General features: G+C 60.5%; 50 protein-coding genes (1 of these 50 running past the window's edge). 32 read left to right on the top strand and 18 right to left on the bottom strand.

Annotated features, from left to right (window positions below):
• The 3 genes from trkA to AC1RQI_RS02845 all read left to right on the top strand — a co-directional run.
• Positions 1-705, top strand: partial view of a Trk system potassium transporter TrkA gene (gene trkA / locus AC1RQI_RS02855; protein ID WP_416632961.1) — the 3' portion only. The gene continues 678 nt to the left of window position 1, outside the view; the window shows 705 of its 1,383 coding nt (coding positions 679-1,383); its start codon lies off the left edge, out of view; the stop codon is at positions 703-705.
• 11 nt (positions 706-716) lie between these two features.
• The gene (locus AC1RQI_RS02850) at positions 717-2,165 is read left to right on the top strand and encodes a TrkH family potassium uptake protein (RefSeq protein ID WP_416632962.1); all 1,449 of its coding nucleotides are present in this window, start codon (positions 717-719) and stop codon (positions 2,163-2,165) included.
• Positions 2,166-2,246: 81 nt separating this feature from the next.
• Positions 2,247-3,977 (top strand): sensor domain-containing diguanylate cyclase, encoded by a 1,731-nt coding sequence (locus tag AC1RQI_RS02845; RefSeq protein WP_481903576.1) that lies wholly within the window; start codon positions 2,247-2,249, stop codon positions 3,975-3,977.
• Here the strand turns inward: AC1RQI_RS02845 and AC1RQI_RS02840 are convergent.
• The 3 genes from AC1RQI_RS02840 to AC1RQI_RS02830 all read right to left on the bottom strand — a co-directional run bounded on the left by AC1RQI_RS02840 (position 3,959) and on the right by AC1RQI_RS02830 (position 6,968).
• Positions 3,959-4,129: a hypothetical protein gene (locus AC1RQI_RS02840; RefSeq protein ID WP_481903575.1), complete on the bottom strand. Its 171-nt coding sequence runs from the start codon at positions 4,127-4,129 to the stop codon at positions 3,959-3,961. The genes AC1RQI_RS02845 and AC1RQI_RS02840 overlap by 19 nt on opposite strands.
• A gap of 131 nt (positions 4,130-4,260) precedes the next feature.
• Positions 4,261-6,060: an ABCB family ABC transporter ATP-binding protein/permease gene (locus AC1RQI_RS02835; RefSeq protein WP_481903574.1), complete on the bottom strand. Its 1,800-nt coding sequence runs from the start codon at positions 6,058-6,060 to the stop codon at positions 4,261-4,263.
• An 11-nt stretch (positions 6,061-6,071) separates the two neighbouring features.
• Positions 6,072-6,968 (bottom strand): lysophospholipid acyltransferase family protein, encoded by an 897-nt coding sequence (locus AC1RQI_RS02830; RefSeq protein WP_481903573.1) that lies wholly within the window; start codon positions 6,966-6,968, stop codon positions 6,072-6,074.
• A gap of 117 nt (positions 6,969-7,085) precedes the next feature.
• On the opposite strand from AC1RQI_RS02830, the gene glyQ reads away from it, so the two are divergent.
• From glyQ to AC1RQI_RS02815, 3 genes are all read left to right on the top strand, one after another.
• Positions 7,086-8,042 carry a glycine--tRNA ligase subunit alpha gene (gene glyQ, locus AC1RQI_RS02825; RefSeq protein ID WP_481903572.1) on the top strand — a complete coding sequence of 319 codons (957 nt, stop codon included), beginning with the start codon at positions 7,086-7,088 and terminating at the stop codon, positions 8,040-8,042.
• Between the two features lie 2 nt (positions 8,043-8,044).
• Entirely contained in the window at positions 8,045-10,126 is a 2,082-nt protein-coding gene (gene glyS / locus AC1RQI_RS02820; RefSeq protein WP_481903571.1) for a glycine--tRNA ligase subunit beta, read from the top strand.
• A 109-nt stretch (positions 10,127-10,235) separates the two neighbouring features.
• Entirely contained in the window at positions 10,236-11,054 is an 819-nt protein-coding gene (locus AC1RQI_RS02815) for a substrate-binding domain-containing protein (protein WP_481903570.1), read from the top strand.
• 12 nt (positions 11,055-11,066) lie between these two features.
• Here the strand turns inward: AC1RQI_RS02815 and gyrB are convergent, their stop codons facing one another.
• From gyrB to dnaA, 6 genes are all read right to left on the bottom strand, one after another.
• On the bottom strand, positions 11,067-13,475 hold the full coding sequence (gene gyrB / locus AC1RQI_RS02810) for a DNA topoisomerase (ATP-hydrolyzing) subunit B (RefSeq protein ID WP_481903569.1): 2,409 nt from the start codon (positions 13,473-13,475) through the stop codon (positions 11,067-11,069).
• A gap of 25 nt (positions 13,476-13,500) precedes the next feature.
• On the bottom strand, positions 13,501-14,604 hold the full coding sequence (gene recF, locus AC1RQI_RS02805; RefSeq protein ID WP_481903568.1) for a DNA replication/repair protein RecF: 1,104 nt from the start codon (positions 14,602-14,604) through the stop codon (positions 13,501-13,503).
• A 3-nt stretch (positions 14,605-14,607) separates the two neighbouring features.
• Positions 14,608-15,357, bottom strand: coding sequence for a glutathione S-transferase N-terminal domain-containing protein (locus tag AC1RQI_RS02800; RefSeq protein WP_481903567.1), 750 nt, complete (start codon positions 15,355-15,357; stop codon positions 14,608-14,610).
• 11 nt (positions 15,358-15,368) lie between these two features.
• The gene (locus tag AC1RQI_RS02795; protein ID WP_481903566.1) at positions 15,369-16,553 is read right to left on the bottom strand and encodes an ABC1 kinase family protein; all 1,185 of its coding nucleotides are present in this window, start codon (positions 16,551-16,553) and stop codon (positions 15,369-15,371) included.
• A gap of 225 nt (positions 16,554-16,778) precedes the next feature.
• On the bottom strand, positions 16,779-17,882 hold the full coding sequence (gene dnaN / locus AC1RQI_RS02790) for a DNA polymerase III subunit beta (RefSeq protein ID WP_416632974.1): 1,104 nt from the start codon (positions 17,880-17,882) through the stop codon (positions 16,779-16,781).
• Positions 17,883-17,926: 44 nt separating this feature from the next.
• Positions 17,927-19,456 (bottom strand): chromosomal replication initiator protein DnaA, encoded by a 1,530-nt coding sequence (gene dnaA / locus AC1RQI_RS02785; RefSeq protein WP_416632975.1) that lies wholly within the window; start codon positions 19,454-19,456, stop codon positions 17,927-17,929.
• 625 nt (positions 19,457-20,081) lie between these two features.
• On the opposite strand from dnaA, the gene rpmH reads away from it, so the two are divergent.
• From rpmH to AC1RQI_RS02750, 7 genes are all read left to right on the top strand, one after another.
• A complete protein-coding gene (gene rpmH / locus AC1RQI_RS02780; RefSeq protein ID WP_349751151.1) occupies positions 20,082-20,216 on the top strand; it encodes a 50S ribosomal protein L34 in 135 nt (44 codons plus the stop codon).
• 10 nt (positions 20,217-20,226) lie between these two features.
• On the top strand, positions 20,227-20,616 hold the full coding sequence (rnpA, locus tag AC1RQI_RS02775; RefSeq protein ID WP_416632976.1) for a ribonuclease P protein component: 390 nt from the start codon (positions 20,227-20,229) through the stop codon (positions 20,614-20,616).
• Between the two features lie 4 nt (positions 20,617-20,620).
• On the top strand, positions 20,621-20,869 hold the full coding sequence (gene yidD, locus AC1RQI_RS02770) for a membrane protein insertion efficiency factor YidD (protein WP_416632977.1): 249 nt from the start codon (positions 20,621-20,623) through the stop codon (positions 20,867-20,869).
• An 8-nt stretch (positions 20,870-20,877) separates the two neighbouring features.
• Complete coding sequence (gene yidC / locus AC1RQI_RS02765) at positions 20,878-22,614, top strand: membrane protein insertase YidC (RefSeq protein ID WP_481903565.1); 1,737 nt, start codon at positions 20,878-20,880, stop codon at positions 22,612-22,614.
• Between the two features lie 14 nt (positions 22,615-22,628).
• Positions 22,629-23,996: a tRNA uridine-5-carboxymethylaminomethyl(34) synthesis GTPase MnmE gene (gene mnmE, locus AC1RQI_RS02760; RefSeq protein ID WP_481903564.1), complete on the top strand. Its 1,368-nt coding sequence runs from the start codon at positions 22,629-22,631 to the stop codon at positions 23,994-23,996.
• Between the two features lie 343 nt (positions 23,997-24,339).
• The gene (locus AC1RQI_RS02755) at positions 24,340-26,391 is read left to right on the top strand and encodes a TonB-dependent receptor plug domain-containing protein (RefSeq protein ID WP_481903563.1); all 2,052 of its coding nucleotides are present in this window, start codon (positions 24,340-24,342) and stop codon (positions 26,389-26,391) included.
• Positions 26,392-26,413: 22 nt separating this feature from the next.
• Positions 26,414-26,809: a MerC domain-containing protein gene (locus AC1RQI_RS02750; RefSeq protein ID WP_416632981.1), complete on the top strand. Its 396-nt coding sequence runs from the start codon at positions 26,414-26,416 to the stop codon at positions 26,807-26,809.
• Between the two features lie 74 nt (positions 26,810-26,883).
• Here AC1RQI_RS02750 and AC1RQI_RS02745 read toward each other — a convergent pair whose 3' ends face one another.
• From AC1RQI_RS02745 to AC1RQI_RS02715, 7 genes are all read right to left on the bottom strand, one after another.
• On the bottom strand, positions 26,884-27,603 hold the full coding sequence (locus AC1RQI_RS02745; RefSeq protein ID WP_481903562.1) for a response regulator: 720 nt from the start codon (positions 27,601-27,603) through the stop codon (positions 26,884-26,886).
• Positions 27,600-30,278: a DUF4118 domain-containing protein gene (locus tag AC1RQI_RS02740; protein ID WP_481903561.1), complete on the bottom strand. Its 2,679-nt coding sequence runs from the start codon at positions 30,276-30,278 to the stop codon at positions 27,600-27,602. The genes AC1RQI_RS02745 and AC1RQI_RS02740 overlap by 4 nt, the downstream gene beginning before the upstream one ends.
• Entirely contained in the window at positions 30,275-30,880 is a 606-nt protein-coding gene (gene kdpC / locus AC1RQI_RS02735) for a potassium-transporting ATPase subunit KdpC (protein WP_481903560.1), read from the bottom strand. Before kdpC ends, AC1RQI_RS02740 begins: the two co-directional genes overlap by 4 nt.
• A 12-nt stretch (positions 30,881-30,892) precedes the next feature.
• On the bottom strand, positions 30,893-32,914 hold the full coding sequence (gene kdpB, locus AC1RQI_RS02730) for a potassium-transporting ATPase subunit KdpB (RefSeq protein ID WP_481903559.1): 2,022 nt from the start codon (positions 32,912-32,914) through the stop codon (positions 30,893-30,895).
• A gap of 13 nt (positions 32,915-32,927) precedes the next feature.
• Positions 32,928-34,640, bottom strand: coding sequence for a potassium-transporting ATPase subunit KdpA (kdpA, locus tag AC1RQI_RS02725; protein WP_481903558.1), 1,713 nt, complete (start codon positions 34,638-34,640; stop codon positions 32,928-32,930).
• Positions 34,641-34,719: 79 nt separating this feature from the next.
• Positions 34,720-34,800 carry a K(+)-transporting ATPase subunit F gene (gene kdpF, locus AC1RQI_RS02720; RefSeq protein WP_481903678.1) on the bottom strand — a complete coding sequence of 27 codons (81 nt, stop codon included), beginning with the start codon at positions 34,798-34,800 and terminating at the stop codon, positions 34,720-34,722.
• A 206-nt stretch (positions 34,801-35,006) separates the two neighbouring features.
• A complete protein-coding gene (locus tag AC1RQI_RS02715) occupies positions 35,007-36,827 on the bottom strand; it encodes an acyl-CoA dehydrogenase C-terminal domain-containing protein (protein ID WP_416632987.1) in 1,821 nt (606 codons plus the stop codon).
• A gap of 167 nt (positions 36,828-36,994) precedes the next feature.
• On the opposite strand from AC1RQI_RS02715, the gene AC1RQI_RS02710 reads away from it, so the two are divergent.
• The 16 genes from AC1RQI_RS02710 (at position 36,995) to glmS (ending at position 52,584) form a co-directional block, all read left to right on the top strand.
• Positions 36,995-37,537 (top strand): DUF3833 domain-containing protein, encoded by a 543-nt coding sequence (locus AC1RQI_RS02710; RefSeq protein ID WP_481903557.1) that lies wholly within the window; start codon positions 36,995-36,997, stop codon positions 37,535-37,537.
• Positions 37,538-37,823: 286 nt separating this feature from the next.
• Complete coding sequence (mnmG, locus tag AC1RQI_RS02705) at positions 37,824-39,710, top strand: tRNA uridine-5-carboxymethylaminomethyl(34) synthesis enzyme MnmG (RefSeq protein WP_481903556.1); 1,887 nt, start codon at positions 37,824-37,826, stop codon at positions 39,708-39,710.
• A complete protein-coding gene (rsmG, locus tag AC1RQI_RS02700) occupies positions 39,711-40,364 on the top strand; it encodes a 16S rRNA (guanine(527)-N(7))-methyltransferase RsmG (protein WP_416632990.1) in 654 nt (217 codons plus the stop codon). It begins immediately after the preceding gene.
• 5 nt (positions 40,365-40,369) lie between these two features.
• Entirely contained in the window at positions 40,370-41,164 is a 795-nt protein-coding gene (locus AC1RQI_RS02695; RefSeq protein WP_416632991.1) for a ParA family protein, read from the top strand.
• Between the two features lie 47 nt (positions 41,165-41,211).
• Positions 41,212-42,093 (top strand): ParB/RepB/Spo0J family partition protein, encoded by an 882-nt coding sequence (locus tag AC1RQI_RS02690; RefSeq protein WP_416632992.1) that lies wholly within the window; start codon positions 41,212-41,214, stop codon positions 42,091-42,093.
• A 142-nt stretch (positions 42,094-42,235) separates the two neighbouring features.
• The gene (locus AC1RQI_RS02685) at positions 42,236-42,577 is read left to right on the top strand and encodes an ATP synthase subunit I (protein ID WP_416632993.1); all 342 of its coding nucleotides are present in this window, start codon (positions 42,236-42,238) and stop codon (positions 42,575-42,577) included.
• A 17-nt stretch (positions 42,578-42,594) separates the two neighbouring features.
• Positions 42,595-43,449, top strand: coding sequence for a F0F1 ATP synthase subunit A (gene atpB, locus AC1RQI_RS02680; protein WP_416632994.1), 855 nt, complete (start codon positions 42,595-42,597; stop codon positions 43,447-43,449).
• Between the two features lie 56 nt (positions 43,450-43,505).
• Positions 43,506-43,730: a F0F1 ATP synthase subunit C gene (gene atpE, locus AC1RQI_RS02675; protein WP_077529949.1), complete on the top strand. Its 225-nt coding sequence runs from the start codon at positions 43,506-43,508 to the stop codon at positions 43,728-43,730.
• A gap of 79 nt (positions 43,731-43,809) precedes the next feature.
• Positions 43,810-44,280 carry a F0F1 ATP synthase subunit B gene (locus tag AC1RQI_RS02670; RefSeq protein ID WP_416632995.1) on the top strand — a complete coding sequence of 157 codons (471 nt, stop codon included), beginning with the start codon at positions 43,810-43,812 and terminating at the stop codon, positions 44,278-44,280.
• 12 nt (positions 44,281-44,292) lie between these two features.
• Positions 44,293-44,829: a F0F1 ATP synthase subunit delta gene (locus AC1RQI_RS02665; protein WP_416632996.1), complete on the top strand. Its 537-nt coding sequence runs from the start codon at positions 44,293-44,295 to the stop codon at positions 44,827-44,829.
• 69 nt (positions 44,830-44,898) lie between these two features.
• Complete coding sequence (gene atpA / locus AC1RQI_RS02660; protein ID WP_481903555.1) at positions 44,899-46,443, top strand: F0F1 ATP synthase subunit alpha; 1,545 nt, start codon at positions 44,899-44,901, stop codon at positions 46,441-46,443.
• 64 nt (positions 46,444-46,507) lie between these two features.
• Complete coding sequence (gene atpG / locus AC1RQI_RS02655; protein ID WP_416632998.1) at positions 46,508-47,368, top strand: F0F1 ATP synthase subunit gamma; 861 nt, start codon at positions 46,508-46,510, stop codon at positions 47,366-47,368.
• A 36-nt stretch (positions 47,369-47,404) separates the two neighbouring features.
• A complete protein-coding gene (gene atpD, locus AC1RQI_RS02650) occupies positions 47,405-48,796 on the top strand; it encodes a F0F1 ATP synthase subunit beta (RefSeq protein ID WP_481903554.1) in 1,392 nt (463 codons plus the stop codon).
• 29 nt (positions 48,797-48,825) lie between these two features.
• Positions 48,826-49,248 (top strand): F0F1 ATP synthase subunit epsilon, encoded by a 423-nt coding sequence (locus AC1RQI_RS02645; RefSeq protein ID WP_416633000.1) that lies wholly within the window; start codon positions 48,826-48,828, stop codon positions 49,246-49,248.
• A 109-nt stretch (positions 49,249-49,357) separates the two neighbouring features.
• On the top strand, positions 49,358-50,749 hold the full coding sequence (glmU, locus tag AC1RQI_RS02640; RefSeq protein ID WP_481903553.1) for a bifunctional UDP-N-acetylglucosamine diphosphorylase/glucosamine-1-phosphate N-acetyltransferase GlmU: 1,392 nt from the start codon (positions 49,358-49,360) through the stop codon (positions 50,747-50,749).
• 2 nt (positions 50,750-50,751) lie between these two features.
• On the top strand, positions 50,752-52,584 hold the full coding sequence (gene glmS, locus AC1RQI_RS02635) for a glutamine--fructose-6-phosphate transaminase (isomerizing) (protein ID WP_481903552.1): 1,833 nt from the start codon (positions 50,752-50,754) through the stop codon (positions 52,582-52,584).
• Positions 52,585-52,602: 18 nt separating this feature from the next.
• On the opposite strand, the gene AC1RQI_RS02630 is transcribed toward glmS, so the two are convergent.
• Positions 52,603-53,787 carry a lytic murein transglycosylase gene (locus AC1RQI_RS02630; RefSeq protein WP_481903551.1) on the bottom strand — a complete coding sequence of 395 codons (1,185 nt, stop codon included), beginning with the start codon at positions 53,785-53,787 and terminating at the stop codon, positions 52,603-52,605.
• 120 nt (positions 53,788-53,907) lie between these two features.
• On the opposite strand from AC1RQI_RS02630, the gene AC1RQI_RS02625 reads away from it, so the two are divergent.
• Together AC1RQI_RS02625 and AC1RQI_RS02620 are read left to right on the top strand one after the other, a co-directional pair.
• Positions 53,908-54,900 (top strand): cyclic di-GMP phosphodiesterase, encoded by a 993-nt coding sequence (locus tag AC1RQI_RS02625; RefSeq protein ID WP_481903550.1) that lies wholly within the window; start codon positions 53,908-53,910, stop codon positions 54,898-54,900.
• Positions 54,881-55,186 carry a hypothetical protein gene (locus tag AC1RQI_RS02620; protein WP_481903549.1) on the top strand — a complete coding sequence of 102 codons (306 nt, stop codon included), beginning with the start codon at positions 54,881-54,883 and terminating at the stop codon, positions 55,184-55,186. The genes AC1RQI_RS02625 and AC1RQI_RS02620 overlap by 20 nt, the downstream gene beginning before the upstream one ends.
• On the opposite strand, the gene AC1RQI_RS02615 is transcribed toward AC1RQI_RS02620, so the two are convergent.
• Positions 55,187-56,608, bottom strand: coding sequence for a phospholipase D-like domain-containing protein (locus AC1RQI_RS02615; RefSeq protein WP_481903548.1), 1,422 nt, complete (start codon positions 56,606-56,608; stop codon positions 55,187-55,189).
• A gap of 117 nt (positions 56,609-56,725) precedes the next feature.
• On the opposite strand from AC1RQI_RS02615, the gene AC1RQI_RS02610 reads away from it, so the two are divergent.
• Complete coding sequence (locus tag AC1RQI_RS02610) at positions 56,726-57,598, top strand: pirin family protein (RefSeq protein ID WP_481903547.1); 873 nt, start codon at positions 56,726-56,728, stop codon at positions 57,596-57,598.
• Positions 57,599-57,671: the final 73 nt, after the last annotated feature.

Here is a 57,671-nt window from a genome sequence, read left to right as displayed (position 1 = left end):
CTCCAGCCACTGGAGAAGCCCTACAAGCGCATCATGATCACCGGCGGCGGCAACATCGGCCACCGACTGGCCCGCACGCTGGAGGACCGGTACCGGGTCCGGATCATCGAGCGCAACCAGAACCGCTGCATCGAACTGTCCGAGAACCTGGACAACACCATCGTCCTCCAGGGGGACGCGGCCAACAAGGACCTGTTGCTGCAGGAGAATATCGAGGACACGGACGTGTTCTGCGCTGTCACCGATGACGACGAAGCCAACATCATGGCGTCCATGCTTGCCAAGCGTCTGGGTGTGCGCAAGGTCATGACGCTGATCAACAACCCGGACTACGTCGACCTGATTCAGGGCGGCGAGATCGATGTGGCTATCTCGCCCCAGCAGACCACCATCGGCAGCCTGCTCACCCATGTCCGCAAGGGCGACGTGGTCAATGTGCATTCCCTGCGACGGGGCGCGGCCGAAGCCATTGAAGCCATCGCCCACGGGGATCAGCGCTCCTCGAAAGTCGTGGGCCTGAGGCTGGACGAAATCCCACTGCCCCAGGGCACCACCATCGGCGCCATCGTCCGCGACAACGAAGTGCTGATTGCCCATGACCATGTCCGGGTGCAGCCGGACGATCACGTCATCCTCTTCCTGGTGGACAAATCCCGCATCCGGGAAGTGGAGAAGCTCTTCCAGGTCGGACTCACGTTCTTCTAGAAGGGCACGCCATGCGTTACGGAGTCATTGCCAGAATCCTCGGGCTGCTGATGATGCTGTTCAGCCTCACGCTGCTGCCGCCTGTTCTGATATCACTGCTCTACCAGGATGGACAGGTTCTGGCCTTCGTTGAAGGGTTCGCGGTTGTTCTTTTGTCCGGCGCTCTGATCTGGTGGCCCAATCGCCGGAATAATATGGAACTGCGGGTGCGGGATGGATTCCTGATTACCTCCCTGTTCTGGATTGTACTCAGCGTTTCCGGAGCCGTGCCTTTCTTCTTCAGCTCCGAGCCCAGCATGGTCTTCGTCGACGCCCTGTTCGAGTCGGTTTCCGGACTCACAACGACCGGCGCGACTGTCCTAACGGGTATCGACGATCTGCCCAAGTCGATCCTCTGGTACCGCCAGCAACTGCAATGGCTGGGCGGGATCGGCATCATCGTTCTGGCCGTTGCCATGCTGCCCATGCTCGGCATCGGTGGCATGCAACTCTACCGGGCAGAGGTCCCGGGGCCCGTAAAGGACAGCAAGCTCACGCCGCGAATTGCGGAAACCGCAAAGGCGCTCTCCTACATCTATGTATCGCTGACATTAGCATGCGCCCTGGCGTACTGGGCGGCCGGCATGACCCTTTTCGATGCGGTTGGCCACAGCTTTGCAACCATTGCCACGGGCGGCTTCTCAACCCACGATGCCAGCTTCGCCTATTTTGACAGCTCGACCATTGAGTTGATCGGGTCCCTGTTTCTGTTTCTCAGCGGGATCAATTTCGCGCTGCATTTCATGGCATGGCAACAGAAAGGACCGGGCCAGTACATCCGGGATCCGGAGTTCCGCTTTTACGCTGGCGTGATGTTGGGAGGCTGCGCCATCACTGTCGGCCTGCTTCTGATCAATGGCGTATATGAGCCCTTCAGCAGTATTTCCAAAGGGCTCTTCCAGGTGCTTTCCATCGCCACAACAGCGGGTTTCGGGACAGGGGATTTTGCCGCCTGGCCCGGTATCCTGCCCGTCATGTTGATTCTCATGTCATTCATGGGCGGCTCCGGAAGCTCGACAACCGGCGGCATGAAAGCAATGCGGATCCTGCTGATCTACCGCCAGGGCGCCCGCGAGATCCGCCGCATCCTTCACCCCAATGCCGTTATTCCCATCAAGCTCGGCAACCGCCCGGTATCCGACCGCATCCTGCAGGCGGTGTGGGGATTCTTCTCCATGTACATGGTGGTTTTTGTCGTCCTGCTGATGATCAACCTTGCTGTGGGTCTGGATCAGGTGACCGCCTGGACGGCCGTGGTCGCAACGCTCACCAATCTCGGCCCGGGACTGGGCGAGGTCTCAAGTACCTTCCAGACCATGCCGGATCTCACCAAGTGGAGTGGCATGGCCGCCATGATCCTGGGACGGTTGGAGATCTTCACCCTGCTGGTATTGTTCACTCCGGAGTTCTGGCGGCGCTGACCAGTCCGCGTGACAGCTGGCAAAGGTCGACTAGACTTCAATCAATGGAACATACCGCCGGGATCCGGACAGCGCTGGGTAATGGATCCCGGGTCGGAACTGAGCGCGGACACCCTGTTCCAAAAACCTGGTAAGCCGGATTGGAAGGGCACCAATGGCGAGATCCTGAACCTGGGACTGGAGAACTCCCCCGTATGGCTGGGGGCCTGGCTCCATAGCCCAGCCGATATGGACCGCTACCTTCACATTGCCTACCCACCACTGGACGATGTGCGTATCCACCTGATCCGCGCCAGTGATGGAAAACGGGTCACGGAGATCCATACCGGTGACATCCTTCCCTTTGATTCCAGGCCCATTGCCTATCACGATTTCGTGGCGCGCCTGGCAATGGATGCGGACACACGCTATCTGCTGCTGATCCGTGTCCAGACCGAGGGGGCCCTACAGGTACCAACGCGCCTGTGGCAGCCCCACGCTTTTCTCAAGAATGCCCAACAGTCCTCCGCGCTGCACATGATGTTCTTCGGCATCATGGGCGCTCTGGCGATCTACAACCTTCTGCTTTACTTTGCGGTCTGGGATAGCGCGTATCTCTGGTATGTCCTCTACCTGCTGGCATTCGTGCTGTCACAGGCCGCACTGCGGGGCTTCGGCTTCCAGTACCTGTGGCCGGAGGCACCCTGGTTCAATGCCGTCAGCCTCACGTTGCTGCTCTCCCTGAGCTTTTCGGCGACCGGCTTCTTCACCCACCAGTTTCTCAACGCCCCCCGCCACAGCCGGTTTTGGTCCATGGTGTTTCACCTCATCGGCTGGTCGGGACTGGGCCTGGCTGCATTTGGTCTCTGGATGCCCTATCACACGGCTATCGCGCTGATGCTTGTCGTGGTCACCAGCGGGGCCTCGCTGGCGCTTCTGGGCGCCTGTTATCTGTGGTGGCGGGGCGAGATTCTGGCCCGTTTCTACGTCATTGCCTGGGGCATTTTTCTGTTCGCCAACATTGCCTACACAGTCAGCAAGGCCGGCCTGATCCCAACCAACCTCTTCATGGACCACGGCACCCAGATCGGCGCCATTCTGCAATTGCTGCTGCTATCCTTTGCACTGGCCTGGCGGATCAACCAGGAGCGCGAGGAACGCCAGCAGGCCCAGGCCCAAGCCCTGGCGATCCAGAGGGACGCCAACCTCAAGCTTGAGGCCCGTGTGGAAAAGCGCACCGAGGAACTGCGCGAAGCCTATGATCAGCTCAAGCAGCTCAGCGAACTGGACGGGCTTACACAGCTCAAGAACCGCCCCTACTTTGACCAGGCCCTGAAGCGCGAATGGCGCCGCAGCTGCCGCGAGAGCCAAGCCCTGTCGCTGGTGATGATCGACATCGATTATTTCAAGGCCGTGAATGATCAGTACGGTCATCTATGCGGCGACCAGGCGCTGCGTCGGATTGCCGCAGTCTGCAGGCAGAGCGTCGGACGGGCTTCGGATACCGTTGCTCGCTATGGGGGTGAAGAGCTCGTGATCCTGCTCCCCATGACCGAGCTTGAAGGCGCTACCGTGGTTGCCGAACGCATCCGCAAAGCCACCAACTTCATGGAATTCGAATGGGAGGGGAATGCCATTGCGCTTTCGCTCTCGCTCGGCGTGGGCTCCTGCATCCCCAATCGACAACGCGACTGTGAGTGGGTGGTCCGCACCGCGGATCTGGCACTCTATGAGGCCAAGGGGGATGGCAGGAACCGGACGGTGGTCGCCCGTGAAGCCGCGCATGGTCTGGAGCTGATGAGCCCATCCTTACTTCAGTCGTGCCGGGACTGAATGCCCTTCTGATCCGCGTGGCCAGTGTTCTTCCTATTCCGCCAGTGCCGCACTGGCTGACTGCGATTCACGCGGGTTTCATCCTGGATCAGGCGCCAGAAGTCGGCAATCTGATCGCTCGAGCCTGCCATGCGGATTGATGTGGGTTGCACGGGTCCTGTCTCCTGTCTGTCCGTTCCGGGCCTGAGTGGCATCAGGCTTACAGGCAACCTACCACACGCTTATGATAATGCAAATGGTTCTTATTTGATTTGAGAAACAGGCACACCCTCTGCCGGGCTGCTCAATCGGAGCCATTGCCCGTTGCCACCTGTCGCCACCATAGCCGGGCATAGCGGCCGTCCCGGGCCAGCAGCTGTTCATGGCTGCCGCGCTCCACGATGCGTCCCCCATCCATCACAAGGATGGTATCCGCATCGCTCACCGTGGAAAGACGATGGGCGATGGCAAGCGTCGTACGATTACTGGCAACTTCATCCAGGGCCTCCAGAATATGCTGTTCAGCCGCTGAATCCAGGGAGGAGGTGGCCTCGTCGAGAACCAGTATGGGCGGATCCTTGAGAATGACGCGCGCAATCGCTACCCGCTGTTTCTCGCCGCCGGAGAGCTTCAGCCCCCGCTCGCCCACACGGGTTTCGAGCCCTTCCGGCAGGCTCGCCACGAAGTCTTCAAGGTGGGCCATCCGCAATGCCCGTTGCAACGCCTGCTCATCGGCTTCAGGGCAACCGTAGAGAATGTTACGGCGCAGGGTGTCGTTGAACATGACGGTATCCTGGGGCACCACACCGATCGCCTGGCGCAGGCTCTGCTGGGTAACCGCACGCAGGTCCTGGCCATCAACCCTGATAGAGCCTTGGTCCACGTCGAAGAACCGGAAGAGCAACCGGGCCAGTGTCGATTTCCCCGCACCGCTGGCGCCGACCACAGCCACCCGGGAACCGGCCGGTACCTCGAAGGAGACATCGTCCAGAATACGCTGGTCGCGATGATAGCCAAAGCTCACGTTCCGGAACTCAATCCGGCCACCACTCACCACCAACGGGTGGGCATCAGCCGCATCCACCACCGCCGGCGCGGTTTCCAGGAGGCCGAATAGACGTTCCACGTTCACCAGCGCCTGCCGGATCTCCCGATAGACAAACCCCAGGGCATTCAGGGGAATGAACAGCTGCAAGAGATAGGCGTTGATCATGGTGAAATCACCCAGCGAGATCTCACCCGCGGCCACATCCGTTACCGCCATGGCCATGATTGCAATAAGCCCAAGGCCGATGATCAGGGCCTGGCCGGTGTTGAGGGTGGCCAGGGAGAGGCGGTTGTTCAGGCGCGCCTGTTCCCACTCGGCGAGGTTGCTGTCGTAGCGCTGCGCCTCAAACACCTCATTGCTGAAATATTTGACCGTCTCGTAGTTGAGAAGGCTGTCCACGGCGCGGCTGTTGGATTCGTTATCCCTGGCGTTGGCCTCGCGTACAAAACGGGTCCGCCACTCGGTGACCCGGATGGAGAACACCACGTAGATCACCACCGCCACCAGCACCGTCAGCATGTAACCAGGATCAAAAACCGCGAGCAGTATGCCGCAGACGAGCACCAGTTCCAGGAGGGTAGGAACGATATTGAACAGCGTGAAACGGAGCAGAAAACTGATGCCGTTGGTACCGCGCTCAATGTCGCGGGCCAGGCCACCGGTACGGCGGTCCAGGTGGAAGCCCAGCTCCAGGCGGTGCAGGTGGCGGAATACCTGGAGCGAGACGCGGCGCATGGCGCGTTCCGCCACACGCGCAAAGACGGCGTCACGGACCTCGTTGAACAGGGTGCCACTGAAACGCAGGAGACCGTAGGCAATGACCAGCAGGACCGGGACCCAGAGGGCAATATCCGCCTGAGCGTCCGTGTCGAGATAATCAACAATGTATTTCAGCGCCACCGGTGTGGCGACGGTGGCGAGCTTGGCAATGACCAGGCAGGCCACGGCGATGGCAACCCGCCCCCGGAACTCCTTGAGATAGGGCCAAAGGCTCGCGATCACGCGCCAGTCCGGGCGGTAATCCGCCGGGTAGTCGTTATCCGCGTAGGATCGCACTCAGGACTCCATCAAAGATCACGGTACGGATTGGGCTGGCCGGGAGGCCGCTTGCGAAAGCGCTTGTACTCCCACTGATACTGTTCCGGAATACGCCGGACCACCGATTCCACAGTGGCATTGAGCGCGCTCACCGAGGTATCAGGATCCTCATCATAAAGCCCTGGATCCACCTCATCCGCCACCAGCCGGAATCCCCGGGCATGGGGCAATCGTTCGCAGTAGGTCACCACAGCGCGAGCGCCGGTCTTCTGGACCAGGCGCGACACCAGCTTCATGGTCAGAACGTCGATACCGAAAAAAGGCGCATAAGTGCCACCACTGGCATCCGGAACCTGGTCCGGCAGGATCCCCACGACACCCCCTTCACGCAGGATACTGAACAGCCGCAGCACGCCCCGGCGATCGGCCCGGACCAGCTCGGACCCGCCACGACCCCGGACCTGTGCCATGTAGGTTTCCATTTCCACCATCTTGGGCGGACTGTAGAGCGCGGCCATGGCAAAGCGCGTGGAATAATAAAGGCCCAACAGCTCCCAGTTCCCCAGATGGGGTACGATCAGCACCACGCCCTGGCCTTCACCACGGGCTTCATCCAGCAGGTGCTGGCCCTCGAATTCCCGGATCAGGTTCAGGCAGCGCGGCACCGGACTTTCCCACATGATCGGTATCTCAGCGATCAGCTTGCCGGTTTCGCGCAGGCTGTCCCGGGCCAGGGCCTGGCGTCCGGCCTCCGGCATGTCGGGATAGGCGAGTTCCAGGCTGCGCTCGGTTACCTTTCGGGTACGGTCATGCGCGAGCCAAAGACAGAGGCCAATGAACCGACCAAGACCCTGGGCCAGCGCCAGTGGCAAGTGCCCAATCAGCCAGAGCAGGGCACGCAGCCCCTTAACACGCACGGTTTTCATGGAAATTTGAACGACTCCCAGGCCGGGGGGCTTTCCTAAGCACCGGAGGCGGAGCGTATAATACGCGCCTTTGGTACAACGAGAAACCTATCACCTCAATCCCAGCAGGTGGACGCCGTGAGCGAACAGGCACAACCCGATGTAACAACCTTCCAGGGGCTGATCCTGGCCTTTCAACAGTTCTGGGCCGAACGCGGCTGCATCATCCAGCAGCCTCTGGACATGGAGGTAGGCGCCGGGACCTTCCATCCCGCCACCTTCCTGCGCAGTATTGGGCCGGAAAACTGGCATGCTGCCTATGTCCAGCCCAGCCGCCGCCCCACCGACGGCCGTTACGGGGAGAACCCCAACCGGCTGCAGCATTATTACCAGTTCCAGGTGGTGCTCAAGCCCTCGCCGGACGACATCCAGGAGCAGTACCTGGACTCCCTCAGGGTCCTTGGGTTGGATCCACTGGTGCACGACATCCGCTTCGTGGAAGACAACTGGGAGTCACCAACGCTGGGCGCCTGGGGCCTGGGTTGGGAAGTCTGGCTCAACGGCATGGAAATCACCCAGTTCACCTACTTCCAGCAGGTGGGCGGCATTGAGTGTTACCCGGTAACCGGGGAGATCACCTATGGTCTGGAACGCATCGCGATGTACCTGCAGGAAGTGGACAGCGTCTATGACCTGGTCTGGACACGGACACCAGCCGGTGAGGTGACCTATGGCGATGTGTACCACCAGAACGAAGTGGAACAATCCGCCTACAACTTTGAGCAGGCCGATGTCGAGTTCCTGTTCCACGCCTTCAGCGTGCACGAACGCGAAGCCCAGCGCCTGGTGGACGAAGGCCTGCCCCTGCCGGCCTATGAACAGGCCCTGAAGGCCTCCCATACCTTCAACCTGCTGGACGCACGGCACGCCATCTCCGTTACCGAACGCCAGCGCTACATCCTGAAAGTGCGCACGCTCGCCCGGGCGGTGGCCCGGGCCTACTACGACCGGCGCCGGGACCTTGGCTTCCCCATGGCGGACGAAGCCATCCGGCGTGAACTGCTCGCGGACGACGAACCCCCGAAGGAGGCATGAGCATGGCCACACCGGATTTTCTGGTCGAAGTCGGCACTGAAGAGCTGCCGCCCAAGGCCCTGAAGACGCTCTCCGATTCGTTCGGGGAAGGACTGCGCGAGGCACTGGCGAACGCCGGCATTGAACACGGTGCGATTGAGTCTTTCGCCACTCCAAGACGTCTGGCCGTCCGGATCAACAACCTGGCGGACGCCCAGCCTGACACCCCTTTTGAGAAGAAAGGGCCAGCAGTCAAAGCCGCTTTCGACGATCAGGGCAACCCGACGCGCGCGCTCGAAGGCTTTGCCCGCAACCTGGGTATCCAGCCGGACGAGCTCGACACCATGGAAACGGAGAAGGGCGCTTGGCTGGTCTATCGCGGGGTCGAGAAAGGCCGGCCAACCGCCGAACTGCTGCCCGGCATGGTGGAAGAGGCCCTCAATGGCCTCCCCATTCCCAAACGCATGCGCTGGGGCGCCCGCCGCGATGAATTCGTGCGCCCGGTACACTGGCTGATCATGCTCTTTGGCAGCAAGGAAATTCCCTGCACCCTGCTTGGCTGTACCGCCGGCCATGCCACCCATGGGCATCGTTTCCACCATCCCGGCGAACTCATTATCTCCACACCCGCGGACTATGAACTCGTGCTGCGCCAGCACGGCTGGGTCGAACCGGATTTCGCGGCACGCCGGGAACAGATCCGCAACGGTGTCAGCCGGGTGGCCGAACAGGAGGCTCAAGGGCAAGCCGTTATCAATCCGGGGCTTCTGGATGAGGTAACGGCCCTGTGTGAATGGCCGGTGCCGCTTCTCGGTCGCTTTGAAGAGCGCTTCCTGGAGGTACCGCCGGAGGCGCTGGTCTCCTCCATGGAGGAACACCAGAAATATTTCCATGTGGTGGACAGCGACGACCGCATGCTGCCGTGCTTCATCACGGTGGCCAACCTGGAAAGCCGGGACCCCTCTGCAGTGATCGCCGGCAACGAGAAGGTGATCCGGCCCAGGCTGGCAGACGCGGCTTTCTTCTATGACACAGACCGCAAGACCCCGCTGATTGATCGGCTTGAGTCGCTCAAGCCCATCGTTTTCCAGGAGACACTGGGCAGCCTTCACGACAAGACATGCCGCATCGCCTCACTGGCCGGCCGCATTGCCGAAGCGATTGGCGCGGATTCCGATCACGCCAGACGTGCCGGCACCCTGAGCAAAACGGACCTGCTCACCGAGATGGTGCAGGAGTTCGATGATCTTCAAGGCGTCATGGGCGACTATTACGCTCGCCATGACGGCGAACCGGAAGCCGTGGCAAGGGCGCTGAGCGAGCAATACCTTCCGGGTTTTGCCGGGGATCGCGTCCCCGAGACTGATATCGGTACCTGCGTCGCCCTGGCAGACCGGCTGGATTCACTGGTCGGCCTGTTCGGCATCAATCAGCCCCCCAGTGGCACCCGTGACCCCTATGCCCTGCGACGGGCGGCACTGGGCGTTATCCGGATACTGGTTGAGCGCGGCCTCGCGCTGGATCTGGAGGCATTGGCCGGCTGGGCTGCCGAGGAGTTCAACAGCCTCACGGTAAACGATCCGGTCACGCCGGTTGTGGACTATGTCCTGGAACGCTTCCGCGCCATTTTCGAGGATCAGGGTGTCCCGGCAGAGGTTTTCCTGGCGGTGCAGACACGGCGCCCGACACAGCCACTGGACTTCCACCGGCGGGTTCTGGCGGTGAACAACTTCATCGCCTTGCCGGAGGCCCAGGCGCTGGCGGCCGCCAACAAGCGTGTTTCCAATATCCTCGAAAAGCAGGGCGGTACCCAGGCGAGCCAGGTCGATCCAGACCGGTTCCAGGAAGAGGCAGAAAGGGCCCTGTTCGAAGCCGTCCAGGTGCAGGAAGAAAAGGTAGAACCCGCCTTCGCCAAGGGTGACTATGATACGGGTCTGCAATCGCTGGCCCAATTGCAGGAAGTGGTGGATCCGTTCTTTAACGATGTCATGGTCATGGCGGATGATGCCTCGCTCAGGGCCAACCGTTTGGCGCTGCTTGAGCGGCTGAGACGGCTATTCCTTCGTGTTGCGGACATCTCACTGCTCCAGACGGGGAGTGACTAGGAGAAAGGGTGGGACCTCCGATATCAGTGCGAACCATTCTCATTGACATGTGAAAGAACCAAGGCAATACTGGTGATTCAATCATTGCTCAACAACGTGTTGAATCACCATGAGCCAATCCCCCACACACCTCATTCCGGAACTCCAAGCCAGCGTCAACGCCTGTATTGAGACGGCGCTGGTCCTGCACGCCACAACCATGCCCCAGGTTCAAAGGGTCATGGCCGGCGACGCGGTGATCGAAGATTATGTAAGAGCGCTTGGCTTCGGTGATCGGCTGGTGCCTTGGCAGCATCTCGGGACAGACAATGCCGCCGATCCCGACCTGATACTGGCCCATGAGATCGCAGGTGGAACCAGCCTCTGTCCCACCTGGCTACCCAGCCGGTATGAACCCCGTCTGTCCCTGATCCAGGGGGCGCAGACCACGGCCGAGGTTCAGGCCAATCTCAAGCGCATTGCACGGGTACTGGGAAATACCATGGGTGAAATGGTGCCCGCCCAGCGCTTCCGGGAAACCTTTGAGGGACTGCGGGCCCGACTCCATGTACCGGGGCCCAAGGTGCTGGTTCTGGTGGAAACCGGGCGGGGCAGCTACCGCCTCACAGGACGCGACCATCCGTGCCACGCGTTGTTCGCACGCCTGGGCTGGGTGAGCGCGCCTTCACAACGGATTGCTGGTGAAAAGCTCAGTGTTCGCACCCTCGATACGCTCGACCACGACGCCATTCTGATACTCGAAGCCTGGCCCGGGGAGGTGGGGGAATCCGCGCTCGCGCGACATTGGCCCCTGATGCTGTCCCCCGTTGCGGAAACAGAACGCTGGGCGCGAATCCCCATGCTTGAACTGATGTGTTTCGGGCCGTCCCTGCCCGAGAGACTGGCGGATCTGGCGGCCAGGTTTCAGGCCCTCAGGCCCGAAACCTGAAACCGCTCGTCTTCAGATATCCAGATTCTCTACTTCCAGCGCATTGCTCTGGATGAAGTCCCTGCGTGGTTCGACCTCATCACCCATGAGGGTTGTGAAGATCTGATCCGCCGCTATGGCGTCCTCGATCGTCACTTTCATCATCCGCCGGGTTTCCGGATCCATGGTCGTTTCCCAGAGCTGCTCCGGGTTCATTTCACCCAGACCCTTATACCGCTGAATGGTGAGGCCTTTCTGGCCTTCACGCATCAGCCAGTCCAGGGCACCGGCAAAGGTATCCACCGGATGCTTGCGCTCGCCCCGCTGGACATAGGCGCCAGGCTCAACCAGACCATCGAGCTTCTCGCCCAGCCGGGCAATGGCCTTGTAAGAGGGCGATTCGAAAAACTCATGCCGGAACACATACTCGTAGGGAATCCCGTGAATCAGCAATGTCACCTTGGGCAGTGTCAGCTTGCGTTCCGGGTCCTCGGTGGTGGAAAACTCATACCGGATGCCGGTCCGGGTATCCAGAACCAGACGTTCACCCAGTTCGCCAACCCATTGCTCGATGGCTTCCCGGTTTTCCAGATCCGCAGGGGTCAACGTCCTCTGGGTGATCATTTCCTGCAACACACGTTCCGGATAGATGCGGCTGAGGCGTTCGATGTTTTCCATCACGCTCTGGTACTCATGGACCAGCTCTTCAAGAGCCTGCCCAGCCAGGGGTGGCGCCTCCGGATTCACGTAGAGTGCCGCGTTTTCAAGGGCGGACTGGGTGACATAGGCCGTCTTGGCCTTTTCATCCTTTAGATACTGCTCCTGTTTGCCCCGCTTGACCTTGTAAAGTGGCGGCAGGGCGATATAGACGTGGCCACGCTCAATCAGTTCCGGCATCTGGCGGTAGAAAAAGGTCAGGAGCAGGGTACGGATGTGGGAACCATCCACATCGGCGTCCGTCATGATGACGATACTGTGGTACCGCAGTTTGTCCGGATCATAGTCTTCACGGCCAATCCCGCAGCCCAAAGCGGTAATCAGGGTAGCCACTTCCGCGGAAGCCAGCATCTTGTCAAAACGTGCCTTTTCCACGTTCAGGATCTTACCCTTGAGGGGCAGAATTGCCTGGGTACGACGTTCCCGCCCCTGCTTGGCGCTGCCGCCCGCGGAATCACCCTCCACAATGAACAGTTCAGAAAGCGCTGGATCCTTTTCCTGGCAATCCGCCAGCTTGCCGGGAAGACCTGCCACATCCAGGGCCCCTTTACGGCGAGTCATATCCCTCGCCTTGCGGGCGGCTTCCCGCGCCCGGGCCGCGTCGATCATCTTGTTCACGATCGCCTTGGCTTCCTGGGGGTACTCCTGAAGGTAGTCGGTGAACGCCTGGTTCATCTCCTGCTCGACCGCTGTCTTCACTTCAGAAGAAACCAGCTTGTCCTTGGTCTGGGAAGAGAACTTCGGATCCGGAACCTTGACGCTGATGATCGCGGTCAGACCTTCCCGGGCGTCATCCCCTGAGGTATTGACCTTGATCTTTTTAACAAGGCCTTCCTGCTCCATGTAGTTGTTCAGCGTCCGGGTAAGCGAAGCCCGGAAGCCAGCAAGATGGGTTCCCCCATCGTTCTGTGGGATATTGTTGGTAAACGTGAAGATATTTTCCTGAAAGGCATCATTCCACTGCATCGCGATCTCAACAACGATGCCATCATCGCGTTCGCGGGTGAAATGAAAGACGCGGTTCAACGGCGTTTTATTGGTGTTCAGGTGTTCGACGAAAGCCCTTAGGCCGCCCTCGTATTCGAACACCTCATCCTTGCCACTGCGCTCATCGGTAAGCCGGATTCTGACACCGCTGTTCAGGAAGGCCAGTTCGCGCAGGCGTTTTGCCAGGATGTCGAAGTGGAACTGGATGTTGGAGAACGTTTCAACCGAGGGAATGAAGTGGACTTCACTGCCCGAGGCTTCGGTATCACCAACAATCCGAAGCGGCTCCTCCGGAATACCGTCGTGGTAGACCTGCTCATGAACTTTGCCGTTGCGGCGGATTGTAAGCTTGAGTGTCGAGGAAAGGGCATTGACCACGGAAACACCCACGCCATGGAGGCCACCGGATACCTTGTAGGTATTGTCGTCAAATTTGCCGCCGGCGTGGAGGACGGTCATGATCACCTGGGCGGCGGATACCCCTTCCTCCTCGTGGAGATCCGTGGGAATTCCGCGGCCGTCGTCCCTGACCGTAACGGATTCATCTGGATGGATGACCACACCGATTTCGGAACAATACCCCGCCAATGCCTCGTCGATGGAATTGTCCACCAGCTCGAAGACCATGTGGTGGAGACCAGTGCCATCATCGGTGTCACCGATATACATACCGGGTCGTTTGCGCACGGCATCGAGACCCTTGAGTACCTTGATGCTTGTAGAGGTGTAATCGGACATTCGCAGGGTTCCCCCAGCTTGACGTTCATTGTTCTGTGAACCACCCATGTTCCACGTGGAACACCGATGGTTCATGCTCGAGCATCAGGCTTCCGAGCACTCCTTCGTTCGGAGCCCTAATCCCGGTAAGAAAAACCTGTGTTTGTAATGCCAGCAGTTCGCTGGTCAGAAGCGCCTGATTCTGAGCATCCAGCTCTGCGTGGATGTCATCCAACAGACATATCCCCTGGAAGCCTTTTCCCTGCAACACCCGCATCTGGGCGAGCTTCATCAGAACCACCAGGGACCGTTGCTGGCCTCGGGAAAGAACCTCCCCGGCCGGCTGTTTACCCACGCGGATCCGGATATCCGCACGATTCGGCCCGTAAAGACTGAAACCGGCCCGCGATTCAGATTCCAGGTTCCCTTCGAGTACTGACACGAGGTCCTGGCTGGCGTCCCAGCCCGGGTTGAAACTGAGCGATACCGTTTCAAGCCATGCTACTGAGGACCGTGCTTTGATCGCCTCGAATTCCTGGTAAAACGCGTCGAATCCGGCCTTCCGGCCCTCGTTCAATCGTTCCCCGAGATCCGCGACCCTGGTGTTCCAGGGGCCAATCGAGGCGGCGTCAATTATACCACGACGAAGGAGGTGATTGCGCTGTTTGAGCGCCCTTTGCGCCTCCTGCCAAACCTTACTGAACCAATGTTCCACGTGGAACACCAACCAATCCAGAAAACGCCGCCGATGCCCAGGCCCCCCGGCTACAAGCTCAAACGTACCCGGTTCAATCACGGACACAGGTAGAACACGTGCCAAATCGGAAACAGCCTGAATCGCCTCGCCATCCCTTTGAAGTTTGACGCCTTTAGGATGACCGGGCTCACGCTCCAGCCCAATCCGGATCAAACCCTGCTGTGGGTCCGAAACCCGCCCAAACAGCGTCAATGAACGCTCCCCCTCTTGCACCACCCGTCGATGATTCGAGGATCGAAACGAACGGGCTGTTGAAAGGTAATAGATCGCTTCCAGCAGACTGGTCTTGCCACTGCCATTGGCACCATGGATCAGATTGAGACCGGACGCGAATTGGAGTTTCTGGTGGGTGATGTTACGGAAATGATGAACATGGAGCTCGTTCAGGGCCATGGATCAGATCTGGTAGTAGTGACGCAGGTGCGCCAAAATGGAATCACTTTCATAGAGCTCGATTTCAAGATTCGGATCCACCAAGTAGGGAAGCGCCACCTTGCCGGTACGCGCCAACAATTCCCGACGGTTCCTTGTGAGGGGCCGATCCTCAATACCACACCGTTCCCGGATCATGGGGAACAACCACTCTCTGGCTCTCGACTTACCACAATTACGAAGCACGTAGGGAAGTTCCAGCTCACACAAACGCTCACGCACCCGTCTGGAAAACGGGCTCGATTCAAAACTGTAAAGTTCCAGTAATCGATCCGGTCTCCGCGAAGGCTTTGCATAAACACCACGGCCCAGTCTGGAACCACTTGCCAACACAGAACGGACGTTGTTCAGAGGCTTTCGGCTACTGATCCCTGAAACCACCCCGGGACCGTATTGTCGCCAGAGATACCCCCGAATCCGTCCGCTGCCATAAAGAACCTGGCCCTGGGAAGGATCGACCAGCATGGGAAAGCGCTCATACCCACCCAGCTCCCGGGCTTGATTGCGAAACCGCTCACCACCTTTGGGGCAAGGTTGGATGACTGCATCCAGTCCCAATTCCGTCAGCGCTTCCCGCACCAGCCGGCAATGCCAGCAACCCTCTACATCAAAAAGCCGCAGCGGTTGGCCCGGCTGATGGGTTTCCCCAACGCGCACAGCACTCCCCCGCCACAAGGCAAGTGTCGAGGTGACAACCTGGGGAAGAACTGACATCAGGGGCCGCCTCAGTGAAGCATGCTCAGGCGTTCATCGAGGAACATATCCATTTCCGGCGCCAGGATGTGGACATACCGATCAAAATAAAGAAACTGCTTGATCAGCAGAGCGAACTCACGTGGAAAATGCAGCCCATGGTCTTCGCCTACCCGAACGAGATCCATCAGAAGCTCATTAACATCGTCATCGGTCTCTTCGGAGAGGGTCTCAATATCAGGCATCTCATCCATGTCCGTCGGCACCACAGTGTCCATGTGCCGTTGCAGCCCGGAGAGGTCGCGGGCCAGGGCCTGAACGTCCACACCCTGACGAGTCACGCCGATCCGGACCATGGCGTCCGCCATCGCCTCAAAGTCACTGCTCATCAGCGCGCCCATGAAATCCGAAACCGCTGTCCAGGTATCCGGATCAATACGCCCTACAATCCCGAAATCAATAAAGCCAACCCGGCCATCCTCAAGTACCATCAGGTTGCCTGCGTGGACATCAGCATGGAAAAAATCACACTCTGTCAGACTGGAAAACCAAGTGTTCATCGCAGTGATCAACGTCCGCTCCGGATCATCACTGTATCGCCGAATCGTCTCCAGATCGGTCAACGGCACACCTTCGAAACGCTCCATTGTCAACACACGGCCGCTGCTCAGAGCACGGTGCACCCGCGGCGCCGTTGCTCCGGTATTGCCGGTACGGTCCAGGAATTCACGGAACGACTCCAGGTTATTCGCCTCCTGAACGAAATCGCATTCCTCCATCATCGTCCGCTGGATTTCCTGGATGATCCCGGAAAGCGAAGTCCAAGCCAGTTTCGGCGCCAAGGTTTCCACCACCCGCGCCGACAGGTAAAGAAAGTTTAGATCCGTAAGCAGAATATTCGAGACACCGGGCTTCTGGATCTTGAGAACCACCTCCTCACCATTGGCCAAGCGGGCTCCATGCACCTGCGCGATGGAGGCGGATGCCAGGGGCTCGCGGTCAATCCGGCTGAAGGCCGTATCCACCGCGCTGCCAAGTTCCTCTCTCAGAATCCGTTCCATGACGCTATAGGGCAGGGGACTCGTCTGGTCCAGACAATTCTGGAATTCGTCCACGTATTCACGCGGAAAGAAGGTTGGCGACGAGGCGATGAACTGACCCAGCTTGATGTAGGTTGCACCCAGCCGTTCAAACGTCTCGCGCATCAGCCTGGGCACCGGTGGACGGTCTCCTCGCAGCCAACGCACCCCCTGGCCACCGAGGACCATCGCTGTCTGTCCAATCCGAAGCGCGCCCTTCACACCATCACCCACAATCTGAACGGGATTGGTTCCCAGGCCTTCAGTTTTGTTATACGACCCCTTCCCAGGTTTCTCACGCTTTGGGATCGGGGACTTTTCAATCAAGGTATTCATTCCCACACTCCCTGTCCTGTCTGTTTTCTACAGACGCATTGGCATCACAACGTACAGGTTGTCATCCGGGCCAGTACTCTCAATCAGTGCGCTTGCATTGGATCCGGAAAGCACAATCCGAACCTGGTCCTCCCGAATCACGTTCATCACGTCAATCAGATACCCAACATTGAACCCGATCTGTAGCGGCTCACCCTGGTATTCCACCGCCATGGTGTCCTCAGCCTGCTCCTGATCCGGGTTATTGGCATAGACATGCAATTCGCCGGGTTCCAGCTCGAGCCGAACCCCACGAATGTTCTCGTTCGATAGAATCCCGGCCCGTTGCAGGATGCTGCGAAGCGTTTCCCGGTCCGCAATCACTGTCTTGTCGCCACCACTCGGAATCACCCGGTTATAATCCGGGAAACGCCCCTCGATAAGCTTGGAGGTAAACGTGAAGCCATCCATTGTCGCCCGGATATGGCTTCCCCCGATGGTAACCGCAACATTGCGATCATCATCACCCAGCAACCGAGTGAGTTCCTGAACGCCCTTGCGGGGAACAATGATCTGCCGCGTTTCATCCAGATAGGTTGGGACTGAGAGATTGGAAAGCGCCAGCCGATGCCCATCCGTCGCCACCGCACGGATCAGATCGTCCCCAATCTCAAGCAGCAGACCGTTCAGGTAATAACGCACATCCTGCTGAGCCATTGCGAAGGCGGTACTGCTCAGCAGACTCTGGAAGGACCCCTGTTCCAGGTTGAGGGTAAAGCTCTCCTCGTCATCTTCCACATTCGGGAAATGATCGGCGGGCAGGGTAGCCAGCGTAAACTGGCTCGCTCCCGCACGGATCCGCATCCGGTCGCCTTCGAGCCCCAGCGTCACATCCGCTGCTTCAGGCAGTGACCGGCAGATATCCACGAGCTTACGCGCCGGCACCGTGATCCGCCCTTCCTGTTCGAGTTCCAGCTCCGTCAAAGTGGCTACAAGCTCCACTTCCATATTGGTGCCGGTGAGCGTCAGGGCTCCGCCCTCGGCCACCAGAAGCACGTTCGCCAGAACCGGCATGGTCTGTTTTTTTTCCACAACACCGGCAATGGCCTGAAGTGGTTCAAGAAGGGCTTCGCGACTCGTCCGGATTTTCATGATTGTCGGATTCCGCCTGATTCGGATGTGGGTTTGTCAGTGGTTCAGGTGGTCAGCAGCCGGAGGAAGTTCTGGTAATCCTCGCGGATATTGGCGTCCGATTCCTGCAGCTCTTCGATCTTCTTGCAAGCGTGGAGAACTGTGGTGTGGTCACGGCCACCAAAGGCATCCCCAATCTCGGGCAGGCTGTGACTTGTCAGCTCCTTGGCCAGCGCCATCGCCATCTGGCGGGGCCGGGTGATTGTCCGCGTGCGGCGTTTCGAGTGCAGGTCCGCCACTTTCATCTTGTAGTACTCTGCCACGGTCCGCTGAATATTGTCGATGCTCACCTGTTTCTCATGCAGCGCCAGCAGGTCCTTGAGGCTTTCCCGGATGAACGCCGGCGTGATCTGCTGGCCGGTGAAGTGGGAGTTGGCAATCACCAGCTTCAACGCGCCTTCCAGTTCCCGCACATTGGACCGGATCTTCTGGGCAATGAAGAACGCCGCCTCGTTACTGAGAGTCACCTGCGCCTGCTCCGCCTTCTTCATGATAATCGCCACCCGGGTCTCCAGCTCAGGAGGCTCCACCATCACCGTCAGTCCCCAACCAAAACGCGATTTGAGGCGCTCTTCCATATTGGCGATTTCCTTCGGGAACCGATCACAGGTCAGAATCACCTGCTGCCCCCCCTCCAGCAACGCGTTAAATGTATGAAAGAACTCTTCCTGGGAGCGCTCCTTGCCCGCGAAAAACTGGATATCGTCGATCAGAAGCGCGTCCAGGGATCGATAGAACCGTTTGAAGTCATTGATCGCGTTCAACTGCAGTGCCTTGACCATGTCAGCCACAAAGCGTTCCGACCGCAGATAGGCGACCCGCGCGCCCGGGTTACGGCGCACAATCTCATTACCTACCGCGTGCATCAGGTGTGTCTTGCCAAGGCCCACCCCTCCGTACAGAAACAGCGGGTTGTAAGAGCCCCCCGGATTCTCGGCCACCTGACTCGATGCCGCCCGGGCCAGCTGGTTGGATTTACCCTCCACAAAGGTCTCAAACGTAAACTCCTGGTTCAGGAACGTCTCGCTGTGCTGGACACTCCCCTCAACATTGGCGCGACGATCATCACGAGCCCCACTTGCTCGCCCGGCAATCCGAGCTGCCACAGGCGAGTCCTCCACCGGTCGCTCGTCCGCTGCGTTGAGCTCTTCATCATTAACCGGAGGCGCGACTTCCGCGCTCGCGGACGCCACCTCGCCGCCACCACTATCCGGTACCGAGGGCTTTGTGGAAGGCCTTGTTTCCTGACTCCGGTTGCGTGCCGTTGCCGCAGGACGTGACCGGCTGTCGTCCGCCGACCCGACCTTGACCTCAACATGAAGCCCCTTGGCGCCGTTAAGGTCACGGAGCACTTCCTCAATCCGGTCCAGGTATTTCTGGCTGACCCAATCGCGCACGAACCGGTTAGGCGCCAGCAGCACCAGTGATCCGCCGTCTTCGCGGGACTGCAACGGCCGCAACCAGGTATTGAACTGCTGCGCGGGAAATTCGTCCTGTAACCGCTCCAGACATTGCTGCCAGATTTCCTGTGGCACGACTGTTGACCTCACCGTGTTCGCTTTTGGACCGGTCTCAAGCCGGTAGGAGCGGTATTCTACGCTCAGCCCCCCGACGGTTAAAGCCCTTCAGTCAACGATATAAACACCCTGTGGATTATTTTTTTCTTTTTACTCAGGTTATTACGAACTTAAAAACAGAGTCGTGCACAAAATTACAAATGCCTGACCGTCCAAACCGGTTTTCCACAGACCATTGTGCAAACACGGTGTGTTAACCCCTGTACAAACCCCGGATAGACCCGTTGATAAGCCAGCGCCCCAAGCCCACCCCTGGCTTCTACCCATTTCATACCGGGCTTCCTACCAGCTTACCAAGCACTCCTGAACAGACCCATCCCCACGATCGAACCCCGCCAGACCGGAGACAGATCCAGTTATCCACAGAAATCCGCGTCCCTAACAGTAATAACAACAGTCTTATTAATCCATTAAAATAAAAACGTTGTTATGACTGTGACTGCGTAACCAGCTCACGCTTCCCAGCCATTGTCTGATCGCCATAAATTGACTAGAATCCCGCATCCCGATGGCAGATCCGTTCCAGGCCCATCGGCCGAAACCATCGATCCGACATTCGCAGCCCTGAACAGGACCAGCACCAATGAAACGAACCTTTCAGCCGAGTAACCTCAAGCGCAAGCGGACCCATGGTTTCCGTGCCCGCATGGCAACCCAGAATGGCCGCAAAGTGATTGCACGGCGGCGTGCCAAGGGTCGTAAGCGCCTCAGCGCCTGAATCCAGCCTGTTGCCGCCTGATTTCCGATTTCCCCGTGATGCGCGGCTGCTCAACAGCCGTGATTACACGCGGGTTTTCAATGATGTCCAGTTCAGGGCCGGCAGCCGTGGATTCCTGATACTCGCCAGGACCGCTCATGATGCGCAGACAACGCCCCGTCTGGGCATCATCGCGGCCCGGCGTCACTTGCCCAAAGCAACCAACCGCAACCGGTTCAAGCGGGCAGTCCGGGAATCTTTCAGGCACCGCCAGCACCAGATCCCGGCCTTGGACGTCATTGTTCTGGCCCGGCCTGGCGGCAACACGATGGATAATGCCGAGCTTTTCAGCGAGCTTGATCGGGCGTGGCGCAAGTTGAGCAAACAGGCAACCTCCCGGTCTCCGGCTAAAACGGGGTAATCCCATGCGCTGGCTGCTTCTTCTACTGATTCGTGCCTACCAGTACGGGATCAGTCCTCTGATGCCCCCTCACTGCCGGCATGCACCAAGCTGTTCTGAATACGCGGCAACCGCCATCCTCCAGCATGGTTTGCTCCGGGGCGGCTCTTACGCACTCCGCCGTCTGTTTCGATGTCATCCCTGGGGTACGTCCGGCTACGATCCGGTACCAGGAACTTCCCCAACCCATCAATCCTGTTCATGCAAAAAATGACCCAATCAATGGATATCCCCCGCGTCGCCATCTGGCTTGGTCTGGCCATTGTCAGCTATCTCCTCGTCATGGCCTGGAACGAGGATTACCACCAACAGAGCCCTTCCAACGAGCCCGTAGCGGCTGAGGAATCCAGCCCGGCCACGGCCGATCCAGCCAGCCAGCCGCCATCAACGACCGGCAAGCCCGATGATGCTGGCGATGGTTTTGAACGCCCGGACTCTTCGATGGGCGGTACAGCGCAGGAGACCGGCCAGGCCCCCAGCGGAACCAGCACCGATGAAACCGCTGGGGATAACGGCAACACGGTTCAGGTGGTAACAGATGTTCTCAACGCCCGAATCAGCCTTAACGGCGGCCATCTGGTTGAAGCCCGATTGCCGGAACACACCCGTACGCGCAAGTCCAAGCAACCGCTCACGCTTCTTCAGAACGACAGTGAACGCACCTATATCCTGGAAAGCAGCCTTCTCGGCGAGGGTGGTTCCAAACGGGGTCATGGAAACCTGACCTTCAATGCCAAGGCGGATACCTACCGCCTGGAAGAAGGTGAAGATCAACTCACCGTTGATCTGACCCATGAAACCGAGTCCGGTGTACAGATCATCAAGCGCTACACCTTTGAGCGCGACCATTACCGCCTCAAGGTGAGCTACCATATCCGCAACGGCTCCAATGAGCCCTGGAAGGGATACTTCTCAGGCCGTATTGTCCGTGACGAAAGCGAGGATCCCACCAGCCAGCGTATGATTGGTGTCCGCGCGTTCCTGGGCATGGTCCTGAGCACTCCGCAGGATCCGTATATCAAGTACGAGTTCTCAGACCTGCGCGAAACGCCATTGAACCGTCAGGTGAATGGGGGCTGGGTTGCCTTCCTCCAGCACTACTTCATGAGCGCCTGGATTCCGGACCCGGATAAGACGCATCGTTACCAAACCCGCATGCGTGGTGACAACCTGCACGTCATGGGGTTTGTCAGTCCCGGCACCAAGGTAGCGCCTGGTGCGGAGAAAGAAATCGATTCCCGTGTCTACGTGGGCCCCAAGGTCATCGAACGCCTTCAGGGCATTGCGCCCAATCTGGATCGTACTGTTGATTTCGGATGGCTGTTCTTCATCTCCCAGCCATTGTTCTATCTGCTGGACTGGTTTCACGATCTGACAGGCAACTGGGGTGTCGCCATTATCCTGCTTACCATCGTGGTCAAGCTGGCATTCTACAAGCTCTCCGCCACCAGCTATCGCTCGATGGCCAATATGCGCCGTGTACAGCCGGAGATGCAGCGGCTCAAAGAGCAGTATGGCGATGATCGCCAGAAGCTGTCCCAGGAGATGATGAACCTTTACAAGAAGGAGAAAATCAATCCACTGGGCGGCTGTCTGCCGATACTGGTCCAGATGCCGGTGTTCATCTCCCTCTACTGGGTTCTGTTCGAGAGCGTGCAATTGCGCCACGCGCCCTTCATGCTCTGGATCCATGACCTGTCCGTTATGGACCCCTACTTCATCCTGCCGATCCTGATGGGTGGTTCCATGTTCCTGCAGATGCAGTTGAACCCGACACCTCCGGATCCGGTACAAGCCAAGGTGATGAAGATTCTGCCGATCATGTTCACCTTCTTCTTCCTGTGGTTCCCAGCAGGGCTGGTGTTGTACTGGCTGAGCAACAACCTGCTCTCAATGGCGCAACAATTCTTCATCTATCGCCAGATCGAGAAGGAGCAGGGACAGTCCCCCAAGGGCTGATCCCTTGAGCTGCCATGAGCGGTGCGGATCGGGATACCATAGCGGCGCTCGCCACGCCGCCGGGCCGAGGTGGCGTGGGCGTTGTGCGGCTCTCGGGTCCAGGGGCCCTTGAGCTCGCCCAGGCATTTCTCGGTTTTGAGCCTCGGCCCCGCCATGCCCATTACGGGCCCTTCCTTGATGGAGCCGGTGAGGTTCTCGACGAAGGCATTGCCCTCTATTTTCCGGGGCCGCATTCATTCACCGGTGAGGATGTCTTTGAACTCCAGGGCCATGGCGGGCCCGTTCTCATGGACCGCCTCATCACCTCGGCCACGACAAGGGGCGCACGTCTTGCCCGACCCGGGGAATTCTCTGAAAGAGCCTTCCTGAACAATAAACTGGACCTCGCCCAGGCCGAGGCCATTGCTGATCTCATCGAAAGCAGCTCGGAACAGGCGGCCCGGAGCGCCCTGCATTCGCTGCAGGGGGCTTTCTCCCGTGTTGTGTCTGGACTCATTCAAGAGCTCGTCCAGTTGCGTGTCTATGTGGAAGCCGCCATCGATTTTCCGGACGAGGACGTGGATTTTCTGGGTGATGGCAAGGTCGCCGCCGACCTTCAGGCCTTGCTGGAATCCCTGGATCACACGATGCAGGAAGCCCACCAAGGCACCTTGTTGCGGGATGGCATGCAGGTTGTCATTGCCGGTAAACCCAATGCGGGTAAATCCAGTCTCCTGAACGCCCTTTCCGGCCAGGATACTGCCATCGTGACGGAGATCGAGGGCACCACACGGGACGTGCTCCGCGAGCAGATCCAGATCGACGGTATGCCGCTTCACATCATCGATACGGCGGGCCTGCGCGATAGTACCGACCAGGTTGAACGCATCGGTATTGATCGCGCCTGGGCTGAGATTGAGAAAGCGGACCGGGTCCTGTTGCTGGTCGACAGCACAACGACCCCCGAAACGGATCCAACCACCCTGAGGACCGGCCTGCCTCGCCAGCTGCCCGAAGGATTGCCGGTCACCGTCCTCCGTAACAAGGTAGACCTTTCGGGAGAAACACCGGGTTATAGCGAACACGATGGTACGCCGGTGATCCGCCTTTCCGCCCAGTCCACCGATGGTGTTGGGCAACTCCGGGAGCACTTGAAGGAGTGCATGGGGTACCAGACCGCTTCTGAAGGCCGCTACATGGCTCGCCGGCGCCATCTGGATGCACTGGAACGTGCCCGGGCCATGGTGGTCCAGGGCCAGACCCAACTCAGCGAGTTCGGGGCCGGGGAACTGCTGGCCGAGGACCTGCGGCAGGCCCAGGACGCACTTGGCGAGATTACGGGCGCCATGACCCCGGATGAGCTTCTGGGCGAAATCTTCAGTTCGTTCTGCATCGGCAAATGATCGGGCCGGACTCCTTCCAAACGAGCCAAATCATCCCGTAACGACACCATCACCCATCACCGTTCCGCTTCCAGCGGTTTGTTGGCGTGTCTTGTCTACCTTTAATGTTATGTTATAACCTTTCTATAAATACCAATCAGGAATAGCGGCCAGCCAGCGCTCGATACGGTGTATTGGCAGGTTATTAATGTAACGATATAACATTCTAAAATAGGGGCATATGCGTTTAATATCCATAACCAGCACGATACTCAGAGGACGGATTGCCAGAGCTGTTCCGGCAACAGGCTTTTTGGTTGTCGCTTCCGCTGTGTCGGTACAGGCAGAAGACACCACTCAACCAATGGCGCTTGACGAAATCACTGTGGAAGCCGGCACTCCTTCACCAGGGTCGCCGTTGTACCAGGCCTCCCAGATTGATGTTCTGCAGGGGGCGGAAAAGGATCGACGCGGAAGCGCCACACTGGGTCAGACTCTGGATCATCTGCCGGGCGTTGACACCGTCAGTGCCGGCAACCAGGTCGGCAAACCCGTCATCAGAGGACTGTCCGGTAATCGGGTGCGTATCCTCTCCAACGGCATAGGAATGGACCACCAGCAGTTTGGCACCCGGCATTCACCCAACGTTGACCCCTTCCTGAGCGACCGGATTGAAGTAGTGCGTGGCGCGTCCAGCATTCTTTACGGCTCGGATGCGCTTGGCGGCTCGATCGACGTCCAGCCTCTACCGTTAATCTTCAGCGATGAGGATACGCGCCATACCAGCGGTGAGGCGCATTTTGGGTACGCCACCAACAATGACCAGAATGATCTTGGACTGAAAGGAGCCAGCGAAGGCACCAACTGGAGCTTCGTGGGCGGTCTTATCCACCGGAACGCTGGTAACATCACCGTGCCGGACGATCCTACCTTCTTTCCGCCACCCTCAAGTGATGCGGATAAGCGCCGGGCACCGGCCTACACGGGCGAGCTGGACTATACGGATTTCGAGCAACTCAACGGGCAGCTTGGTATAGGGTATAAAGCCGGTTTCGGTGAACTGCGCCTGCGTTACACCGGATGGCGTAATGAGCACAACTTCCTGCTGCCACCACCGGCGGGTAAGAAACCACCGGCGGAAGGCCCGGAGGGTGTTGGTCAGCGCCTGGAGAACGATGAGCTGCGCCTCGATGCCATGATTCCGCTGGACGGCAACTGGACGTTCAAGCCCACTCTGGCCTGGCAACGCAACCAACGTCAGTCCAACGGTGGCGGTGTGCCGAGGAACGAGCTTTTTGACGGCACCATTGATATTGAATTCGATCAGTACACGACCCGCCTCGAAGCAGAGCACGCTCAGCTCGGGGTCTTTGATGCGGGGCGTGTCGGTCTTGAGTACCGGACGAAACAACAGGAATCCCGGGGCACCACTCAGCTGAGCCCTGGTGGTCAGGTTGATAACCTTGGTGTTTTTGCCTTTGAGGAACGCACCCTGGGTCGCCTGACACTGCAGGCCGGGCTGCGTCAGGACTGGACCGAAACGGTAGGCAAGAGCAACGAGACCGCCGCGCCAACCTCATTCAACGGGCGTGACGGGAATGACTACTCGGTGACATCGGGCTCCCTCGGGGGCTCTTATGCCCTGACCGATACACTAACCCTGGCCAGTAATGTGGGTCGGGGTTTCCGTGCACCCACCCTCTTTGAGCTTTACGCGGACGGCCAGCATGCCGGTGTTGCGGCCGTCCAGAAGGGGAATCCGGATCTCGATGCCGAAAAATCCCTGAATACCGACCTTGCCCTGCGCTGGCGTTCCGGCCGGGCAGCTGCGAGCGCCACCGTCTACCGCAATGCCATCGACGATTACATCGATCTCCAGGATACAGGTAATACCGAACAAGGACTGCCTGTTTTCCGGTATCGCCAGACCGACGCCGTGCTGACCGGCGTGGAGCTGACGGCCCGTGCGAATGTGACGGAAACCGTCGAGCTGAGTGCAAGTTACAGCGCCGTGGACGGAGAGAACGACCGCACGGGCAACGACCTGCCGCTGCAGCCTGCGGACGAACTGCGGGTGGAAGGCACCTGGACACCCAGCCGCTGGGGCCCACTGCGCACCCCCTGGGTCCGCCTTGGCCTCCGTCATAACGCCTCAAAGAAGGCCGCGCCCGGGGAACCCTTCTCCCAGTTCGATAACGCTCCTTTCGGTACCGCTTCTACCGATTCGTATACGGTTGCGGACTTCGGAGTCGGTTTCTCCATTGCCAGTAGCGTGGGCGCCCCCGTCCGGTTCAATCTCGAAGTACGCAACCTGACGGACACGAGCTACCGGCACTTCCTGGATACCTACAAAGGGTACGCACTGAGCCCAGGGCGTGATGTGCGCATGACCGTCAAAGTGCCACTCGGGGGTTGACACCCCCGTTAAGGAGAACGCCATGACCGAGAGGACTCATGCATATTCACAGCGGCTTGATCGCCTAGCGATCGGCGTTTCCACTCTCTGTGCGCTGCATTGCCTGGCTTTGCCCCTGATGCTGGTGCTGTCGCCGACATTGAGTACATCCTTTATGGGCGACGCGGCATTTCATCGCACCCTACTACTGTTCGTCATTCCCTCCAGCCTCCTGGCGATGACACTCGGCTGCCTGCAACACAAGGACGCGCGGGTCTGGCTGCTTGCGGCTGCGGGGCTCTCAGTGATGGTGCTGGCGACTTTCTGGGGCCATGGCCTGTTCGGGCACTGGGGTGAACGGGGGGTAACGTTGATCGGGGTGAGTCTTCTTTCGCTTGGCCACCTGCGTAACTACAGTCTGTGTCGTCGGGATCCATAAACTCATACCTGTGGCGATCAATGATCCGTCTTCCCTTCGATTTATTGTGGCCGATGAGCTTCGAAAGTACGTCTTCAGGATTCACCTACAAACCGATAGCCAACACCCGGCTCAGTCTCTATGTAATGCTGCTCGGTGGGATCATCTCCAAGTTTCTGCCGGAGTTTTCCGATAAGAACGCGCAGATAGTGCGTATCTTGAGTATGAGTAGGACCCCATACCTCCTTCAGAAGCTGTGGCTGCGTTACAATGCGTCCGGCCTCCTTCATCAGAACCTGAAGCACGGCGAATTCCTTGGGCGTCAGCCGCACTTCGGCACCCTGTCGGTAGACCCGTCGGGTGCTCAGGTCAATACTCAGGACACCATCATCAAAAAACGCCCAGGCGTTGGATTCAGCCGTCTGTTTGTCCTGAATCCTCAGCTGGCTGCGCACCCGAGCCAGAAATTCGTCGATGCCGAAAGGCTTGGTGACATAGTCATTCGCTCCCAGGTCAAGTGCCTCAACTTTCTGCTGTTCCCGGTTCCGGACTGAGAGCACAATAACAGGTACCGATGACCATTCCCGCAGCGACTGCAGCACCTCGGTTCCATCACGGTCTGGTAGTCCAAGGTCCAGAATGACCAGGTCGAGGGGTTTGCGTGCGCAATACGCCAGACCCGATTCTCCCGTTGAAGCCTCGTGGACCTCATAGCCTTCGGTCTTCAGACTGATCTGGAGAAAATGGCGGATCTGGGGTTCATCATCCAAGACCAGTATCCGGGCGAGAGCCGGTGCGGTATCTTTGTCAGTCATTCAGCTTCTTCCTGAACCTCCTGATCATCAGAGGGTGCCAGTGACGGCAGTGTAATCTCGATGGTCGTGCCACGGCCCTCGGGGCCCTCCAGCGCCTGGATACGCCCCCCATGGGCCCCCACCATACCCTGGCAGATAGCAAGCCCCAGGCCGCCGCCATGGGAGCCACGATCCCCGTCGCCACCGGTGAAGAACATGTCGAACACCTGGTCCCGGTGTTCCTCGGGAATACCCGGGCCTTCATCGGTGATCGAGATAACCAGTTCATTATCACGGTTTTCCGCCTCAATATGCAGGGTTGAGTCCCGTGGAGCAAACCGCGCCGCGTTCTCAAGCACATTGACCAGGGCCTGCTCGATGAGCGCAGGGTGCACCCACAACAGCGGCAGGTTTTCCGGGATATCCCGATGGATATGGACGTGGGTCAGAAGCTCCCGGGTCCGACGCAACGCAGAGGCCAGGATGTCGGTGAATGCAATCCGGTCACGCTCAATCTTGAGGGTGCCGTGCCCAAGCTTCGCCATGTCGAGCAGGTTGCGGATGTAGCGATCCAGACGCCGCCCCTCGCCCAGGATGGAATCCAGAAGGCTTTCCTTGTCCTCGTTGCTGAGTTTCTCGAACATGGATCGAAGCGTACTGGCGGAGCCGATCATGGACGCCAGTGGCGTACGCAGGTCGTGGGAAATGGAGGACAGCAGCGCCGACCGCAGGCGTTCGGTCTCCTCCGCCACCCGGGATGCCGACAGGCTCGCGGCCAGCTCGGTCCGGGAACAGGCGAGCGCCAGCTGGTGGATGTACGCATCGATTGCCAGGCTGCGGTAGTAATCAGCCGGCTTGTCGTCCACATGGAGTCCCAGCACGGAATGGATCCGGCCGTCCACTTCAATCGGCTCGAACCGCCAGTCCAGGCTGCTCAACGTGTCGCTGTAGGCGCCACTGGGCTTGCCATTGCCCAGCGCCCACTCGGCAGCACTGTAGGCCCTGGGCTTGAGCTCAGCGCTGGGGCCTCCGCGGGCCACGACTTCAAGCTCCGGGGTGGTCGCACCGTGCTTGAGCAGCGCCACCGGCAGCTTGGTATTGGTATAGAGTGTGTCCACGGCTTCGTTCTGCACCGAGGCAATATCGGGCGCGGCCGCGAGCCGGCGGGTATACTGGAGCAGCGCGTCCGTCTGGTCATTGGAGGCCCGGAGCATCTGGATCTGCTGATGGAGGCGCGCCGCGAGATTGCCGCCGATAACCGCGATCACGAGGAAGAACACAACCGTCAGGATCTGGTCTGTCTCGGTCATGTTGAAGGTGAGCCGGGGCTCGGTGAAGAAGAAGTTGTAGGTGAAGAAACTCAGGAGCGCGGTGAACAGGGCGGGCCGTATGCCCGTTCGGGCGGCAACCCAGAGCACGGCGGTGAGAAAGACCAGGGACAGGTTCGCCAGTGTCAGCACGTACTGGAGCAGCATGGAGATGGCGGTGGCGGCACCGACGCTTGCCGGGGCCCAGAGGTAGTCGGTCTTGCGGGTGGTCCGCTCCCGGCTCAGCAGGGTGCCCCGGCGGCGGCGACGCGGTACTGGTATGAAATGGATATCAAAGGCTTCGGCGGTCTTCAGCAGCTTGCGGCTGGTCGAACGCCGGAAATGCCACCAGCGATTGTGCGAACGCCCCAGAACGAGCGTCGTGACGTTCTGTTGGCGGGCATAGGCAATGAGTTCCTCGGCAACGTCATGGCCACGCAGGGTCTTGGTGTCGGCCCCCAGGCGCGAGGCCAGGGCAAAGACCCGCTCAAGCCGTTCCGCATCCTCCTGATCCATGCTGCCATTATCGACGGCCACCACGGTCCATGGGGCCTTGTAGCGTTCCGCGAGCCGGCGTCCGGCACGGACCAGCGCCTCGCCCTGACCACTGGCATCCACGGCGATGAGCAACCGCGAACGGATGTGCCAGGGCCCCTCGATGCCCTTAGACTGCATATTCTCACGAACGTCCGTGTCCAGGCGCTCGGCAATAGTCTGGACCGCGAGTTCGCGAAGCGCGGCCAGGTTGGACGGACTGAAATAGTTCTCCAGGGCCGCCCGGGCCTGTTCCGGGACATAGACCTTGCCCTGCTGCAACCGGTCGATCAGCTCCGAGGGCGCCAGGTCCACCAGGACAATATCCCGGGCCCTCTCCAGCAACGCGTCCGGAACCGTCTCCCGCATGCGTACCCCGGTAATCCGGGCAACCACGTCCGTCAGGCTTTCCAGGTGCTGGATATTGATCGCGGTCCAGACCCCGATGCCCTGGTCCAGCAACTCCTCGATATCCTGGTACCGGCGCGGATGCCTTGTGCCCGGGATATTGCGGTGCGCCAGCTCGTCCACCAACAGGATCTCCGGGCGGCGTTGCAGGGCCGCGTCCAGGTCAAACTCCTGGAACTGTCGCCCGGAATACTCAAGGGTTTGAGTCGGGAGCTGTTCAAGCCCCTCGCACAGGGCCTGGGTCTCGGGACGGCCGTGGGTTTCGGCCACGCCCACCACTACATCCACGCCCTGGCGCTTGAGTTCATGGGCCGCCTGGAGCATCTGGTAGGTCTTGCCGACGCCGGGCGCGGCGCCGAGGAACACCTTCAGGCCGCCGGGCTGTTCACGGTTCTGGGTTTTCAGAAGCGCGTCCGGGTTCGGGCGTTGCTCGGCGCCATTACTCATTTCCGCCAGTCCTTACCATCCAGTGCAAGGTTGATTTTGAGCACATTGACCCTGGGTTGGCCAAAGATCCCCCAGGTTGGCCCCTGGACATGCTGCTCAATAAGAGCCTCCACCTGGTTCACGGGCATGTCCCGGGCCTGCGCAATGCGCGGTGCCTGGATCCGCGCCGCTTGCGGTGACAGGTGCGGGTCAATGCCCGAACCGGAGGCGGCGATCAGGTCCACCGGAATACGGTCCGCGGCAATGCCCTCGCGCTCCTGGATCGTCCGGGAATCCGCCTCGGCCCTCGCCCGAAGGTCCGGATTGCTGGGCGCCCAGTTGGAGCCACCGACCGCCGTGGGGTCGTACCCGGCCGCGGAGGGCCTGCCGTGGAAGTATTCCGGAGCCGAGAAGGGTTGTCCAACCAGTTCGGAGCCAACGGGCTGGCCATCGACCCTGATCAGGCTTCCCGTCGATTCATGGGAAAACAACAGTCCCCCGACTCCTGTGATCAGCAATGGGTACAGGCCGCCGCAAAGCAGGATGAAGACCACCGCCACCCTGAGGGCGGACAGCCAGCTTGCCGAGGCGACTGCTTTATTATCCGCGTTGTAGGTTGTCATGGGTCAGCTCCTTTAGATGAAGACGGTGATGATGAGATCCAGCACCTTGATGGTGGGGAAAGGCAGAAGCAGCCCGCCAAGGCCGAAGATCAGCAGGTTCCGTACGAGCAGTTGCTCGGCACTGGCCGGCTTGAACCGGACGCCGCGAAGCGCGAACGGAATCAGCGCCGGAATGACCAGCGCATTGAACACGGTTGCCGCCAGAACGGCGTTCATGGGGCTGGAAAGATCCAGTATGTTGAGCGCACCCAGCGCCGGTGTGCTGGCCAGGAACAGGGCCGGAAGAATGGCGAAATACTTGGCCACATCGTTCGCCAGCGAGAAGGTGGTCAAAGAGCCCCGGGTGATCAGCAGCTGCTTGCCGATCTCGACCACGTCGATCAGTTTCCCGGGGTCCGAGTCCAGATCCACCATGTTGCTGGCCTCGCGCGCGGCCTGGGTCCCGGAGTTCATGGCGAGCCCGAGATCCGCCTGCGCGAGCGCGGGCGCATCATTGGTGCCGTCGCCCACCATCGCTACCAGTCGCCCTTCCTGCTGCTGTTCCTGGCGGATGAACGCGAGTTTCTGCTCGGGCGTGGCTTCGGCGAGGAAGTCATCAACACCGGCCTCGGCCGCGATGGCCGCCGCCGTGGTCGGATTGTCACCGGTGATCATGACCGTTTTCACGCCCACTGCCCTGAGCCGGGCAAAGCGTTCCCTGATGCCGCCCTTGATGACATCGGACAGCGCGATCACACCCAGAACCCGGCCTCCCTCGGCGACGACAAGCGGCGTTGCCCCCTTCTGGGCGACCCGCTCGGCCAGGCGGTCCGCCTCGTCCGGGTAGTCACCGCCCTGTTCGACCACGAAGTTGCGGATGGCGTCGGTGGCACCCTTGCGGAGCTGGCGGCCATCGGGGAAATCAATGCCGGACATCCGGGTGGTTGCCGAGAATTCAATGAACTGTGCGCCCTCACCGGCCTGTGCCGTGGAGCCCTGGTCCCCGGCCAGCGTAACCACGGACTTGCCCTCCGGCGTGGGATCGGCCAGCGATGTCAGCAGCGCGGCATCGCGCAGTTCCTCGGCCGCCACTCCCGGGGTGGTCTCAAAGGCGGTTGCACGCCGGTCGCCCAGGGTAATGGTGCCGGTCTTGTCCAGAAGGAGCGTATCCACGGAGCCGGCTACCTCCACCGCCTTGCCCGACTTGGCGATGACATTGGCACGCATGGCGCGGTCCATCCCAGCGATCCCGATGGCGGGCAGCAGCCCGCCGATGGTGGTGGGAATCAGGCACACCAGCAGCGCGACCAGGACCGAGTAGGAGGGGTCGATGCCCACGAACCCGGAGGTGGGCACCAGCGAGACCACCACGATCAGGAACACCAGCGTCATGGCCGCCAGCAGCACGGACAGGGCCAGCTCGTTGGGCGTTTTCTGACGCTTGGCACCCTCGACCAGCGCGATCATCCGGTCCAGCAGGGAGTTGCCGGGGTCCACCGTGATCTCCACGACAATCTCGTCCGAAAGGACCTTGGTACCGGCGCTCACGCCGCTGTTATCGGTTCCGGCCTCGCGCAGGACCGGCGCGGACTCGCCCGTGACGGCGGACTCGTTGATGGTGCTGGCGCCTTCGACGATCTCGCCATCGCCCGGGATCAGCTCATCCGGTTTGACCCGGACCCGGTCCCCTTTGCGGAGATCACCCGCGGCGACCGACTGCTCGCCCTTATCGGTCACCTTCCGGGCCTGAAGGTTTTCCCGGGTGGCCCTCAATGCGCCGGCCTGGGCCTTGCCCCTGGCCTCGGCGATGGATTCCGCCCCGTTCGCGAACAGGACGGTAACCAGCAGAATCCCGGCAATGGCCAGATCCATGCCAAAGGCGACGCCCTGGGCCATGTGCACGCCGGCCAGAAGGGCCGTGACCACGGTCCCTACGGCGACGACGAACATCACGGGGTTGCGGGCAAGCGAGCGCGGTGACAACCGGCTCAGGGACTGGATCAGGATCTCGCCCGGGTTAATGGATTGCATGGTTGTATTCGGTTTCCTGGACATGATGAGCCTCCGGTCAGTGAATGGTTGCCATGGCTTCAGCAATCGGACCGAGAATCAGGACCGGCATGAAGCTGAGCAGGGTGAACATCACGATGACGGCAAGCGTCATCAGCCCGAAGGTGCCCGTGTCCAGGCTCAGGCTGCCCCGTCCCTCGGGGGCCGTGCGCTTGGAGGCGAGCGACGCGGCAATGGCCAGGGGTGCGAGCATGGGTATGAAACGGCCCAGGACCAGGTTCACCGCGCAGGTGACGTTCCACCAGACGCTGTTGTCGTTCAGCCCCTCAAAGCCTGAGCCATTATTGGCAAAGGCCGAGGTGTACTCGTAGATCACCTGGCTGATCCCGTGGTAGCCCGGGTTGGAGTTACCCGTCAGGCCCGGGAAGGCCAGGGTGACCGCGCTGAACCCCAGAATCAGCAGAGGCTGGAGCAGCAGTGCAATACAGACGAGCTTGATCTCGCGTGTTTCAAGTGGCTTGCCGGCAATCTCCGGGGCCCGGCCGATCATCAGCGACCCCAGGAAGGCAGCCAGCAGCAGGAACAGGAGAAAGCCGATCAGCCCGACACCCACGCCACCAAAGATCACGTTGATGAACATGTCCATGATGGGAACCATGCCGCCGATCGGATTGAAGCTGTCGTGCATGCCGTTGACCGAGCCATTCGAGGTCTGGGTCGTCCAGCTTCCCCACAACGCCGTGGCCGTTGCCCCGAAACGCACCTCCTTGCCCTCAAGGTTGGGGCCTTCGGCGGCCAGTGAGGAGAAGGCGCCGTTGGGGGTGTTTTCCTGCCAGATGGCGACGGAGGCCAGCCCAACGGACATGACCACCATCACGCCCATGACCACCTGGGCAAGCCGCCGCCTGCCGGTGAAAAACCCGAGCGCGAAGACCAGGGCCGCCGGGATCAGCACGATGGAGACGGTTTCGACCAGATTGGAGAGAGGCGTCGGGTTCTCAAGCGGAACGGCGGAATTCGCCCCGTACCAGCCACCCCCGTTGGTCCCGATCTGCTTGATGGCGACCATGGACGCCACCGGGCCCACGGGAATTTCCTGCTGCTCCATGGCCACGCTCGAATCCAGCGGCTGGACGGTCTGTGCCCCCTCGTAGGTGGAGGGCACGCCCTGGGAGGCCAGAAGCAGAGCCACCACGGCGGCCATGGGCAGCATGACCCGGACAATGGCGCGCGTGAGGTCCTGGTAGAAATTACCCACGGACACGGGCGCCTCCGCGCTCGCGCCGGTCTGGGCATCACGGCCACCGAAGATGGTCCGGATAATGGCGAACAGTGTGGCCATACCCGCCGCCGGGGTCACGACCTGGAGCGTCACAATGCCGAACGTATGCGCGAGGTAGGACAGCGACGCCTGGCCGGAATAGTGCTGCTGGTTCGTATTGGTAAGAAATGAGACGGCGGTATGCAGCGACAGATCCCAGCTCATCCCGCCGATACCATCCGGGTTGAGAAACAGCAGCCCCTGGGCCATCAGTAGCCCGAAAATCAGCAGGCCCAGCACCAGGTGGAATTTCAGCAGGGCCCTGCCATACCCCTGCCAGGTCATGGGCTGGCCCGGGTCGATGCCACAGAGCCTGTAGAGGCCGTTTTCCACCGGCAGGAAGATCCGCCCGCCCATGCCGGTGTCGCCGGAATAGACACCGGCGATGTAGCGACCCAGCGGCCAGGCGAGCAGCAGCGTCAGCGCGTAGATGATGATGACCTCGTTCATAGCCGATCCTCCAGGTCAATGAACCAGAAGCAGAGGGCAAAAAGCCCAACGATGATGCCGATTCCAAGCAGTGCCATGGTCAGAACCTCTCAGGCTGAAGAAGTGCCGCCACCAGATAGATCCCGATGGCCAGTGACGGGATGAGAAGCAAGGCAGACATAGTCGCGCCCTCCCTTGGTGAATGATGCTTAATGATCGCGACTGAGGGCGTAAAAATGCGATGACCAAAAGCGGCATGGGGCGTAAAGATTGCGTAAAAACAGTGCTGCTTTCAGCTCATGTGTCGAGTGGTTTGAAGGGATGGCCGGTTTGATTGGTAGGCATAAAAAAGCCGGCCCGAAGGCCAGCAGGGGGGGTAGGGGGTGATCAGTAATCGAAGGCGAACGCCTCGTTATCGAGCTGCATCAGGGTCTCGCTGGGGCTGAGCATGCTGTCGGCATGACCCTGGGCCTGGGGTAGCATGCGCTCGAAGTAGAACGCCGCGGTCGCCAGCTTGGCATTGTAGAATGTCTCGCTCTGGCTGCCGCCCTCTTCGAGCCCCTTGCGGGCGGCAGCAGCCATACGCAGCCACATGAAGGCCATGTAGACATAGCCGCTGTACATCAGGAAATCGTGCGCGGCCGCGGAGACCATGTCGCGGTCCTTGCGTGCGATCACCATGAGGCGGAAGGTCAGCCAGTTCCACTGGGTGGCCAGCTTCAGGATGCGCCATGCCCAGGGGCGCAGCGTGCTGTCGGTGAGGTGCTTGCGGGCCTCGTTGCTCATGCGCAGGGTGAACTCGCGCACCGCGCCACCCTGGGTCATCATCAGCACCTTTCGGCCGAGCAGGTCCAGCGCCTGGATGCCGGTCGTGCCCTCATAGAGGGTGGCGATCCGGGTATCGCGCACAATCTGTTCCATGCCGTGTTCCTTGATGTAGCCGTGGCCGCCGAACACCTGCATGCCCAGGTTGGTGGCCTCGTAACCCTTCTCGGTGAGAAAGCCCTTGAGGATCGGGGTCAGGAAGCCGAGCTTGTCGTCGTACTTCCGGATCTTGCGCTCATCCTCTTCAATGTAGCCACAAACCATGTGGTCGGCGTACTGGGCGGCGTCATAGAGCATGGCACGCCCACCTTCGGCCACCGCCTTCTGGGTCAGCAGCATACGGCGCACGTCAGCGTGATACATTAGGCTGTCCGCCACCTGGTTCGGTTCCTTCTTGCCGGAGAGCGCCCGCATGGAACGGCGTTCCTTCGCGTAGGCCAGGGCATTCTGGTAAGAGAGCTCCGCGGGACCCACGCCCTGGATGGCGGTGCCGATGCGGGCCGTGTTCATGAAGGTGAACATGCACTCCAGGCCCTTGTTCTCCTCGCCCACCATATAGCCCTTGGCCTCATCGAAGTTCATGGTGCAGGTGGCGGAGGCCTTGATGCCCATCTTCTGCTCGAGCGCACCCACGGAGACGCCGTTGGCTTGGGCCGCATTGCCCTCTTGGTCTGGCAAATACTTGGGCACGATGAACAGGGAGATGCCCTTGGTGCCCCTGGGCGCTTCCGGCGTGCGCGCCAGCACGATGTGAACGATGTTTTCAGTCAGGTCATGGTCGCCGGAGGATATGAAGATCTTGGTGCCGGTAACGCGGTAGGAACCGTCCCCCTGGGGCACGGCCTTGGTGCGGACCTGGCCCAGGTCGGTACCGCACTGGGGCTCGGTCAGGCACATGGTGCCGGTCCAGCGGCCTTCGGTCATGGGCGTGAGGTAGGTCTGGCGCTGCTCCTCGTCCCCGTGAAGCTGAAGCGTATTCATGGCTCCCATGGACAAACCCGGGTACATGCTGAAGGGCCAGTTGGCGGTGCCCATCATTTCCTGCTTCATCAGCCCGAGGGAGGCGGGGAGCCCCTGGCCGCCGTATTCTTCCAGGCTGGAAAGCCCCTGCCAGCCGCCGGCAACGTAGTCATCATAGGCTTCCTTGTACCCGGTCGGGGTCTTCACCTCACCATCCACAAGTTGGCAGCCCTCCTGGTCGCCGCTCTGGTAAAGCGGAAACAGGGTGTTCTCACAGAACCGGGCGCATTCGCCCAGGATGGCGTCCACCATGTCCGGTGTCGCTTCGGTCCCGTTGCTCAGAGACTGGTAATGGCCCGGGTAGTTGAAGACCTCGTTAAGCAGGAAATTCACATCGGTCAGGGGCGCCTTATAGCTCGCCATCTCGGACCCTCCCATCTGTTTGTTGTGGCGACAGTCTCTGACAGCAGCGTCATTGGAGCCAATGGCGACGTGTACATCTGTGTACGTCACTGCGGCCACCCGATGAACCCCGCCGGGCGTACCGGCGTACCCACTAACAGTCATTCATCCTGATGGAGGTTCAACCCATGGTTCCGTACCAGGCCCGTCGCGTCTCTGGCGCTCTGCTTCTACTCCTGCCCCTTCTGGCGGCGTGCTCCGGCCCTGCAATCGAGGACTATGCGGGCCAGGAGCCGGAGCTGGTGCCCAGTGAGTTCTTTCAGGGCGAGCTGACCGCCCGTGGCGTGGTGAAGGACCGTTCGGGTGAGGTGATCCGTCATTTCGATGCCACCATTGATGCCTCCTGGGATGAGGATGGCGTGGGAACGCTGGATGAGGTCTTCCAGTACAGCGACGGTGAGACCGATGCCCGGGTCTGGACCCTGGAGCCCCGGGAAGGGGGCTATCACGCCACGGCGGGCGATGTGACGGAGGCCGGTTTCATGGAATTCGCGGGTAATGCCATCCATATGAACTATGTGCTTGAAGTGCCCTATGGGGATGACACTCTCAACGTCCGCATGGATGACTGGATGTACCGGGTCACCAACGACACCGTCATCAATGAAACGGAAATGACCTACTGGGGATTTCGGGTTGGTGAAGTGGTGCTGGTGATCCAGAAACAGTAGGTTGTTCATCTGTGGAAAACTCTGTTCACAGAAAAGGGATAAGGTCTGGATTCATTGTTGAAGATTCCCTTGAATCAGGATCTTAAATCATTTTTGGGGGCTTTTTGAGTTGTGCAGGCTTGTGGACATTTTTTTGAGTGTTGTCTGATGAAAAGCCTTCAGGTCCCTGTTATTAGGGCGATCTGTCGGTCTGCTCAAAATCTGGGCATTGGAGCTGCACAGGGTTGACGCCTCGGGTTATACTGTACGATTCATTCAGAGAAACCGGTAAGCCCTGAGGTCCAGCGTGGAATACCCCAAGCATTTTGACGTCATCGTGATCGGCGGCGGCCATGCGGGTACCGAGGCGGCCCTAGCGGCGGCCCGCATGGGTCGCGCTACCCTGCTGCTGACCCACAACATCGAGACACTCGGCCAGATGTCGTGCAATCCCGCCATCGGGGGCATCGGCAAAAGCCACCTGGTCAAGGAGATTGATGCGCTGGGCGGCGCCATGGGCCTGGCAACGGATCAGGCGGGCATCCAGTTCCGGGTTCTCAACTCCAGCAAGGGACCGGCAGTACGAGCCACCCGCGCCCAGGCGGACCGCGCCCTGTACAAGGCCGCCATCCGGAACATGCTTGAGAATCAGCCCAACCTGCACATCTTCCAGCAGGCGGCCGAAGACCTGATCGTTGAGAACGAGCAGGTTCGGGGCGTGGTCTCCCAGACAGGGCTGAACTTCCGGGCACCCACGGTGGTGCTGACTACCGGCACCTTCCTGGGGGGCGTTATCCATATCGGTATGCAGAATCAGCAGGGGGGTCGTGCTGGTGACCCGCCGACCATCGGTCTGGCGCAGCGGCTGCGCGAGCTGCCGTTCACTGTGGGCCGGCTCAAGACCGGCACACCGGCGCGTATTGACGCCAAGACGGTGGATTTCTCGAAGATGGATGTGCAGCCGGGCGACGAACGCGAGCCCGTGATGTCCTACATCGGCGATGCGAGCTGGCACCCGCAGCAGATGTGCTGCTACATCACGCGCACCACACCTGAGACCCACGACATCATCCTGGGCGCCCTGGACCAGTCGCCCATGTTCGCTGGTGATATCGATGGCGTGGGGCCGCGCTACTGTCCCTCCGTCGAGGACAAGGTCCACCGTTTTGCGGACAAGGACTCCCACCAGATCTTCGTGGAGCCGGAAGGCCTGAACAGCCAGGAGCTCTACCCCAACGGCATTTCCACCAGCCTGCCGTTCGACGTGCAGATGGCGTTCATCCGGACCATTCCCGGGTTTGAGAACGCCCACGTCACCCGGCCGGGCTATGCGATTGAATACGATTACCTGGACCCGCGCGATCTTCACCATACCCTGGAGACACGATTCATCGGTGGCCTCTATCTGGCAGGCCAGATCAACGGTACCACCGGCTATGAGGAAGCCGGCGCCCAGGGCCTTCTGGCCGGGCTCAATGCGGCCCTTGCGGCGCATGGTGAGGAACCCTGGTATCCGCGGCGTGATGAGGCCTATCTCGGGGTGCTGGTTGACGACCTCATCACCATGGGGGCCAAGGAGCCTTACCGGATGTTCACAAGCCGCGCGGAATACCGCCTGGTGTTGCGCGAAGACAACGCGGATCTGCGCCTGACCGAAACGGGTCGCAACCTCGGGCTTGTGGATGATCACCGCTGGGCCGCGTTCGAGGCCAAGCGCGATGGCATCCAGGCGGAACGCCAGCGCCTTGACCGCACCCGCATCCATCCAGGCACGGATGCGGCGGCTGTTGCCGACCAGTACCTGAAGCAGCCGCTCAAGAAGGACCAGACCCTGTCCGATCTGTTGCGTCGGCCGGAAATCGACTACGAGGCCGTGGCCGCCATTGGTGGCGAACGGGCTGAGGATCCGGTCGTGGCCGAGCAGGTTGCCATCCAGGTGAAATACGAAGGCTACATCTCGCGCCAGGAGGCGGACATCGAACGCCTGCGCCGGCATGAGAACATGGGGCTTCCGAAGGACCTGGATTACGACAGCGTTGGGGGCCTGTCCAACGAGGTGAAGCAGAAGCTGGAGGAAACCCGGCCTGAAACCATTGCCCAGGCGTCCCGCATCCAGGGGGTGACCCCGGCGGCGGTGTCCCAGCTGCTGATCCACCTCAAGAAGCGGGACCTGTTGCAGCAGGAAAGTGCCTGAATGGACACGGAACGCCGCGAACTGGAAGCGGGCGCCAACGAGCTTGGCGTCAGCCTCACTCCGGAAGCGGTGGAGCGGATGCTCCGGCTGCTGGACCTGCTGGAAAAGTGGAACCGGGCCTACAACCTGACGGCCGTGCGCGAACGGCATGCCATGTGCGCCCGGCATCTTCTCGACAGTCTGGCGTTAGTGCCCTGGCTTGGAACCGGCCCACTGCTGGATGTTGGCTCGGGGGGTGGTTTCCCCGGGCTGGCACTGGCATTGCACTCACCGGCGAGACAGGTGACACTGCTGGACAGCAACAGCAAGAAAACCCGATTCCTGACCCAATGCCGTCTGGAGCTGGGTCTGGACAACATGCAGGTGGTGCAGGCCCGGGTTGAGGACTGGCAGGGTGGGCCCTTTCCCCAGATCACAAGCCGCGCCTTCGCCTCACTGGCTGAAATGATGCCCATGACGGCGCATCTTCTGGCGGCGGACGGAGAACATCTGGCCATGAAGGGCCCGGAAGCGAGCACCGAGGTCGAAGCGCTACCGCCTGGATGGCGGTTGCTCGATGACAACCGGGTCACCGTTCCCGGTGTGGATGCGCAGCGGCGGATCCTGCGCATCACACGCAGAACAGCGGATTCCACGGGCGAGACAGGAGACTGATGGCAATGGCGCGCATCGTGGCGGTAACCAACCAGAAAGGTGGTGTGGGCAAGACCACAACCTGTGTGAACCTGGCAGCGTCGCTGGCGGCGACCAAACGCCGGGTGCTGCTGGTGGACATGGACCCCCAGGGCAACGCCACCATGGGCAGCGGGCTCGACAAGAACGAGCTGCGGGTCAGCGGTTTTGATGTGCTGACCCGGCGCCAGGAGGCCGCCGAGGTGTGCACGGAAGCGCCGGATTCCGGCTTTGACGTGCTGCCTGCCAATGGGGACCTGACGGCGGCCGAAGTGGAGCTGATGAACGAGATCGGGCGCGAGCACCGCCTGCGTCTGGCCCTGAAATCGATCAATGAGCTGTACGATTTCATCCTCATTGACTGCCCGCCCGCGCTCAATCTGCTGACGGTCAATGCCCTGGCCGCCTCCGATTCCGTGCTTATCCCCATGCAGTGCGAGTACTACGCATTGGAAGGGCTGGCCGCGCTCATGGGTACCATTGAGCAGATCCAGGAAACCGTGAATCCGGAGCTGAAAATCGAGGGGCTTCTGCGTACCATGTACGATCCCCGTAACAGCCTGACCCTGGATGTATCACGCCAGCTCAGCGACTACTTCGGTGACCGGGTCTACTCGGCCGTTATCCCGCGCAATGTGCGCCTGGCCGAAGCCCCGAGTTATGGCATGCCGGCACTGCGGTACGATCGCAGCTCCAAGGGCGCCATTTCCTATCTGGCGCTGGCAGGCGAGATGGTCAGGCGTGACGGCAGTCAGGAATCGGAGGGTGCCGTGGCCGTTTAACGGCAGGCGCCCGGACCCAGACACAGACAGGATAACCGGCAACCACCATGGCATCGCGCAAACGCGGACTGGGCCAGCGAGGCCTCAACGCCCTTCTTGAAGGCTCCCAGACCAATCTGGAGGAAACGCCGGATCCGGCGATTGACGCCGAACTGAAGGAGCTGCCCCTGGATCTTATCCAGCGTGGCCGTTATCAGCCACGCCGGGACATGGATGAAGAAGCCCTCCAGGAACTGGCCGAATCCATCAAACAGCAGGGCGTGATGCAGCCCGTGGTCGTGCGGCCACAGGAAAGCGGGCACTATGAGCTGGTCGCCGGCGAGCGCCGCTGGCGTGCCGCCCAGCTCGCGGGCCTTGAGCGTATTCCGGCGCTCATCCGCGATGTGCCCGATGAGGCGGCTATCGCGCTGGGACTGGTGGAGAACATCCAGCGCGAGAACCTTAACCCCATTGAAGAAGCCAGTGCCCTCCATCGCCTGCAGGAAGAGTTCGGCCTCACCCAGCAACAGACCGCCAACGCAGTAGGCAAGTCCCGAACCACCATCACCAACCTCCTCAGGTTGATGGGGCTGGTCGAGGACGTCCGCACCATGCTTGAGCACGGGGATCTTGAGATGGGCCATGGCCGGGCCCTTCTTGGTCTTCCAGAACAGCAGCAGGCAGCGGTGGCGCGTCAGGTTGTGAGTAAGTCGCTGTCCGTGCGCCAGACGGAAGCGCTGGTGCGTAAGGCCCTTGAGCAGGGCAATGAGGGTGCTTCAAAGCCTGAACCGCCAAAAGAAGACCCCGACATCCGCCATCTGCAGAACCAGCTTGCGGACCGGCTGGGCGCCCGGGTTGCCATCAATCACGGTAAGCGCGGCAAGGGTAAGGTTGTAATCGAGTACAACAGTCTGGATGAACTGGACGGAATCCTTGAACACATCCAGTAGCCTAATGCCGCTAATGGTTCGAATTTTCATCCAAATTTATTGATCCGGCCTACCCAAAGCCCTATAATCTCCCCCGCTTCAACAACGGCCGACAAGGGTTGGCACATTGAGCATCAAGCGGCCTCCGGTAGGCCGACTCATCATGCTTCAGCTGGGAATACTGCTTCTGGTCAGCGGTCTTTTCCTGTTTGAGTCGCCACTGGGTGCCCGCTCCGCCCTGTTCGGAGGACTTGCGTACCTGATTCCGAACAGTCTGTTCGCTTTGCGCTTTTTCCGCCATCGCGGAGCGCGGCGGGCCGGGGCGGTGTTCGCGGCCATGATGGCTGGTGAGATGGTCAAGCTGTCCGCGACGGCGGTGCTCTTTGCGGGCACACTGTTGCTGATCCGGCCAGTCAACGGGCCGGCCCTGTTCACAGGGTTCGGCACCATGATCTTCAGCCACATGCTGACGCCGCTTGTGTTCAGTAGGGTTGTACACCGATGACAGGGCGAGAGTAGAACATGGCAGGTCAATCTCCAGCGGATTACATACAACACCATCTGACGAACCTCACCTACGGCAAACTGCCCGAAGGCTATGAGCGTGCCAACGGTACCGTTCTCGAGGAAGCCAGCTGGACCATGGCGCAGTCCGCCGAAGAGGCTCGGGCGATGGGCTTCATGGCATTCCATGTGGATACCCTTTTCATGTCGGCGCTGACCGGTATCCTGTTTCTGGCTCTATTCCGTCTGGTTGCGAAGAATGCCAGCAGCGACCAGCCCGGTAAGTTGCAGAACGCGGTGGAGATGGTCGTGGAATTCACCCAGGATCTGGTGAAGAACACCTTCCACGGGCGCAACCCCATGATCGGGCCCATCGCCCTGACCGTCTTTGTCTGGGTTTTTCTGCAGAATTCCCTCAAGCTGATTCCAGTTGACTACATCCCGCAGCTGACCCACGCGTTTGGGGTGGAGTACACCAACATCGTACCCACCACCGATCCCAACGCCACCTTCGGCATGGCTATTGGTGTTTTCCTGATGATGCTGTATTACAGTATCAAGGTTAAAGGCCTCGGTGGGTTCGCCAAGGAGCTGAGTTTCACCCCCTTCAACCATTGGTCGCTGAGCTGGTTCAATCTCGTGCTCGAGACAGTGGGCCTGCTGGCCAAGCCGTTCTCCCTCGCGCTCCGGTTGTTTGGCAACATGTACGCGGGTGAGGTGATCTTTATCCTGATCGCGTTGCTGCCACTCTGGGCTCAGTGGACGCTGCAGGTGCCCTGGCTGATCTTCCACATCCTGGTGGTCACGCTACAGGCTTTCATCTTTATGGTGCTCACGATTGTGTATCTGAGCATGGCCCATGAAGAGCATTAACCCATCAAACTTTGATGACCCTAAACCCCTAAACCGTCGTTAAATCAGGAGTTGTTATGGAACTCGTAATCATCGCTGCCGCAATCATGATCGCCTCTGGTGCTCTGGGTACCGCTGTCGGCTTTGCCCTTCTGGGTGGTAAGCTGCTGGAAACCACCGCACGCCAGCCGGAAATGGCCGCTGAACTACAGACCAAGACCTTCATTATGGCCGGTCTTCTCGACGCGGTTTCCATGATCGGTGTGGGTATCGGCCTTTACCTGATCTTTGTTGTTGCATAACACCGGATGGTTAAGGGGTGGTCATGTCGTGACTGCCCCATCGTCCCGAAAGCAACGAATCGGAAAGAGGTAGAACGCCGTGAATATCAACCTCACGATGATCGGGCAAACCATCGGCTTCTTCATCTTCATTGTGTTCTGCGTGAAGTATGTCTGGCCGCCGATTGTTCAGGCCATGCAGGAACGCCAGAAGAAGATTGCCGACGGGCTTGCCGCGTCCGACCGGGCGAACCAGGACCTGGAGCTGGCCCAGCAGCGGGCGACCCAGGAGCTGCGTGAAGCTCGTGACGAAGCGGCCGCGATCGTGGAAAAGGCGAACAAGCGCGCCAACCACATTGTGGAGGAAGCCAAGAACGAAGCCCGCGAGCAGGGCGACCGTATGCTGGCCCAGGCCCGTGACGAAATCGAACAGGAGCGCCAGCAGGCGCGGGATGCGCTGCGCGCTGAAGTCGCCAGCCTTGCCATTGCCGGCGCGGAAAAAATCCTGGAATCTTCCGTCGACGCCAAGGCGCACAGCGAGATGCTGGATAAGCTCTCCGCGGAACTGTAAACGAGGTCCAACATGGCAGAGTCAACGTCACTCGCCCGACCCTATGCGCGGGCGGCATTTGAGGCGGCACGCGATAGCGGTCAGTTCGATGACTGGAGCCAGTCGCTCAATCTGCTGGCGGCCATAACCAGCGACGACCGCATGGCCTCGGTCCTGCGCCATCCGGGCCTCAACGCCCAGGAGCAGATCCAGCTCATCAAGGACGTCTGTGACAACCCGCTCCCGGAGCCGGTTGATAACCTCCTTCATGTCATGGCCAACAACCATCGGCTGCCGCAATTGCCGGCTGTTGCCTCGCTTTTTGCAGCGTACCGCCATGACTATGAACGGATTGCTGACGTCACACTTACCACCGCCTTTGAACTGGGCGAAGACCAGAAGCAGCGGCTTGCCCAGGCTCTGGAGCAACGCCTGGACCGCCGCGTCGAGCTCAGTGTGCAGTCCGATCGCTCCATCATCGGTGGCGTGGTCATTGAAGCGGGTGACGAGGTCATCGACGCCTCGCTGCGCGGGCGCTTGAATAAGCTGGCTAACGCCATGGGCGCCTGAGTCCGCCAGGCACGGCAGGCACCGAATTCCGACACGCGGTCATATTGCAGAATTTTTGAGGACACAGGCATGCAGCAACTGAATCCATCCGAAATCAGCGAGATCATCAAGAAGCGCATCGAGAAGCTCGATGTGGCTTCTGAAGCTCGCAACGAAGGAACGATCGTCGGCGTTTCCGACGGCATCGTCCGTATTCACGGGCTCGCCGACGTCATGTACGGCGAGATGATCGAGTTCCAGAACGGTAACTACGGCATGGCCCTGAACCTCGAACGGGATTCGGTGGGCGCCGTGGTACTGGGTGAAGACGAAGGGCTGGCTGAAGGGCAGACAGTACGCTGCACCGGCCGCATTCTGGAAGTGCCGGTCGGGCGTGAGCTTCAGGGTCGTGTTGTGGACGCTCTGGGTAACGCCATCGACGCCAAGGGTGACCCGGGGACAACCGAAACCTCCCCCATCGAGAAAGTCGCTCCTGGCGTGATTACCCGGAAGGAAGTTGATGAGCCGGTGCAGACCGGCCTTAAGCCGGTGGACACCATGGTGCCCGTCGGTCGCGGTCAGCGCGAGCTGATCATCGGTGACCGTCAGGTCGGCAAAACAGCCATGGCTGTTGACGCCATCATCAACCAGAAGAACAGTGGCGTTAAATGCATCTATGTGGCGGTTGGCCAGAAGCAGTCCACCATCGCCAACGTGGTGCGTAAGCTGGAAGAACACGGCGCGATGGACAACACGATCGTTGTTGCTGCGGGCGCGGCCGATCCGGCGTCCATGCAGTTCCTGGCCCCCTACGCTGGCACCTCGATGGGTGAGTTCTACCGCGACCGCGGCGAAGACGCCCTCATCGTGTTTGATGACCTGACCAAGCAGGCCTGGGCCTATCGCCAGATTTCGCTGCTGCTGCGTCGCCCGCCGGGCCGTGAGGCATACCCCGGGGACGTTTTCTATCTCCACTCCCGTCTGCTGGAGCGCGCCTCCAAGGTCAACGAGGAGTACGTGGAGAAAGCCACCAATGGCGAAGTCACGGGCCAGACTGGTTCACTGACCGCCCTGCCGATCATCGAGACCCAGGCTGGTGACGTGGGCGCGTTCGTACCGACGAACGTGATCTCGATCACCGACGGCCAGATCTTCCTTGAGACCGACCTGTTCAACTCCGGCATCCGCCCGGCGATGAACGCCGGTATCTCGGTCTCTCGTGTGGGCGGTTCTGCACAGACGAAGATCATGAAGAAGCTGGGTGGCGGTATCCGTCTCGCCCTGGCCCAGTACCGGGAGCTTCAGGCCTTTGCCCAGTTCGCTTCGGATCTGGACGAAGCGACGCAGAAGCAGCTTGAACATGGCGCGCGGGTTACTGAACTGATGAAGCAGGATCAGTACGCGCCGATGTCCGTGGGCGAGATGGCGACGGTGCTCTACGCCGCCAATGAAGGCTATCTTCAGGATGTTGATACCAAGAAAGTTGTCACTTTCGAAAAGGCCCTGATTGATTACATGCGTACTGAGCAGGCCGAGCTTCTGGCCAAGATCAATGACACCGGTAACCTGAGCGACGACATTGAATCCGGTCTCAAGTCGGCCCTGGACCAGTTCAAGTCAACACAGAGCTGGTAAGTGACGGGCCCCGAGAGGGGCCCCAGAACTGAACTGGGCGATTAACCGGAAAAGGCACTGAGATATGGCCAGCGGAAAAGAAATACGCAATCAGATCTCCAGCATCCAGAATACGCAGAAGATCACCAACGCCATGGAGATGGTGGCGGCGAGTAAGATGCGTAAGGCTCAGGAGCGCATGGAGCTGACCCGTCCCTACGCGCAGAAGATCCGGGACGTTATCGGGTATCTGGCGGAGGCCGACTCCGACTACCGGCACCCGTTCATGGAAGCGCGGCAAGCCAAGCGCGTGGGCTACATTGTCGTATCCACTGACAGGGGTCTTTGCGGCGGCCTGAACAATAACCTGTTCAAGGCCATGCTCAAGGACAGTCGTGCGTGGGATGACAAGGGCGTTCCCTCCGATTTCTGTACACTCGGGCAGAAAGGCAAGGTCTTTCTGAACGTGGTGGGCGCGAACATTGTTGCTTCCGAGTCACAGCTTGGCGACCGGCCCAGCTCCGAACAGGTGATCGGGGGCGTCAAGGTCATGCTCGATGCCTACCGGGATGGCAGTATCGACCGCCTTTATCTGGTGTTCAACGAGTTCGTGAACACCATGACACAGAAACCGCGGATTGATCAGCTGCTGCCCCTCCAGGCAGAGGTTGAGACGGAAGGCAAGTACCGCTGGGATTATCTCTATGAACCGGATCCGCGGACGCTGCTTGACGGTCTGCTGACGCGTTACGTGGAGTCCCAGGTCTATCAGGGCGTGGTCGAGAATATTGCCTGTGAGCAGGCTGCCCGTATGGTGGCAATGAAGAGCGCGACCGATAACGCGGGTGAGATCATTGATGATCTCAAGACCGAGTACAACAAGGCGCGCCAGGCCACCATCACCCAGGAAATCTCCGAGATCGTCAGTGGTGCAGCGGCCGTTTAAGGCGATACCGAATACTGATTTAGTGAGGAAGCAAGCATGAGTAGTGGACGTATCGTTCAGATTATCGGGGCGGTTATCGACGTGGAATTCCCGCGCGATTCCGTGCCCAACGTATACGATGCCGTGCAGCTGGATGACGTGGGCACCATCCTGGAAGTCCAGCAGCAGCTCGGTGACGGCGTGGTCCGCACCATCGCCATGGGCACCACCGAGGGCCTGAAGCGCGGGATGAGCGTCACCGGTACCGGCGAAGGCATCAAGGTGCCGGTTGGGGAGGAAACCCTCGGGCGCATCATGAACGTGCTCGGTGAGCCCACGGACGAGGTGGGAGAGATCGGCGAGCAGGAACGCTGGACCATCCACCGCAAGGCGCCTGGTTACGCGGACCAGTCCGCCTCAGAGGAGCTCCTGGAAACCGGCATCAAGGTCATCGACCTGGTCTGCCCCTTCGCCAAGGGCGGGAAGGTCGGCCTCTTCGGCGGTGCCGGTGTGGGCAAGACCGTGAACATGATGGAGCTCATCAACAACATCGCGAAAGAACACTCGGGTCTGTCCGTGTTCGCCGGTGTGGGTGAGCGGACCCGTGAGGGTAACGACTTCTATTACGAGATGCAGGGCTCGGGCGTCCTGGACAAGGTCTCGATGGTGTACGGCCAGATGAACGAGCCGCCGGGGAACCGTCTGCGTGTCGCCCTGACCGGCATGACCCTGGCCGAGAAGTTCCGCGACGAAGGCCGTGACGTCCTGCTGTTCATCGACAACATCTACCGCTATACGCTGGCCGGTCAGGAAGTCTCCGCACTGCTGGGCCGCATGCCCTCCGCGGTGGGTTACCAGCCGACCCTGGCCGAAGAGATGGGCAAGCTGCAGGAGCGCATCACCTCCACCAAGACCGGCTCCATCACCTCCGTCCAGGCGGTTTACGTCCCGGCGGACGACCTGACGGACCCGTCACCGGCAACCACCTTTGCGCACCTTGACGCGACCGTGGTACTGAGCCGTGACATTGCCGCCAAGGGGATCTATCCGGCCATTGATGCCCTGGATTCCACCAGTCGCCAGCTGGATCCGCTGCTGCTGGGTCAGGAGCATTATGAAGTGGCCCGCGGCGTTCAGGGTGTGCTGCAGCGCTACAAGGAACTGAAGGATATCATCGCCATTCTGGGCATGGATGAGCTTTCCGAGGAGGACAAGCAGACCGTTGACCGGGCGCGTAAGATCGAACGCTTCCTGTCACAGCCGTTCTTCGTGGCCGAGGTCTTTACCGGCTCTCCCGGTAAGTATGTGTCCCTGAAGGAAACCATCCGTAGCTTCAAGGGCATCCTGGATGGTGAGTACGACTCGCTGCCGGAACAGGCCTTCTATATGGTCGGCGGCATTGACGAGGCGGTCGAGAAAGCGAAGGAAATGGAAGAGAAAGCCGCATAAACCATTTCCGACTGAGAGAGGCGTAACCAATGGCTAACACCGTACAGTGTGACATTGTGAGCGCGCAGGAAAGCATCTTCTCCGGCAAGGTGGAGATGCTGACCGCGACCGCCACTAACGGCGAGCTGGGCGTCATGGCAGGCCATACGCCCATGCTGACCGGCCTGGCTCCCGGTCCTGTTAACATCCGGATGGAAGATGGCACGGAGGAAGTCTTCTTCGTCTCCGGTGGCTATCTCGAGGTTCAGCCCAAGGAGATCTCGATTCTGGCGGACGCCGCAGAGCGCGCCCATGACATGGATGAGGCCGCTGCTGAAAAGGCACGTCAGGAAGCCGAGCGTGAGCTGGCGAACCGTAAGAGTGACATGGAGTACTCCACGGCAGCGGCGCGTCTGGCGGAAGCCTCCGCGCAGCTGCGCACGCTTGAGAGGCTCCGGCGCAAGAAGCGCTGATCACCGGCTGATCCGGTTAACCGGGTTGTTACTGGAAACCGCATTGCCGATCATGCCTTTATTGGGGCATGATCCAATGCGGTTTTTCTGATTCAAGGAGTGCGAACGGATGGCGACGCCCCTGCACATCGTCGTCCTGGCTGCCGGCCAGGGTTCCCGGATGAAATCCTCACTGCCCAAGGTGCTGCATTCGCTGGCCGGGCAACCCCTGCTGCACCATGTGTTGGAATCCGCGCGCGGTCTCCGCCCTGACGGGCTGCATGTGGTCATCGGTCATGGCGCCGAGCAGGTGCGGGAAATGACGCCGCAGACCGACATCCAGTGGGTGATCCAGACCAAGCGCTTGGGGACGGGCCATGCGGTTGCCCAGGCCCTTCCCGGTATTCCGGATACTGCAAGGGTGCTGGTGCTCTACGGCGACGTGCCCCTGACTGGTACCAGTACCCTGTCACGCCTCGCTGATTCGATCAGCCGTGACTCATTGGCGCTCCTGACCGTCACGCTTTCCGATCCGAGCGGCTATGGCCGCATCCTGCGCGACACCAAGGGCATCGTCAGCGGTATCGTGGAACAGAAGGATGCCACCGCGGAGCAGCTTGGGATCACTGAAGTGAACACCGGCCTTCTGGGAGCGCCCGCGGAACGCTTGAAGCAATGGTTGCCGTCGCTGTCCTCGGATAACGCCCAGGGTGAGTATTACCTTACCGATGCCATTGCACTGGCCCGCGCTGACGGACTGTCGGTGGAGGTCGCCCAGCCGGATGAACCGGAAGAGGTTCAGGGTGTGAACGACCGGATCCAGCTCGCAGCGCTCGAGCGCTGGTGCCAGCGCAGGGAGGCCCGGAGGTTAATGGCGGAAGGCGCGACCCTGGCCGATCCGGAGCGCGTTGAGATCCGGGGCCATGTGGAGACCGGCCAGGATGTGATGATCGACGTGAACGCCGTCATGGAAGGCGAGGTGGTTCTCGGGGACCGGGTCCGGATCGGTCCCGGCGTGGTTTTGCGCAATTGCCGTATTGGCTCGGATGTGCAGGTGGATGCCCATTCCGTGGTTGAGGGCGCCCGGGTTGATCGGGGGGCGGTCATCGGGCCCTTCGCGCGTCTGCGTCCGGATGCTGTGGTGGGACGGGACGCACGCGTGGGCAACTTCGTTGAAATCAAGAAAAGCAGCATCGGCGCGGGTTCGAAAGTCAATCACCTCAGCTATGTGGGCGACACCACCATGGGTGAAGGGGTGAATGTTGGCGCCGGCACCATAACCTGCAATTATGATGGCACCAGTAAGCACCATACGACGGTCCGCAATGGGGCCTTTATTGGCTCCAACACGTCATTGGTGGCGCCACTAACCCTGGGCGAACGGAGCCTGGTGGGTGCGGGGTCCACCGTTACCCGGGACGTTGGGTACCGGGAACTGGCCGTGGCCCGCGGGCGCCAGCGTAATATCCCGGAATGGGTGAACGCGGATGATGAGACAGACAGCGAACAGGGAGGCAGCTAGGCATGTGCGGAATTGTCGGAGCGGCCGCATGCCGTGATGTTCAGGGCATTCTGATGGAGGGGCTCAAGCGCCTGGAGTACCGGGGCTACGACTCAGCGGGGCTCGCTGTGCTGGATCCGGCCAACGGCATCCAGCGCCAGCGGGAAGTCGGCAAGGTTGCAGCGCTGGAAGCGGCCCTCGGGGCGCATCCACCACAGGGCACACTGGGCATCGCACACACCCGGTGGGCGACCCATGGTAAACCCTCCACCATCAATGCCCATCCCCACATGTCCGGTGAGAGTCTCGCCGTGGTCCACAATGGCATCATCGAAAACTTTGAGTCGTTGCGGGACGATCTCAGCGCCAGTGGCTATACGTTTACTTCGGAGACTGATACTGAGGTGCTGGCCCACCTGCTGGCACGGGAATACGCACAGGCCGGTGATCTCACCACTGCGTTCCATAACGCGGTGGCCCAGGTCGAAGGGGCCTATGCCCTGGCTGTGCTGCACGCGGATGAGCCCGAGACCCTGCTGGTCGCGCGCCAGGGCAGCCCCCTGGTCATTGGCGTGGGCATTGGAGAACACTTTGTGGCCTCTGATCAGCTGGCTCTGCTGCCGGTGACGGACCGTTTCATCTACCTGGCCGAGGGCGACACCGCCCTGGTCCGTGCGGAGACCGTCACCATTACCAATGCCTCGGGCGAGCGCGTGGAGCGGGCCGTGAACCGCTTTGCCTACAGCGCGGATGCGGCGGAAAAAGGCAACTACCGCCATTTCATGCTCAAGGAGATACACGAGCAGCCGGACCGGATCGAGGCGACGCTCCAGGGGCGCATAACCGAGAGTCGGGTGCTGGAGCAGGCGCTGGGCACCGAGGCGTCGCGGCTGCTTGGTGACATCCGCCATGTCCAGATCATTGCCTGTGGAACCAGCTTCCACGCCGGAACAGTGGCACGTTACTGGATCGAGGAACTGGCCGGCGTACCCTGCAGTGTCGAGGTGGCTTCCGAATTCCGTTATCGCCGGCACGTTATCCAGGACGGCACCCTCTTCCTGAGCATTTCCCAGTCCGGAGAGACAGCTGACACCCTGGCGGCCCTGCGCCAGGCCCGCAACGCTGGCTTCCGGGCCGCGCTGGCCATCTGCAATGTCCCCGGCAGCTCCCTGGTCCGTGAGTCGGACATGGTGGTCATGACCCAGGCCGGCCCCGAGATCGGGGTCGCTTCCACCAAGGCATTCACCACCCAGCTCACGGCGCTGCTGCTGTTCACCATTGCACTGGGCCGGCACAACGGCCTTGGCCCGGAGCGGGAGGCGGAGCTGATCCAGAGCCTGCGTGCCATCCCGGACCAGATGCGGGCCATACTGGATCTGGATGAAGCCATCCAGACGATATCGCAATGGTTTGTGGATAAGCACCACAGCCTTTTCCTGGGCCGGGGGTCGCTCTACCCGGTGGCCATGGAAGGCGCCCTCAAGCTCAAGGAAATCTCCTACATCCACGCCGAGGCCTATCCGGCGGGTGAGCTCAAGCACGGGCCCCTGGCCCTGGTGGACAGCGAAATGCCAGTGGTAACGGTAGCGCCTTCCAACGACCTTCTCGAAAAGCTCAAGTCCAACCTCCAGGAGGTCCGGGCTCGTGGTGGCGAGCTTTTCGTGTTTGCCGACAGCGAAACCACTATGGGGGACGGAGAGGGGACCCACGTCATGACCATCCCCCATACGGACCCTATCCTGGCGCCGCTGCTGTGCACCGTGCCGTTGCAGCTGCTGGCCTACCATGTGGCCGTGCTCAAGGGCACGGACGTGGACCAGCCGCGTAACCTGGCGAAGAGTGTAACGGTGGAATAACCGGTAACCGCCCGCGCTTCAGTCGACACCGATTGCGCGGAGGGACTCCGGATCCGGGTAGCCATCGGCCCTGAGCCCGGCTTCCTTCTGGAATCGACGCAGTGCTCCCCGCGTGCCGGAGCCCAGGATCCCGTCGGCTGGTCCGGGCTCATAACCAGCTTCTTTCAATGCCGTCTGGAGCGCTTTAATGGTTTCGCGCTTGAGGGGCTCATGATTGGGTGGGCGAGTCTGTAACGGGCCCGCCCCAACAATCCGGTCCGCCAGGTGGCCCACGGCGAGCGCGTAGAATTCGGACTGGTTCCATCCCATGATGACGCGGAAGTTGTCATAGACGAGGAAGGCCGGTCCTGTGTGCCCGGAAGGCAGGAGCAGTGCCGCCTCCATATCGGCGTGCGGCAGCGCCCGGCCAAACGCATCGCGTACGCCCAATTCTCGCCACCGGGAAAGCGAACGCTTGCCGCTCAGTCCCTGGGCAAGGCTGTAGTCGAAACCCTCTGGAAGCTGGACTTCCCGCCCCCACCGTTCGCCCTCGTTCCAGCCCAGGCTCTCCAGCAGATGGCCCGCCGAGGTCAGGGCATCGGGCACGCTGTTCCAGAGGTTGATCTCTCCCGAGCCGTCCGCGTCTACCGCGTGGTCCAGGTAGACGGAGGGCATGAACTGCATCTGTCCCATGGCCCCGGCCCAGGAACCTTCCATGGCTTTTGCGGTTACGTCACCCCGTTCAATGATCCGCAGCGCGGAGACCAGTTCGCGGGTGAAGTAATCACTGCGGCGCCGGTCACAGGCGAGGGTCGCAATGGCGCGGGGGATCGGCATTTTACCGGTATAGCTGCCGAAATTGGTCTCCAGTCCCCAGAACGCGATCAGGTAACGCCCCGGAACCCCGGTTTGGCGGGTGATCCGCTGCAACAGCTGCGCGTGTTTCTGGTAGAGCCGCCGTCCCTTCTCAATGCGGTGCTCCGTCACCCGCCGTTCCAGGTACTGACGGAAGGAACGGGTGAATTCCGGCTGGCTCCGGTCCAGTTCAATCACGCGTTCCAGGGGTTTCATCCCCGTCAGTACCTGCCGGGTCACGGACTCCGAGATGCCCTGTTCGCGGGCGTGATCACGCAGCTTCCCCACACAGTGGTCAAAATCGGAATTGGCCACAGCCGGCCCGATGCTGGCTGCAATCAGCAACGCCATTAAGGGGAAGGTGCGCATGGGGGCAGTCCTTTGTCTATGTGCTGGGTTGTTTACGCATTCTGCACGAAACGACCGCTGTGTCGACAGGCCAGGGTTGCTATGCTGATTCACTATCAGTGGTCAAGATTGTGGTCTGGCATGGATAAAACCGAGCCGGTCGAAATACGGGTTTCCGTCACAGAGCTTCAACTGGGGATGCGGGTAACGCGCCTGGATCGTTCCTGGCTGGAGACCAGCTTTCCGGTTCAGGATTTCATCATCCGCCATGCAGCCGATATTGAAGCGCTGCAGGAGCAGTGCCGCTATGTGTATGTTGAAGGTCAGGAAATCCAGGACAGTCCATCCCACCGCTTTGGGTTGCGTAGGAGCCGCCGGAAACAACAGGTGCCGCGTCTTGCCACGGTGGATATCGAGGCGGAAATGCCCAGTGGCCGGGAGGCCTTTGAGCAGGTTCGCGCTCTTGCCGAGGAGATCATGGAGAGCGCGCGCCTGGGGCATGCCATTGATTCCCGCCGTGCCCGCTCGGTGGTGCGTTCCTGTGTGAACAGCGTGATGCGCAACCAGGAAGCGTTGCAGATGCTGCTCCAGGTTCGACGCAAGGATGACTACACCGCTGAACATGGGATGAACGTCTGCATCATGGCCGCTATTTTCGGGCGCCACCTGGGTCTGCTCGGGGGCGAAATCGAGAAGCTGGCCCTTAGTGGTCTGTTGCATGATGTGGGCAAGATGCACGTCCCCGAGGAAATCCTCCATAAACCGGACCGTCTCACGGACGAGGAAGACCGGATCATGCAGGCCCATACTGAACACGGCTGGCGCTTGCTGAGAAGTGTTAAGGGTGTCGATCCAGTGGCGGTGGAAGTCGCCTACAGCCACCATGAACGCATGAACGGAACCGGCTATCCGTGTGGATTACTGGCGCACCAGATTCCCTATTTCGCCAAGATTGTTGCCATTGCTGATGCCTATGATGCGATGACCAGTGAGCGCGTGTTCGATGCCGCGCGTTCATCGAAGGAGGCATTGGAGATCATCTATGAACAGCGTGGTGATCAGTTTGATGAAACCCTGGCCCCAATGCATCGGAGTCTACCCGGCGGGCGCCATTGTGGAACTCAACACCGGTGAAGTGGCGGTTGTGATTACCACCTACGCGCTGAACCGCCTGCGTCCCAAGGTATTGGTGGTGCGGGACGCCCACGGCGAACCCTGCCCCCAGCGGCTGGTGGACCTGCGTCGCCGGGATGAATACCGGCCCGGAATGCCCTACCAGATTGGGCGTGAATTACCGATGGGCAGCTACGGGATCGATCTCCGGTCCCTGACCGAGCAAGGGGTCACACTAACCGATGAAGCACCGGACCCGGACGTTACCACCCTGATTAACGCGCTCCAGGGGGTGGATACCGACTGATCAGAAACTGCTCCAGCCGGTGAATTCAACAATCCGGTAGAGCAGGTAACGACGCCGCCGGCGGTCGGCCCATACGCTGTAGGGCACGCTGCACTGGAAGCCCGGCGGATTGCTCCAGCAGCGCTCAAACCAGTCCCCGGCCGCACGCAGGGCTGGTAACTCCTCATTGCCCCTGAGCTCACAGCCGGCCTCCAGATTGAGATCATCCAGGTTGCGCCGGGTCAGGTTGGCGGAGCCCAGGATCAAGCCCACGCGCCCGTCCCGCCGTTCCAGCCGCAGCAGCTTGCAGTGGAATTGTTCGCCGTGGGTGCGGTACCAGCGTACCGGGATTCCCCTGGCCTGCAGCTCCAGGGCCACCTGGCGGTTGGGCATGCCGCCCTTTACACGGCCGAAGGCATCCTTGTTCGGGTCCAGCAGCACCCGGAGGCGGCAGCCCCTGGCATGGGCGCGCTTCAGGGCCTGGATAACCCGCCTGTGGCTCAGGTAGAACAGCGCCAGATCGAGCTCATCGCCTGGCTCGGCGTTGTTGATCAGCGCCAGGCTCGCCGCGCGCAGGCGCGATTCGGTCAGCAGACGCAATGCGGGGCCGTCTCCGGGAGGACGCCGACCTGGCGCCAGTGGTGCATTGAAGTCAGTACCGTAGCCCTTGGCCCAGTTAAGTAGCGCCTGTTCCTGGTCGAGCAGGGCCCGGGCCGGGTCACCACTGACCAGAAGACCCACGTTGGAGTGGGCGCTGCTCGCATCGTGGGGGTTGCCTGAGCTGATCAGCCCCTGCCAGCCCTCGCCACTGTCCGCGACCATGACCTTACGGTGGTTGGCGCGGAAGTTGAGCAGGGTCAGCCAGCTGCGCAGTGTCACTGGCCAGGGCCCGATTGGATTGGCAAGCCAGCCCCTGTGAGGCCACTGACACCACGGCTTGACCAGCAACCGCCAGAAAACCGACCAGGTGGGATTGGAGTCGCGAAGCCGCGCCAGTGGCGTTTCCTGAACCTCCACACCAGCGGCCTGGAGCCGGCGAAGATGATCTGGCCAGTGAGCGCCGTAATAGCTGTTGATCGGATCCACCAGAACAGTGACCCGCAGCCGGGGGCATTGACGCCGGCGTTCAATCAGGGCGCGGGTAATCGTTTCCGTAACCGGTACATGCCTGGCCGGGTCAGCCCCGTCAGGATTGAACAGGAACATGTCCATGACCAGTCGTTCCCGCGCCCCCTGGATCAGCCCCAGCATGGTCGGAATCAGCTCACGGCGGCTGCGGGAGCGGCCACGCGCGTCCACGTAACGATGGTCCACCAGGAAACGGGTCTCACCCGGTTCGAACCACTCGGATTCCATGGCGACTGCCTTGGGCAGGGGCTTATAGCGGTGGTACAGACCCATGCTGACGACCATTGCCAGCAGAACCAGGATCAGTCCTGTCATCACGGGGAATACCCCAATTCTGTTGAACGACTTGAACAGAATCCCTTGATTGTCTGACGACCAGTACTGGGAAATACTGGCGCCCACAGTAACCGGAACCAATCCAGGGAGTCAGCCATGACCGAACGCATTGTTGAACGTATTATCCGGGGCGAGCGTGCTTCCGACGGTGATGGGGTGCGGCTCAGGCGCAGCCTGGGCCAGGGTCCCCATGCGCGCCAGGATCCCTTCCTGATGCTGGACGAGCTCCAGGCGGATGACAGCAGTGGCCGCATCGGGGGGTTCCCCTCACACCCGCACCGGGGCTTCGAAACCGTCACCTATATGCTCGAAGGCAGCATGCACCACCGGGACTCGCTGGGCAACAGCGGCACCATTGGCCCGGGCGGTGTGCAGTGGATGACCGCCGCCGGCGGGATCGTGCACTCGGAAACCCCCGAACTGGGCGATGGGCGGATACACGGCTTCCAGCTCTGGATCAACCTGCCCGCCTCAGAGAAGATGAAAGCGCCCCGCTACCAGGATATCCAGGGCGATCAGGTGCCTGAATACCCACTGGATGGCGGGCGTGTACGGGTGATCGCCGGCGAGATTGAACGCGAGGGCAACATGCTGGTAGGCCCGGTCTCAGGCGTTGCCACGGGCCCCACCTTCCTGGACCTGAAGCTGGATCCCGACGGCGAGGTGGCGCTCCCCCTCGAGGCCAGCCGCAACGCCATGCTTTACGTCTATGAGGGCGAGGTTTCCGCTGGGGAGGATGGCTTTTCACCCGTCACCGCCACCCACGCCGGTCTCCTTTCCACTGGTGATGAAGTGCGTTTACGCGGCGGGCAAGCGGGCGCCGGCCTGCTCTTGCTTGCCGCCACACCGGTGAAGGAGCCTGTGGTCCAGCATGGGCCCTTTGTGATGAATACCCGGGATGAGATTGAGCAGGCGATCCGGGATTTCCAGGAGGGACGATTTGAGCAGCAGGATGTGGCGCTGGCCTAGGAGTCTGCGCGGCAGAAGATTTTAGGTCCCGGTTTGAGTCGAGTGGGTCAGTATCCAGCCGGGATTGCTTCCA

It is taken from the genome of Salicola sp. AFF1 (assembly GCF_056783195.1).
This window is presented reverse-complemented; position numbering and strand designations above follow the sequence as displayed.

Bases quoted from the DNA above. Each gene is read 5' to 3' on its own strand.
- AC1RQI_RS02850 (WP_416632962.1), top strand. From the start codon at position 717: ATGCGTTACGGAGTCATTGCCAGAATCCTCGGGCTGCTGATGATGCTG.
- AC1RQI_RS02845 (WP_481903576.1), top strand. From the start codon at position 2,247: ATGGATCCCGGGTCGGAACTGAGCGCGGACACCCTGTTCCAAAAACCT.
- AC1RQI_RS02830 (WP_481903573.1), bottom strand. From the start codon at position 6,968: ATGAAAACCGTGCGTGTTAAGGGGCTGCGTGCCCTGCTCTGGCTGATT.
- glyS (WP_481903571.1), top strand. From the start codon at position 8,045: ATGGCCACACCGGATTTTCTGGTCGAAGTCGGCACTGAAGAGCTGCCG.
- AC1RQI_RS02815 (WP_481903570.1), top strand. From the start codon at position 10,236: ATGAGCCAATCCCCCACACACCTCATTCCGGAACTCCAAGCCAGCGTC.
- gyrB (WP_481903569.1), bottom strand. From the start codon at position 13,475: ATGTCCGATTACACCTCTACAAGCATCAAGGTACTCAAGGGTCTCGAT.
- recF (WP_481903568.1), bottom strand. From the start codon at position 14,604: ATGGCCCTGAACGAGCTCCATGTTCATCATTTCCGTAACATCACCCAC.
- AC1RQI_RS02800 (WP_481903567.1), bottom strand. From the start codon at position 15,357: ATGTCAGTTCTTCCCCAGGTTGTCACCTCGACACTTGCCTTGTGGCGG.
- dnaN (WP_416632974.1), bottom strand. From the start codon at position 17,882: ATGAAAATCCGGACGAGTCGCGAAGCCCTTCTTGAACCACTTCAGGCC.
- rpmH (WP_349751151.1), top strand. From the start codon at position 20,082: ATGAAACGAACCTTTCAGCCGAGTAACCTCAAGCGCAAGCGGACCCAT.
- yidD (WP_416632977.1), top strand. From the start codon at position 20,621: ATGCGCTGGCTGCTTCTTCTACTGATTCGTGCCTACCAGTACGGGATC.
- yidC (WP_481903565.1), top strand. From the start codon at position 20,878: ATGGATATCCCCCGCGTCGCCATCTGGCTTGGTCTGGCCATTGTCAGC.
- mnmE (WP_481903564.1), top strand. From the start codon at position 22,629: ATGAGCGGTGCGGATCGGGATACCATAGCGGCGCTCGCCACGCCGCCG.
- AC1RQI_RS02755 (WP_481903563.1), top strand. From the start codon at position 24,340: ATGGCGCTTGACGAAATCACTGTGGAAGCCGGCACTCCTTCACCAGGG.
- AC1RQI_RS02750 (WP_416632981.1), top strand. From the start codon at position 26,414: ATGACCGAGAGGACTCATGCATATTCACAGCGGCTTGATCGCCTAGCG.
- AC1RQI_RS02745 (WP_481903562.1), bottom strand. From the start codon at position 27,603: ATGACTGACAAAGATACCGCACCGGCTCTCGCCCGGATACTGGTCTTG.
- AC1RQI_RS02740 (WP_481903561.1), bottom strand. From the start codon at position 30,278: ATGAGTAATGGCGCCGAGCAACGCCCGAACCCGGACGCGCTTCTGAAA.
- kdpC (WP_481903560.1), bottom strand. From the start codon at position 30,880: ATGACAACCTACAACGCGGATAATAAAGCAGTCGCCTCGGCAAGCTGG.
- kdpB (WP_481903559.1), bottom strand. From the start codon at position 32,914: ATGTCCAGGAAACCGAATACAACCATGCAATCCATTAACCCGGGCGAG.
- kdpA (WP_481903558.1), bottom strand. From the start codon at position 34,640: ATGAACGAGGTCATCATCATCTACGCGCTGACGCTGCTGCTCGCCTGG.
- kdpF (WP_481903678.1), bottom strand. From the start codon at position 34,800: ATGTCTGCCTTGCTTCTCATCCCGTCACTGGCCATCGGGATCTATCTG.
- AC1RQI_RS02715 (WP_416632987.1), bottom strand. From the start codon at position 36,827: ATGGCGAGCTATAAGGCGCCCCTGACCGATGTGAATTTCCTGCTTAAC.
- AC1RQI_RS02710 (WP_481903557.1), top strand. From the start codon at position 36,995: ATGGTTCCGTACCAGGCCCGTCGCGTCTCTGGCGCTCTGCTTCTACTC.
- rsmG (WP_416632990.1), top strand. From the start codon at position 39,711: ATGGACACGGAACGCCGCGAACTGGAAGCGGGCGCCAACGAGCTTGGC.
- AC1RQI_RS02695 (WP_416632991.1), top strand. From the start codon at position 40,370: ATGGCGCGCATCGTGGCGGTAACCAACCAGAAAGGTGGTGTGGGCAAG.
- AC1RQI_RS02690 (WP_416632992.1), top strand. From the start codon at position 41,212: ATGGCATCGCGCAAACGCGGACTGGGCCAGCGAGGCCTCAACGCCCTT.
- AC1RQI_RS02685 (WP_416632993.1), top strand. From the start codon at position 42,236: ATGCTTCAGCTGGGAATACTGCTTCTGGTCAGCGGTCTTTTCCTGTTT.
- atpB (WP_416632994.1), top strand. From the start codon at position 42,595: ATGGCAGGTCAATCTCCAGCGGATTACATACAACACCATCTGACGAAC.
- atpE (WP_077529949.1), top strand. From the start codon at position 43,506: ATGGAACTCGTAATCATCGCTGCCGCAATCATGATCGCCTCTGGTGCT.
- AC1RQI_RS02665 (WP_416632996.1), top strand. From the start codon at position 44,293: ATGGCAGAGTCAACGTCACTCGCCCGACCCTATGCGCGGGCGGCATTT.
- atpA (WP_481903555.1), top strand. From the start codon at position 44,899: ATGCAGCAACTGAATCCATCCGAAATCAGCGAGATCATCAAGAAGCGC.
- atpG (WP_416632998.1), top strand. From the start codon at position 46,508: ATGGCCAGCGGAAAAGAAATACGCAATCAGATCTCCAGCATCCAGAAT.
- atpD (WP_481903554.1), top strand. From the start codon at position 47,405: ATGAGTAGTGGACGTATCGTTCAGATTATCGGGGCGGTTATCGACGTG.
- AC1RQI_RS02645 (WP_416633000.1), top strand. From the start codon at position 48,826: ATGGCTAACACCGTACAGTGTGACATTGTGAGCGCGCAGGAAAGCATC.
- glmU (WP_481903553.1), top strand. From the start codon at position 49,358: ATGGCGACGCCCCTGCACATCGTCGTCCTGGCTGCCGGCCAGGGTTCC.
- glmS (WP_481903552.1), top strand. From the start codon at position 50,752: ATGTGCGGAATTGTCGGAGCGGCCGCATGCCGTGATGTTCAGGGCATT.
- AC1RQI_RS02630 (WP_481903551.1), bottom strand. From the start codon at position 53,787: ATGCGCACCTTCCCCTTAATGGCGTTGCTGATTGCAGCCAGCATCGGG.
- AC1RQI_RS02625 (WP_481903550.1), top strand. From the start codon at position 53,908: ATGGATAAAACCGAGCCGGTCGAAATACGGGTTTCCGTCACAGAGCTT.
- AC1RQI_RS02615 (WP_481903548.1), bottom strand. From the start codon at position 56,608: ATGACAGGACTGATCCTGGTTCTGCTGGCAATGGTCGTCAGCATGGGT.
- AC1RQI_RS02610 (WP_481903547.1), top strand. From the start codon at position 56,726: ATGACCGAACGCATTGTTGAACGTATTATCCGGGGCGAGCGTGCTTCC.